Source organism: Heyndrickxia sporothermodurans, from assembly GCF_003055045.1.
GTDB classification, from domain to species: Bacteria; Bacillota; Bacilli; order Bacillales; family Bacillaceae_C; genus Heyndrickxia; species Heyndrickxia sporothermodurans.
The window spans coordinates 173015-230685 of record NZ_NAZB01000008.1; the positions used below are offsets into that span (position 1 = coordinate 173015).

General features: G+C 35.8%; 56 protein-coding genes, 1 pseudogene and 3 other annotated features (2 of these 60 running past the window's edge). Of the genes and pseudogenes, 51 read left to right on the forward strand and 6 right to left on the reverse strand.

Features of this window, described 5'->3' with window-relative positions:
- Nucleotides 1-580, forward strand: the 3' portion of a protein-coding gene (gene yihA / locus B5V89_RS02605) for a ribosome biogenesis GTP-binding protein YihA/YsxC (RefSeq protein ID WP_066227148.1). 2 nt of this gene lie to the left of the window's left edge; only the last 580 of its 582 coding nucleotides appear in the window; only part of the start codon is in view: it crosses the left edge, with 1 base visible at nt 1; the stop codon is at nt 578-580.
- A 43-nt stretch (nt 581-623) separates the two neighbouring features.
- On the opposite strand, the gene B5V89_RS02610 is transcribed toward yihA, so the two are convergent.
- Nucleotides 624-1112, reverse strand: a complete 489-nt coding sequence (locus B5V89_RS02610) for a LiaI-LiaF-like domain-containing protein (RefSeq protein ID WP_066227151.1) — start codon at nt 1110-1112, stop codon at nt 624-626.
- A gap of 223 nt (nt 1113-1335) precedes the next feature.
- On the opposite strand from B5V89_RS02610, the gene hemA reads away from it, so the two are divergent.
- The 8 genes from hemA (at nt 1336) to ysxE (ending at nt 10245) form a co-directional block, all read left to right on the forward strand.
- A complete protein-coding gene (hemA, locus tag B5V89_RS02615; protein WP_108070364.1) occupies nt 1336-2664 on the forward strand; it encodes a glutamyl-tRNA reductase in 1329 nt (442 codons plus the stop codon).
- 92 nt (nt 2665-2756) lie between these two features.
- Complete coding sequence (locus tag B5V89_RS02620; RefSeq protein ID WP_108070366.1) at nt 2757-3590, forward strand: cytochrome c biogenesis protein; 834 nt, start codon at nt 2757-2759, stop codon at nt 3588-3590.
- A gap of 13 nt (nt 3591-3603) precedes the next feature.
- A complete protein-coding gene (gene hemC / locus B5V89_RS02625; protein WP_108070368.1) occupies nt 3604-4539 on the forward strand; it encodes a hydroxymethylbilane synthase in 936 nt (311 codons plus the stop codon).
- Nucleotides 4536-5363, forward strand: coding sequence for a uroporphyrinogen-III synthase (locus B5V89_RS02630; protein WP_108070370.1), 828 nt, complete (start codon nt 4536-4538; stop codon nt 5361-5363). The genes hemC and B5V89_RS02630 overlap by 4 nt, the downstream gene beginning before the upstream one ends.
- A complete protein-coding gene (hemB, locus tag B5V89_RS02635) occupies nt 5360-6337 on the forward strand; it encodes a porphobilinogen synthase (RefSeq protein ID WP_107920247.1) in 978 nt (325 codons plus the stop codon). The genes B5V89_RS02630 and hemB overlap by 4 nt, the downstream gene beginning before the upstream one ends.
- A gap of 52 nt (nt 6338-6389) precedes the next feature.
- Nucleotides 6390-7679 (forward strand): glutamate-1-semialdehyde 2,1-aminomutase, encoded by a 1290-nt coding sequence (hemL, locus tag B5V89_RS02640; RefSeq protein WP_066227168.1) that lies wholly within the window; start codon nt 6390-6392, stop codon nt 7677-7679.
- A gap of 250 nt (nt 7680-7929) precedes the next feature.
- Entirely contained in the window at nt 7930-9120 is a 1191-nt protein-coding gene (gene spoVID / locus B5V89_RS02645; RefSeq protein ID WP_181294594.1) for a stage VI sporulation protein D, read from the forward strand.
- A 93-nt stretch (nt 9121-9213) separates the two neighbouring features.
- Nucleotides 9214-10245 (forward strand): spore coat protein YsxE, encoded by a 1032-nt coding sequence (ysxE, locus tag B5V89_RS02650; RefSeq protein ID WP_108070374.1) that lies wholly within the window; start codon nt 9214-9216, stop codon nt 10243-10245.
- Nucleotides 10246-10273: 28 nt separating this feature from the next.
- Here ysxE and B5V89_RS02655 read toward each other — a convergent pair whose 3' ends face one another.
- On the reverse strand, nt 10274-10465 hold the full coding sequence (locus tag B5V89_RS02655) for a hypothetical protein (protein WP_066227182.1): 192 nt from the start codon (nt 10463-10465) through the stop codon (nt 10274-10276).
- 178 nt (nt 10466-10643) lie between these two features.
- Nucleotides 10644-10917: a binding site (T-box leader), on the forward strand.
- Between the two features lie 66 nt (nt 10918-10983).
- Between B5V89_RS02655 and B5V89_RS02660 the strand changes: the two genes are divergently transcribed.
- The 23 genes and pseudogenes from B5V89_RS02660 (at nt 10984) to pheA (ending at nt 32961) form a co-directional block, all read left to right on the forward strand.
- Nucleotides 10984-13629, forward strand: coding sequence for a valine--tRNA ligase (locus B5V89_RS02660; protein WP_108070522.1), 2646 nt, complete (start codon nt 10984-10986; stop codon nt 13627-13629).
- A gap of 64 nt (nt 13630-13693) precedes the next feature.
- Nucleotides 13694-14980 carry a bifunctional folylpolyglutamate synthase/dihydrofolate synthase gene (locus B5V89_RS02665; RefSeq protein WP_107958570.1) on the forward strand — a complete coding sequence of 429 codons (1287 nt, stop codon included), beginning with the start codon at nt 13694-13696 and terminating at the stop codon, nt 14978-14980.
- Between the two features lie 114 nt (nt 14981-15094).
- Nucleotides 15095-16798 (forward strand): sensor domain-containing diguanylate cyclase, encoded by a 1704-nt coding sequence (locus B5V89_RS02670; protein ID WP_108070376.1) that lies wholly within the window; start codon nt 15095-15097, stop codon nt 16796-16798.
- Between the two features lie 285 nt (nt 16799-17083).
- On the forward strand, nt 17084-17827 hold the full coding sequence (locus tag B5V89_RS02675; RefSeq protein WP_108070524.1) for a prepilin peptidase: 744 nt from the start codon (nt 17084-17086) through the stop codon (nt 17825-17827).
- A gap of 22 nt (nt 17828-17849) precedes the next feature.
- Nucleotides 17850-17996, forward strand: coding sequence for a hypothetical protein (locus tag B5V89_RS20005; RefSeq protein ID WP_160331407.1), 147 nt, complete (start codon nt 17850-17852; stop codon nt 17994-17996).
- Nucleotides 17997-18380: 384 nt separating this feature from the next.
- The gene (locus B5V89_RS02680) at nt 18381-19370 is read left to right on the forward strand and encodes a hypothetical protein (RefSeq protein WP_108070378.1); all 990 of its coding nucleotides are present in this window, start codon (nt 18381-18383) and stop codon (nt 19368-19370) included.
- Between the two features lie 138 nt (nt 19371-19508).
- Nucleotides 19509-20077: pseudogene (locus B5V89_RS02685) on the forward strand (Maf family protein).
- A 52-nt stretch (nt 20078-20129) separates the two neighbouring features.
- On the forward strand, nt 20130-20813 hold the full coding sequence (gene radC, locus B5V89_RS02690; protein WP_066227194.1) for a RadC family protein: 684 nt from the start codon (nt 20130-20132) through the stop codon (nt 20811-20813).
- A 187-nt stretch (nt 20814-21000) separates the two neighbouring features.
- Nucleotides 21001-22017, forward strand: coding sequence for a rod shape-determining protein (locus tag B5V89_RS02695; protein WP_066227196.1), 1017 nt, complete (start codon nt 21001-21003; stop codon nt 22015-22017).
- Between the two features lie 126 nt (nt 22018-22143).
- Complete coding sequence (gene mreC / locus B5V89_RS02700; RefSeq protein WP_066227200.1) at nt 22144-23001, forward strand: rod shape-determining protein MreC; 858 nt, start codon at nt 22144-22146, stop codon at nt 22999-23001.
- Complete coding sequence (gene mreD / locus B5V89_RS02705; RefSeq protein ID WP_066227202.1) at nt 23001-23519, forward strand: rod shape-determining protein MreD; 519 nt, start codon at nt 23001-23003, stop codon at nt 23517-23519. Before mreC ends, mreD begins: the two co-directional genes overlap by 1 nt.
- A gap of 83 nt (nt 23520-23602) precedes the next feature.
- Entirely contained in the window at nt 23603-24283 is a 681-nt protein-coding gene (minC, locus tag B5V89_RS02710) for a septum site-determining protein MinC (protein ID WP_107957960.1), read from the forward strand.
- Nucleotides 24284-24285: 2 nt separating this feature from the next.
- On the forward strand, nt 24286-25092 hold the full coding sequence (gene minD, locus B5V89_RS02715) for a septum site-determining protein MinD (RefSeq protein WP_066227208.1): 807 nt from the start codon (nt 24286-24288) through the stop codon (nt 25090-25092).
- 125 nt (nt 25093-25217) lie between these two features.
- Entirely contained in the window at nt 25218-25985 is a 768-nt protein-coding gene (locus B5V89_RS02720; RefSeq protein ID WP_066227212.1) for a M23 family metallopeptidase, read from the forward strand.
- A complete protein-coding gene (locus B5V89_RS02725; protein ID WP_066227215.1) occupies nt 25978-26844 on the forward strand; it encodes a M50 family metallopeptidase in 867 nt (288 codons plus the stop codon). The genes B5V89_RS02720 and B5V89_RS02725 overlap by 8 nt, the downstream gene beginning before the upstream one ends.
- 97 nt (nt 26845-26941) lie before the next feature.
- Nucleotides 26942-28420 carry an Rne/Rng family ribonuclease gene (locus B5V89_RS02730; RefSeq protein WP_066227218.1) on the forward strand — a complete coding sequence of 493 codons (1479 nt, stop codon included), beginning with the start codon at nt 26942-26944 and terminating at the stop codon, nt 28418-28420.
- A 46-nt stretch (nt 28421-28466) separates the two neighbouring features.
- Nucleotides 28467-28548 (forward strand) — a sequence feature (ribosomal protein L21 leader region).
- Between the two features lie 13 nt (nt 28549-28561).
- On the forward strand, nt 28562-28870 hold the full coding sequence (rplU, locus tag B5V89_RS02735; protein WP_066227221.1) for a 50S ribosomal protein L21: 309 nt from the start codon (nt 28562-28564) through the stop codon (nt 28868-28870).
- Between the two features lie 12 nt (nt 28871-28882).
- Nucleotides 28883-29212, forward strand: coding sequence for a ribosomal-processing cysteine protease Prp (locus tag B5V89_RS02740; protein WP_066227224.1), 330 nt, complete (start codon nt 28883-28885; stop codon nt 29210-29212).
- A 12-nt stretch (nt 29213-29224) separates the two neighbouring features.
- On the forward strand, nt 29225-29515 hold the full coding sequence (gene rpmA, locus B5V89_RS02745; protein WP_058002044.1) for a 50S ribosomal protein L27: 291 nt from the start codon (nt 29225-29227) through the stop codon (nt 29513-29515).
- A gap of 131 nt (nt 29516-29646) precedes the next feature.
- A complete protein-coding gene (locus B5V89_RS02750; protein ID WP_108070380.1) occupies nt 29647-30180 on the forward strand; it encodes a Spo0B C-terminal domain-containing protein in 534 nt (177 codons plus the stop codon).
- Nucleotides 30181-30225: 45 nt separating this feature from the next.
- Nucleotides 30226-31518: a GTPase ObgE gene (gene obgE, locus B5V89_RS02755; RefSeq protein WP_066227229.1), complete on the forward strand. Its 1293-nt coding sequence runs from the start codon at nt 30226-30228 to the stop codon at nt 31516-31518.
- A 70-nt stretch (nt 31519-31588) separates the two neighbouring features.
- Complete coding sequence (locus tag B5V89_RS02760; protein ID WP_107920257.1) at nt 31589-32080, forward strand: ACT domain-containing protein; 492 nt, start codon at nt 31589-31591, stop codon at nt 32078-32080.
- Between the two features lie 29 nt (nt 32081-32109).
- On the forward strand, nt 32110-32961 hold the full coding sequence (gene pheA / locus B5V89_RS02765) for a prephenate dehydratase (RefSeq protein WP_066227234.1): 852 nt from the start codon (nt 32110-32112) through the stop codon (nt 32959-32961).
- A gap of 29 nt (nt 32962-32990) precedes the next feature.
- Here pheA and B5V89_RS02770 read toward each other — a convergent pair whose 3' ends face one another.
- Nucleotides 32991-33536, reverse strand: a complete 546-nt coding sequence (locus tag B5V89_RS02770; RefSeq protein WP_066227237.1) for a transcription repressor NadR — start codon at nt 33534-33536, stop codon at nt 32991-32993.
- A 259-nt stretch (nt 33537-33795) separates the two neighbouring features.
- Here B5V89_RS02770 and safA point away from each other — a divergent pair, with 259 nt between their 5' ends.
- From safA to yajC, 9 genes are all read left to right on the forward strand, one after another.
- Complete coding sequence (gene safA / locus B5V89_RS20560; RefSeq protein ID WP_108070382.1) at nt 33796-35046, forward strand: SafA/ExsA family spore coat assembly protein; 1251 nt, start codon at nt 33796-33798, stop codon at nt 35044-35046.
- A complete protein-coding gene (locus B5V89_RS02780) occupies nt 35036-36010 on the forward strand; it encodes a phosphotransferase (RefSeq protein ID WP_066227242.1) in 975 nt (324 codons plus the stop codon). The genes safA and B5V89_RS02780 overlap by 11 nt, the downstream gene beginning before the upstream one ends.
- A 110-nt stretch (nt 36011-36120) precedes the next feature.
- On the forward strand, nt 36121-36819 hold the full coding sequence (locus tag B5V89_RS02785; RefSeq protein ID WP_181294595.1) for a YhcN/YlaJ family sporulation lipoprotein: 699 nt from the start codon (nt 36121-36123) through the stop codon (nt 36817-36819).
- Between the two features lie 153 nt (nt 36820-36972).
- Entirely contained in the window at nt 36973-37539 is a 567-nt protein-coding gene (locus tag B5V89_RS02790) for a BofC C-terminal domain-containing protein (protein ID WP_108070388.1), read from the forward strand.
- 95 nt (nt 37540-37634) lie between these two features.
- Nucleotides 37635-38243 (forward strand): Holliday junction branch migration protein RuvA, encoded by a 609-nt coding sequence (gene ruvA / locus B5V89_RS02795; RefSeq protein ID WP_066227251.1) that lies wholly within the window; start codon nt 37635-37637, stop codon nt 38241-38243.
- Between the two features lie 42 nt (nt 38244-38285).
- Nucleotides 38286-39299, forward strand: coding sequence for a Holliday junction branch migration DNA helicase RuvB (gene ruvB / locus B5V89_RS02800; RefSeq protein ID WP_108070390.1), 1014 nt, complete (start codon nt 38286-38288; stop codon nt 39297-39299).
- A gap of 16 nt (nt 39300-39315) precedes the next feature.
- Complete coding sequence (gene queA / locus B5V89_RS02805; RefSeq protein ID WP_108070393.1) at nt 39316-40344, forward strand: tRNA preQ1(34) S-adenosylmethionine ribosyltransferase-isomerase QueA; 1029 nt, start codon at nt 39316-39318, stop codon at nt 40342-40344.
- Between the two features lie 37 nt (nt 40345-40381).
- The gene (tgt, locus tag B5V89_RS02810; protein ID WP_108070395.1) at nt 40382-41521 is read left to right on the forward strand and encodes a tRNA guanosine(34) transglycosylase Tgt; all 1140 of its coding nucleotides are present in this window, start codon (nt 40382-40384) and stop codon (nt 41519-41521) included.
- A 17-nt stretch (nt 41522-41538) separates the two neighbouring features.
- Entirely contained in the window at nt 41539-41823 is a 285-nt protein-coding gene (yajC, locus tag B5V89_RS02815; RefSeq protein ID WP_107920079.1) for a preprotein translocase subunit YajC, read from the forward strand.
- Nucleotides 41824-41876: 53 nt separating this feature from the next.
- On the opposite strand, the gene B5V89_RS02820 is transcribed toward yajC, so the two are convergent.
- On the reverse strand, nt 41877-42266 hold the full coding sequence (locus B5V89_RS02820; RefSeq protein ID WP_107920078.1) for a TIGR04086 family membrane protein: 390 nt from the start codon (nt 42264-42266) through the stop codon (nt 41877-41879).
- Between the two features lie 185 nt (nt 42267-42451).
- On the opposite strand from B5V89_RS02820, the gene B5V89_RS02825 reads away from it, so the two are divergent.
- Nucleotides 42452-43114: a DUF421 domain-containing protein gene (locus B5V89_RS02825; RefSeq protein WP_425319816.1), complete on the forward strand. Its 663-nt coding sequence runs from the start codon at nt 42452-42454 to the stop codon at nt 43112-43114.
- 42 nt (nt 43115-43156) lie between these two features.
- Here the strand turns inward: B5V89_RS02825 and spoVB are convergent, their stop codons facing one another.
- Nucleotides 43157-44701 carry a stage V sporulation protein B gene (gene spoVB, locus B5V89_RS02830; protein ID WP_108070399.1) on the reverse strand — a complete coding sequence of 515 codons (1545 nt, stop codon included), beginning with the start codon at nt 44699-44701 and terminating at the stop codon, nt 43157-43159.
- Nucleotides 44702-44810: 109 nt separating this feature from the next.
- On the opposite strand from spoVB, the gene B5V89_RS02835 reads away from it, so the two are divergent.
- From B5V89_RS02835 to dtd, 6 genes are all read left to right on the forward strand, one after another.
- Nucleotides 44811-45122 (forward strand): post-transcriptional regulator, encoded by a 312-nt coding sequence (locus B5V89_RS02835; RefSeq protein WP_108070401.1) that lies wholly within the window; start codon nt 44811-44813, stop codon nt 45120-45122.
- A gap of 146 nt (nt 45123-45268) precedes the next feature.
- Nucleotides 45269-47530: a protein translocase subunit SecDF gene (gene secDF / locus B5V89_RS02840; protein ID WP_108070403.1), complete on the forward strand. Its 2262-nt coding sequence runs from the start codon at nt 45269-45271 to the stop codon at nt 47528-47530.
- Nucleotides 47531-47685: 155 nt separating this feature from the next.
- Nucleotides 47686-50055, forward strand: a complete 2370-nt coding sequence (recJ, locus tag B5V89_RS02845) for a single-stranded-DNA-specific exonuclease RecJ (RefSeq protein WP_108070405.1) — start codon at nt 47686-47688, stop codon at nt 50053-50055.
- On the forward strand, nt 50046-50558 hold the full coding sequence (locus B5V89_RS02850; RefSeq protein ID WP_066227277.1) for an adenine phosphoribosyltransferase: 513 nt from the start codon (nt 50046-50048) through the stop codon (nt 50556-50558). Before recJ ends, B5V89_RS02850 begins: the two co-directional genes overlap by 10 nt.
- A gap of 238 nt (nt 50559-50796) precedes the next feature.
- Nucleotides 50797-52986 (forward strand): RelA/SpoT family protein, encoded by a 2190-nt coding sequence (locus B5V89_RS02855; RefSeq protein WP_108070407.1) that lies wholly within the window; start codon nt 50797-50799, stop codon nt 52984-52986.
- A 16-nt stretch (nt 52987-53002) separates the two neighbouring features.
- A complete protein-coding gene (gene dtd / locus B5V89_RS02860; RefSeq protein ID WP_066227286.1) occupies nt 53003-53440 on the forward strand; it encodes a D-aminoacyl-tRNA deacylase in 438 nt (145 codons plus the stop codon).
- A gap of 178 nt (nt 53441-53618) precedes the next feature.
- Here the strand turns inward: dtd and B5V89_RS02865 are convergent, their stop codons facing one another.
- Nucleotides 53619-54878 carry an N-acetylmuramoyl-L-alanine amidase family protein gene (locus B5V89_RS02865; RefSeq protein ID WP_160331408.1) on the reverse strand — a complete coding sequence of 420 codons (1260 nt, stop codon included), beginning with the start codon at nt 54876-54878 and terminating at the stop codon, nt 53619-53621.
- A gap of 293 nt (nt 54879-55171) precedes the next feature.
- On the opposite strand from B5V89_RS02865, the gene B5V89_RS20010 reads away from it, so the two are divergent.
- The 3 genes from B5V89_RS20010 to aspS all read left to right on the forward strand — a co-directional run.
- Nucleotides 55172-55348: a hypothetical protein gene (locus B5V89_RS20010; RefSeq protein WP_165797806.1), complete on the forward strand. Its 177-nt coding sequence runs from the start codon at nt 55172-55174 to the stop codon at nt 55346-55348.
- Between the two features lie 73 nt (nt 55349-55421).
- Nucleotides 55422-55650: a binding site (T-box leader), on the forward strand.
- Nucleotides 55651-55902: 252 nt separating this feature from the next.
- Nucleotides 55903-57174 carry a histidine--tRNA ligase gene (hisS, locus tag B5V89_RS02870; RefSeq protein ID WP_107920072.1) on the forward strand — a complete coding sequence of 424 codons (1272 nt, stop codon included), beginning with the start codon at nt 55903-55905 and terminating at the stop codon, nt 57172-57174.
- Between the two features lie 14 nt (nt 57175-57188).
- A protein-coding gene (gene aspS / locus B5V89_RS02875) for an aspartate--tRNA ligase (protein WP_107920071.1) crosses the window boundary here: on the forward strand, nt 57189-57671 show its 5' portion. Its footprint extends 1290 nt past the window's final position; 483 of the gene's 1773 nt are visible here — the first part of the coding sequence; it begins with the start codon at nt 57189-57191; its stop codon lies off the right edge, out of view.

Sequence of the window (57671 nt, forward strand, 5' to 3'; positions counted from 1 at the left end):
GAAAGTAAATAATGCAGAACTAGTAATAAGTGCAGTAAGGCAAGAGCAATACCCTGATGAACGGTTACCGGAATTTGCTTTAGCAGGACGTTCAAACGTAGGGAAATCTTCCTTTATTAATAAAATGATTAATCGTAAAGCATTAGCAAGAACCTCTTCAAAACCAGGAAAAACGCAAACGTTAAATTTTTATAAAATTGAAGAGTCATTATTCTTTGTCGATGTTCCTGGATATGGTTTTGCGAAAGTATCAAAATCTGAGCGTGAAGCGTGGGGAAAGATGATTGAAACGTATATTACAACAAGAGAACAGCTTTGCGCTGTTCTCCAAATTGTTGATTTACGTCATCCCCCTACGAAAGATGATATACTAATGTATGATTTTCTAAAACATTATCAAATTCCTTGTGTCATCATCGCAACGAAAGCAGATAAAATTCCTAAAGGAAAATGGCAAAAGCATTTAAAAATTACAAAGGAAACACTTAATTTTGATCCTCAAGACGATATTGTCGTATTCTCATCGGAAACAGGTGAAGGAAAAGACAAAGTATGGGGAATATTAAAAAAGTGGATGTGAATATTAAGACCCATTATGAATTTGTTCATTAATGGGTCTTTTTTTATTTTCGTTTTATAAACAATAAATATAAACCAATTGCAATCAATAGAAAAGGCCAAAAATTTATTATTGAAGCAGCTTTATTTTCCAATAATCCCATCCATTTTAATACCTCATCATAGAATAAGAGAACAATAGAAATGAATAAAAAGAGGATTCCGTGAAATAAGCCATTTCCTGTTTTTTGATAGCGTAATAGAAAACCTAATGAAATGATTAAAATAAAAACACCGATATGATCCGGCCAAATGGCAAGTTTACCTGCAATATGGAAATGAAGACCAAAACCAACGAGAATTACACCAGGTAAAATGGATTCAGCATCTTTTCCTCCGTAGCCCTGCCCTAAAAATGCGATTCCTACAATAATTAATAAAGTAGGCCATGTTAAATATTCTTTCAACATTGTGACATGATTGTTCTGTGTAAGAAAAAAATACAAACCAAAACCAAGTAAAATGATTCCCGGAAAAATTTTTTGATTTTTCATAAACAACCTACTTTCAAACTGTAAACTTGATTCCCAGTTCTTTTTTTGTTACTGTACTAATGGACTGTGAATTTAATATCTAATTTATAATTAATATAACATAAGTTTCATTATCTTTTCACATTTATTAAGAGTAGATGAAATTGGACATGATATAATAAGAATAGGGAAAGAAATTCGTGATTGAATTCTTTTTTATAAACTTTGGGGGTGCCATCTTAAAATGTACATCATAGCTGTTGGTTTAAATTATAAAACAGCCCCTGTTGAGATACGTGAAAGGCTGTCTTTTAATGAAGCGGATTTATCTGATGCTATGGCAGCGTTAAAAAATAAAAAAAGCATTTTAGAAAATGTAATTGTTTCTACATGTAATCGCACAGAGGTATATGCAGTTGTTGATCAATTGCATACGGGACGTTACTATATTAAAGATTTTCTATCAGAGTGGTTTCAAATTGATAAAGAGGAGTTTACATCTTACTTGTCAATTTACGAGCAGGACGGAGCAATTGAACACTTATTTAAGGTTGTTTGTGGATTGAATTCCATGGTCCTTGGAGAAACGCAAATTTTAGGACAGGTGAAGCATAGTTTCTTTATTGGCCAAGAAGTTGGTTCAACCGGAACAATCTTCAACCAGTTATTTAAACAAGCAATTACAACTGCGAAAAAGGCTCACTCAGAAACGGAAATCGGATCTAATGCTGTTTCAGTCAGTTATGCAGCAGTAGAACTGGCAAAAAAAGTGTTAGGGAACTTGAAAAATAAACATGTCCTCGTTGTGGGCGCCGGAAAAATGGGAAAACTAGCAATTGAAAACTTATATGGATCTGGAGCAACAAAAGTCTCTGTAATCAATCGTACATTTGAAAAAGCTCAAGATTTGGCGAAAGAATTTAACGGCCAAGCGAAAACTTTACAAGAACTTCAATGTGCGATCGTTGAAGCGGATATTTTAATTAGTTCTACAGGTGCGAAAGACTATGTTGTTACGAAAGAAATGATGGTTAATGTCGAGGCAATGAGAAAGAAACGACCATTATTTATGGTTGATATTGCGGTTCCGCGTGACTTAGATCCTAAAATCGCTGAGTTGGAAAGCGTCTTTCTATATGATATTGATGACTTAGAAGGCATTGTTGAAGCCAATTTGGCAGAACGTAAAAAAGCTGCCGAAAAAATTATGATTAATATTGAAATGGAAATAGTTCAATTCAATGAATGGCTAAATATGTTAGGTGTTATTCCTGTCATTACAGCGTTACGTGAAAAAGCGTTGTCGATTCAGGAAGAAACGATGAAAAGCATCGAACGGAAAATGCCGAATCTTACAGACCGGGAACGAAAGATTTTAAGTAAACATACAAAAAGTATCGTCAATCAATTATTAAAGGATCCGATTTCACAGGTGAAAGAAATTGCGGCACAGCCGAATGCTGCTGAACAAATTGACTTATTTAAGAAAATTTTTAATGTAGAAACTGAGATAGAACAGAAATTAAAACCAAACAAAAAAACTTCTGTTCAATTGAATGTTCAGCCTATATAAATATAGAAATCATTTTTAATCGTAAGAAATGGTGGGAAAGTTTATTTGTTCCCACCCTAATCCTTACCTTTTTAGAGAGGTTGAATGTTCATATGTTCGATATTGTCATGTCTAGGCTGCATGAGGTAATGATTGTCTTATACGCTATCAGTATTCTATTATATTTTATCGATTTCTTACATCAAAATAAGAAAGCAAATCAATTCGCTTTTTGGTTACTTGCAATTGTTTGGGTTCTTCAAACAATTTTTTTGTTTATGTATGTCTTTCAAACAGGCAGATTTCCAGTTCTTACATTATTTGAAGGTCTTTATTTTTATGCATGGGTATTAATTACACTATCACTCGCCATTAATAAAATATTGAGAGTCGATTTCACCGTTTTTTTTACAAATATCATTGGCTTTATTTTTATGGCGATTCATACGTTCGCTCCAGTGCAAATATCGGATGTGGCGATGTCGGAAAGATTAATATCTGAGTTGCTATTTATACATATTACGATGGCAATCTTATCCTATGCGGCCTTTTCACTATCATTCGTTTTTTCATTAATGTATTTATTGCAATATACATTACTTAAGAAAAAAAGGTGGGGCCATCGTCTCTGGAGGTTGAATGATTTATCTAAACTTGAAAAGATGTCTTATGTATTAAATGCGATTGGTGTACCTATGCTGTTGTTAAGTTTAATCTTAGGGTTGCAATGGGCATTTATTAAACTACCTACCTTTCATTGGTATGATTCGAAAATAATCAGTTCATTTATCCTTTTAATTGTTTATAGTCTAATTCTTTACCTTCGAAACAAGAAAAGTATGTTCGGAAAATCATTAGCATTATGGAATATTGGTGCATTTCTAGTTGTTTTAATTAATTTCTTTTTATTTAGTCGTCTATCGGCATTTCATTTTTGGTATTCGTAGGAGGGTAAATTTAGTGAGAAAAATCATTATCGGTTCAAGAAGAAGTAAACTAGCATTAACTCAAACAAATTGGGTGGCAGATCAATTAAAAAAATTAGGCGTACCTTTCGAATTTGAAGTGAAAGAGATTGTGACAAAAGGTGACAAAATCTTAGATGTCACTTTATCAAAGGTTGGCGGAAAAGGTCTTTTTGTAAAAGAAATCGAGCAGGCCCTATTAAATAAAGAAATTGATATGGCTGTACATAGTATGAAAGATATGCCTGCGATCCTCCCACAAGGACTTACAATTGGTTGTATCCCGCCTCGTGAAGATTATAGAGACGTCATTATTTCAAAAGGGCATATGACATTAAGAGATCTTCCTAAAGGTGCCAAGGTTGGAACAAGCAGTTTACGCCGAAGTGCCCAAATTCTTGCTGAATGCCCTGATTTAGATATTAAATGGATTCGTGGCAATATTGATACTCGTTTGAAAAAGCTGGAAAATGAAGATTATGATGCCATCGTATTGGCTGCAGCAGGTTTGTCCCGCATGGGGTGGAGCAGTGATGTTGTGACAGAATATTTGGATCCGGAAATTTGTCTCCCTGCTGTTGGTCAAGGGGCATTAGCGATTGAATGTCGGGAAGATGATAAAGAATTACTTGAACAACTAGCTAAATTAACTTGTGAAGAAACAAAAGAAACAGTTACTGCGGAAAGAGCATTCCTTCATAAAATGGAAGGTGGTTGCCAAGTGCCAATAGCAGGCTTCGCTAAATTAACTGATGATAAACAAATCGCATTAACAGCACTTGTTGCAGATCCGAATGGCAAACAGATTTTTAAAGAAACAGTTACTGGAAAAGATCCAATGATAGTTGGTGAACAAGCAGCTGAATTACTAACACAACAAGGAGCAAAAGATCTAATCGATCGTGTCAAGCGGGAGTTAGATGAATCATGATTGAACATTTGCCATTAGATGGCAAACAAAAGCGTTTGCCATTACTAGGCAAACATGTGTTAGTTACACGTGGTGGTGAAAAAGGAAAAAAACTTGCCGGGGAAATTATTAATTTAGGTGGGGTATCATATGTTACTCCTTTAATCGATTTCCAAGAAAATGATGATTCGAAGGCACAAACCTATGTGGAAAAATTGCATGAATATGAATGGATCATCTTTACAAGTCAAAATGGCGTTGATTATTTTTTCAACGAGTTAAAAAAACTTAAAGCTATATGTAAATTTGATAGCCTGACAAATCGTATAGCTGCTGTTGGAAGCAAAACGAAAGAGGCAATTGAAAAATACAATATAGAGGTAGAGTTTTTTCCAAAACAATTTAGTGCTACTGATTTTATTGCAGAATTTATAAAAGAAAAGGAAGTAGCTGGTCCTGTTTTGCTTCCGAAAGGAAATCTAGCAAGCAAAACGATTGCAAAGGGTTTGGAAGAAAAACGAATCCATGTAGATGAATGGATCGTTTATCAAACCTTTTTGCCGCCGGAAAGCATTGAAAAACTAGTCACAATCGTGAACGAAAATGAATTGGATTACGCAATGTTTACTAGTCCGTCATCTTTTCATCATTTTATGAACATCGTCAAAGACTATTCTTTGCAAAATAAAATACAAAAAATAGAGTTTGTTACAATTGGTGATGTAACGAAGAAAGCAGTAGAGGAATATGGATATAAGGTTGTAGCCAGTCCTGCAATCTATACGATTGACTGTATGCTTGAAAGTTTGTGCAAGTTACAGATCGCGAAGGAGGAACGAAAATGAAAGAGTTACAATTTAAACGTCATAGAAGATTACGTAGTTCTGCGAACATGAGAGCTTTAGTTCGTGAAACACATTTACATGTAGAAGATTTTATTTATCCGATCTTTGTTGCGGAAGGTGAAAATATTAAAAATCCTATCGCATCAATGCCTGGAATCTATCAATTATCCCTCGATCAATTAAAAGTGGAAATGGATGAAGTAGTTGAATTAGGGATTAAATCCGTTCTCTTATTTGGAATCCCTTTACATAAAGATGCGGAAGGTTCAGGTGCATTCCATAATCACGGGATCGTCCAAGAAGCTACCCGCTTTATTAAAAAAAATTATCCCGAAATTATTATAATTGCGGATACTTGTCTTTGTGAATATACCGATCATGGACATTGTGGCGTAATAGAAGATGGGAAAATTTTAAATGATCCAAGTCTTGATTTATTAGCAAAAACAGCGGTAAGTCAGGCGGAAGCAGGTGCTGATATTATTGCACCTTCCAATATGATGGACGGTTTTGTCGCAGCCATTCGTAAAGGATTGGATGAAGCGGGATTTGCCGACATTCCAATTATGTCTTATGCGGTGAAATATTCTTCAGCATTTTATGGCCCGTTTCGTGATGCGGCAGGAAGTGCGCCACAATTTGGGGATCGTAAAACGTATCAAATGGATCCGGCCAATCGTCTTGAAGCATTTAGGGAAGCGCAGTCAGACGTTGATGAGGGAGCGGATTTCTTAATCGTTAAGCCAACTTTATCTTATCTTGATATTGTCCGTGATGTGAAAAATGAATTCAATTTACCAGTTGTTGCTTACAATGTCAGCGGTGAGTATTCAATGGTGAAGGCAGCAGCGCAAAATGGATGGATTGATGAAAAATCTATTGTTCTAGAAATGTTAACGAGCATGAAAAGAGCAGGTTCTGATTTAATTATTACTTATTTTGCTAAAGATGCTGCAAAATGGATCGCCAAATAAAAATATTATCTAATTTATCATTATAGAATATGACCTTATGGAGGTTGTTAAAATGCGTTCATACGAAAAATCTAAACAGGCATTTCAAGAAGCGCTAAGCTTGATGCCAGGTGGCGTTAATAGCCCAGTACGTGCCTTTAAATCAGTAAATATGGATCCAATTTTTATGGAAAGAGGCAAAGGCTCAAAAATTTATGACATCGATGGAAATGAATATATCGACTATGTTCTATCTTGGGGACCTCTTATTTTAGGTCATACCAATGAACAAGTTGTAAATGCCTTAAAAAAAGTGGCTGAATATGGAACAAGTTTTGGCGCTCCAACACTTGCAGAAAACAAATTAGCCAAGCTTGTTCAAGAGAGAGTACCATCGATTGAAATTATTCGTATGGTTTCATCAGGTACTGAAGCGACAATGAGTGCTTTACGCTTAGCTCGTGGATATACGGGTCGTAGTAAAATTTTGAAATTTGAAGGCTGTTACCATGGTCATGGCGATTCACTCTTAATTAAAGCTGGTTCCGGAGTTGCTACACTTGGTTTGCCAGATAGTCCGGGAGTACCTGCGGGTATTGCTAGTAATACAATTGCTGTTCCTTATAATGATTTGGAAAGCGTGAAGCTTGCTTTTGAACAATATGGGGATGATATCGCTTGTATCATTGTTGAACCTGTAGCTGGTAACATGGGAGTTGTCCCTCCACTACCTGGCTTTTTAGAAGGCTTACGTGAAATAACAAGTAAATATGGTTCATTATTAATTTTTGATGAAGTAATGACTGGTTTCCGTGTTGATTATCATTGTGCCCAAGGTTACTTTGGCGTAACTCCTGATTTGACTTGTCTCGGTAAAGTTATTGGAGGAGGTCTTCCAGTAGGTGCTTTCGGTGGGAAAGCAGAAATCATGGAAAAAATTGCACCGAGTGGTCCTATATATCAAGCTGGCACATTATCCGGTAATCCATTAGCTATGACTGCCGGTTATGAAACTTTAGTACAATTAACTCCGGATACGTATAAGGAATTTATTAAAAAAGCAGATAAGCTAGAAAAAGGATTGCACGAGGCGGCTGTTAAATATAACATCCCTCATACAATAAATCGTGCCGGTTCGATGATTGGTATTTTCTTAACGAATGAAAAGGTCATTAACTATGAAACAGCAAAAACATCTGACTTAGAACTCTTTGCTGCCTACTACCGTGAAATGGCAAACAACGGAGTATTTCTACCACCATCCCAATTTGAAGGATTATTCCTATCAACTACGCTTACAGATGAGGACATTGACCATACAATCGAAGCCGTCGAAAAAACATTCAAAACAATTCGCGGATAAACATACTCAACCACACCTGATTAATTTAGGTGTGGTTTTTTGAATAGCCCGTTCCTTTCCGCTGCAGGAGCTTGCTTTCCGCAGGGAGGAAGTCGAGCCTCCTCATCGCTTCGCTCTTGCGGGTTCGATTAATTATTAATTACATCTATTAGAATTGTACCTTTGCGCAAAGAAAACTAACATAATTTCCTTCCTTTGTTCATAAAGTGTAAATGACATAGTCAGTTTGATTGAAAGGGAGGAATCCACCTTGTCTCAAAGTCAATCGTCCTTACGATTTTCATTAGAAGAGTCCATCTGGTTTAAAAAAGGACAGGAAGTAGATGAACTTCTATCCATTTCATTGGATCCGGAAATTACTATACAAGAACAAGAACAATACATCCAAATAATCGGAAACTTACAACTGTCTGGAGAATACAAAGGAAATGAAGAAGAAGAACAGGAACAAGAATTAGATTTGCATGGTAAATTTGCACACCATGTCGAATACCGTACAACAGATGAAATTTATTATTTTGAACATCGCTTCCCTGTCGATGTCACGATTCCGAAAAGCAGAGTTGATCAAATCGCGGATATCGATGTAAATATTGACTCCTTTGATTACTTACTGCCCGAAAAAGGAAATTTAAAACTTAATGCGGATCTTTCCATTTTAGGAATACGAAACGAAGAAACAGTTCCAGAGGAAGAAAAAGAAGAAATCCCTATATCCGTACCACAAAGAAATTCATTACAAGAAGAAACCTCTGATGAATCAATCCAACATGTTGATGACGAGGAATCCGTTAATTTGTCAGATGAATTAAGCGATTGGCATTTAGAAAGCGACGAAGTGCAGGAATCAGATGAGCAAGAATCGAGAAATGTATCTACAACCAATGAGTCGAATGAACAAGAGTCATTTGCGCAAGAGGAATTTTTTCAACCATTTACAGTAGAAGCACGTAAAATTCAACAAGAAGAGGAAATTTCAATCAATATAGAAAATAAAAATGATGAGCCGACGATAAATCTTCATTCCTTCGATGAAGAGAAAATAAAAGAAGAACTTCTACAGTTCTCTCGGCAAGAGACTGAATCATCAGAAGAAATTGATGAAGATGAAGTTGAAGTCGAATCCCCGGCTGATATGGAAGAAGAGCATGAGGAACAAGAAGAAGAAGAAACGAATAATAAGAAAAAGAAAAAATTTGGAAAGTATGAATCGATCTCCTTAGCTGACTTTTTTGCAAGAAAGACAGATGAAAAAGCAGCAAAATTAAAAGTTTGCATTGTCCAACAAGGGGAAACACTGGATGTTTTAGCGGAAAAATATGATATTAGTGTTCAACAAATTTTAAGAATGAATCATTTAGAAATAAATCAGGATGTATATGAAGGGCAAGTATTATATATTCCATCATATGCAACTACACTTAATAGTAAAATTGATTAATAGATGATTGGTTTTCTATCTTTCGCGCCCGTTCTTTTGTAGTGAAGAGGTTTAAATTTGGAGGCAGTTTAGGGCACCTAAGCAGGTGATAGGATGGATAAGAGTACACAATCCGAAATAAAAATGATTTTAAAACAATACGGTCTAAAAGTTAATTTTATCGAAAAGTACGGCAAGACCTATAAAATAGTTACGAGAGATGGAAACTTTGCCCTAAAACGAATTTCTCCTCAATTAGGAACAGATTTTGTTCGCAACGTACAAATGCTCTATCATCGAGGTTATAATCGGATTGTACCAATCTATCCGACGCTTGATGGAAGGTATGCCGTGCTTAATGAACACTATTTATATTATTTAATGCCATGGTTACCGAATGAAGAAAAAGAGGATCGCAATGAAAAGCATCAAAAGATGTTTAGGGAATTGGCTCGATTGCATACATTATCTGTTAAGGACATTCCGATAGCAAGTGAAGAAAGAAAGGAACACTTTGAGCTAACGAGTACACAGTTGGAAAGAGAATCCGAATTTTTCGAGGAATTCCTTGAACGTAGTGAAAAGAAAGTGTATATGTCCCCTTTTGAATTATTATATTGTACATTTTATCAAGACATCATCCAGGCGCTTGATTTTTCAAAGCAGGAGATAAAGCGATGGTATGACGTTTCTAAAGAACTTGAAAAAGGAAGAACTGTAGTTGTTCACGGCAAAATTTCTACAGAGCATTTTCTATATGATGAACGAGGATATGGGTATTTTACGAATTTTGAAGATTCTAAAGTCTCCTCCCCAATTCATGATTTGCTCCCTTTTTTGGCAAGAACATTAACTACCTATCCGAAGAGATGGGATGATTGTGTAGAATGGGTCTATACTTATCTATCACATTTTCCTTTTAGAGAAGATGAAAAGCATCTTTTTCTCAGTTATTTAGCACATCCCGGTCACATGCATCGAATTGTTAAAGAATATTTCTTAAAGAAAACGAAGAAACCGGAAATAAGATTTGTGAAGCAATTGCAAAAACAATATTGGCTATTAAAAAATACCGAATATGTTGTAATGCGGATACGTGAAATGGAAATTCAGTCTAAAGGAACAGAAAACAGTGGCCCTTCCTAAAAATTTATAAGGAAGGGCCTATTATTTTTCAAATCCACTCATTCTGGAATGCAAAAGCAATTAAAATAAAGATGGCTAGTAATAAAACGTCGAAGGCAGTAGGCAATAAAATCGTTCGAATCGCTTGAAAAATGGTAAATGGAATAATTAGCTGCTTTCCGACACCTTTGAATGTTTTAAACCAAGATTGTATCGTATATTGATTAAACTTTTTTTTCATTCCTTTCACCTACCTATTCTCGGGTTCCTTATATAATAATGTATGGGATATGGGTGAATAGGTGTCAATCCCGCAAAAGCCGAATATTTTTTTTAATAATCGGCAATAATGATTGACGAAATGCAGTTGATTTAGATACTATAATAAGTAAATTAAATTAAATTAAATTAAATGAAATTTAAATGCAGTGATTGGGAATAGTACAATGGGATACTGCTTAAATAAGCTTGATAGTTAAGCTTACATTCAGAGAGGGAAATCAATAGCTGAGAGATTTCCTAAGAGTGAACATTGGAAGGTCGCCCATGAGTAGCTTCTGTGAAACATAAATTGGAGTAATTGAAGCCGGTGAAAAGCCGTTATCATAGTTAAGTGCCAGGCTTTAGTGTATGTAATAGCTATTGTCTGTGAAAAAAGGTGGTACCGCGAAAATCGCTCCCTTCGTCCTTTTGACGAGGGGAGTTTTTTATTTGTATAGGTATCAAGAGTATCAGGATAACGAAAGCGAGGAAAATAGAATGGAAAATCAAGAAATTCAAATGTCTACTAAATATGATCCGAATACGATTGAAAAAGATCGCTATGATTGGTGGGTAAAAGGGAAATTTTTCGAAGCGAAAGATGATCCGAATAAAGAACCATATACAATCGTTATACCACCTCCAAATGTAACTGGAAAACTGCATTTAGGTCATGCTTGGGATACGACTTTACAAGATATTTTAACAAGAATGAAGCGTATGCAAGGCTATGATGTTTTATGGTTACCCGGAATGGACCATGCAGGAATTGCCACACAAGCAAAAGTAGAAGCAAAATTACGTGAAGAGGGCGTATCAAAATACGATTTAGGCAGGGATAAATTTGTCGAGGAAACATGGAAATGGAAAGAAGAATATGCTGCATTCATTCGTAAACAATGGTCGAAAATCGGCTTAGGATTAGATTATTCCCGTGAACGTTTTACCTTGGATGAAGGATTATCAGATGCAGTACGTAAAGTGTTTGTTACCCTCTATAAAAAAGGATTAATCTACCGCGGGGAATATATTATTAACTGGGACCCAGCTACAAAAACTGCTTTATCCGATATTGAAGTAATTTACAAGGATGTTCAAGGTGCATTCTATCATATGAAATATCCGTTAGCTGACGGAACAGGGTCAATTGAAATTGCAACCACTCGCCCTGAAACAATGCTTGGAGACACGGCTGTTGCTGTTCACCCCGAAGACGAAAGATATAAACATTTAATCGGAAAAACAGTGATTTTACCTATTACTGGTCGTGAAATTCCGATTGTCGGTGATGATTATGTCGATATGGAATTTGGATCTGGGGCGGTTAAAATTACGCCGGCACATGACCCTAATGATTTTGAAATTGGCAATCGTCATAATTTAGAACGAATATTAGTGATGAATGAAGACGGAACAATGAATGATAAGAGCGGCAAATATGAAGGCATGGATCGCTTCGAATGCCGTAAGCAAATTGTTAAGGATCTTCAAGAGCAAGGAGTTCTATTTAAAATAGAAGAACATATGCATTCGGTTGGTCACTCAGAAAGAAGTGGAGCGGTCGTTGAACCGTATTTATCTACTCAATGGTTTGTAAAAATGGCTCCATTAGCTGAAGCTGCCGTTTCTATGCAAGGTACAGATGCAGGTGTTCAATTTGTTCCTGAACGATTCGAGAAAACGTACTTACGCTGGATGGAAAATATTCGCGACTGGTGTATTTCCCGTCAGCTTTGGTGGGGACATCGTATTCCGGCATGGTATCATAAAGAAACAGGAGAGATTCATGTAGATATCGACCCGCCTAAAGATATTGAGAATTGGGAACAGGATAATGATGTATTAGATACTTGGTTCAGTTCTGCATTATGGCCATTTTCAACAATGGGCTGGCCCGATACGGACGCAGATGATTACAAACGTTATTATCCAACGAATGCATTAGTTACCGGATATGACATTATCTTCTTTTGGGTTGCACGGATGATTTTCCAAGCGAAAGAATTTACGGGGCAAATTCCTTTTAAAGATGTGTTAATTCACGGTCTTGTACGTGATGAACAAGGAAGAAAGATGAGTAAGTCCCTTGGTAATGGTGTTGATCCAATGGATGTCATCGATAAATACGGTGCAGATTCTTTGCGCTATTTCTTATCTACTGGCAGCTCACCAGGGCAAGACTTACGATTCAGTATGGAAAAAGTAGAGTCCATTTGGAACTTTGCGAATAAAATTTGGAATGCTTCCCGATTTGCACTGATGAATATGAATGGCTTAACATACGAAGAAATCGATTTAAGCGGAGAAAAATCAGTCGCTGACAAGTGGATTTTAACCCGGTTAAATGAAACGATTGAAACAGTAACAAAGCTTGCCGACAAGTATGAGTTTGGTGAGGTTGGTAGAGTTCTCTATAACTTCATTTGGGATGATTTCTGTGATTGGTATATTGAAATGGCGAAGTTACCGCTATATGGTGAGGATGAAGCGGAAAAACTTACCACTCGTTCCATTTTAGCTTATGTTTTAGACAATACGATGCGATTATTACATCCATTTATGCCGTTTATAACCGAAGAAATTTGGCAAAACCTACCGCATAAAGGGGAATCTATTACTGTTGCATCTTGGCCTGTAGCAAATGATGAGTTGCATGATGAAGCAGCAGCAGGCGAAATGAAATTATTAGTCGAAATTATTCGTTCAGTACGAAATATACGTTCTGAGGTAAATACACCACTAAGCAAAAAAATTAAGCTTATGTTAAAAGCAAAAGATAACCAAGTGCTGGAATCACTTAAAAAGAATCAATCATATATTGAGCGTTTCTGTAATCCGGATGAACTTACCATTGCTACTGAATTAGCTGCACCAGACAAAGCCATGACGGCAGTCGTAACAGGTGTAGAGTTATTCCTTCCATTAGAAGGGTTAATTAATATTGATGAGGAAATAGTACGACTTGAGAAAGAACTAGAAAAATGGACAAAAGAAGTTGACCGTGTTCAGAAAAAATTAGGTAATGAGAAATTTATCAGCAAAGCTCCACAGGCTGTAGTCGATGAAGAACGGGCGAAGGAAAAAGATTATCTAGAAAAGCAAGCTACAGTTAAAGCAAGAATTGAAGAATTAAAACATCATTAATTAAAAACAACGGAAGGCGAATTCGAACAATGAATTCGTCTTCCTACATAAAGAGGTCATGAAAATGCAAACGTATGAAGAAGCAATCGATTGGATTAATTCCAGATTAAAGTTTGGAATCAAACCGGGATTGGAACGAATGGAATGGATGATGAAAAAATTAGGATCACCCGAAAAAAAGTTAAAAGTTATTCATATTGGAGGAACCAATGGAAAAGGTTCTACTGTTACTTATTTACGATCAATACTTAATGAAGCCGGTTATCGAGTCGGAACATTTACTTCACCATATATTGAGACATTTAATGAACGAATAAGTGTGAATGGTCAACCGATAACGGATGAAGAAATTATTCAATTAGTTAACAGCATTCAGCCCTTTGTTGAGGAAATAGAAACTACCAATTTAGGATCTTTGACTGAATTCGAAGTGATTACGGTTATGGCCATTTATTATTTTGCTTATATGAACCCGATGGACATGACGATATTTGAAGTTGGTTTAGGAGGAAGACTGGATTCGACAAATATTTTACAGCCTATTTTAAGTATTATCACAAACATTGGAATGGATCATGTAAATATTCTAGGCCACACCGTTGCAGAAATAGCCTTTGAAAAGGCAGGAATTATTAAAAATGAAATTCCGGTTATTACTGGAGCAAAACAAAAAGAAGCATTAGAGGTAATTAAAAACAAATCAAAAGATATGAACGCGAAGCTTTTCATTAGTAAGGACGATTTCAAAGTTGAAAATATCCGAACACTTCATCGCGGAGAACAATTTACTTTTTCCTATTCAAATGGTCAATACCAAAATTTGGTGATAAATATGCTAGGGAAGCACCAAATTGAAAATGCTATATTAGCAATTGGGGCGGCAATCTTTTTACATATTGATGAACCGATGATACGGGAAGGGTTAAAAAAAGCGTTTTGGCCAGGAAGGATGGAAGTATTGAGCGAACATCCATTCGTTATTGTGGATGGGGCACATAATCCGGAAGGTATCAACTCTTTAATCAATACATTACAAGAACATTTTCCGTACAAAAAGAAGAAAATGATTTTTGCAGCCTTGAGTGATAAAGAATTAACGAATATGATCCAACCTCTTGCGAAATTAGATGCAGAAGTATATTTTACTGAATTTGATTTTCCGAGGGCAGCATCCGCGGAGCAACTATTTTCACTTCATTTACTTCCACAAGCGAAAGTGAATAAAAATTGGAAAAAGCTACTGGAAGAAATGTTTAATGCGTTAGAGGAAAATGAAATGCTCATTATTTCGGGTTCTTTATATTTTATTAGTAATGTAAAATTGTTTTTTAAGGAATTTACCCAAATCTAAAAAAAATAGTGATTTTGTAAATTAAATAGGAAAAAAGTAATGACAATAGTATTGCAATTTGATAAAATATTTTAGAAGATTATGACTTATTAACTATAAATCAGGGGGATTAACATGGAACATCACGCTACTAAATTGAAGCTTCTTTTCATATGTTGGTTACTGCTTGTTCCGACAGGAATTATAGTAGCTTATCAGTTTTTCCCTTCTGAGCCAATGGAACTTTATTTAGTAGCAGCTTTTCTAGTTTTTGCGGGAATTGTCTCATATTTTCCGATTATTATTAATGAAACTCCTATTTTCCTGACTCAATGGATTACATTAGTTGCCTTTTTGTTACATGGATTATTTTATGAAATTCTTTTTTTACAATTTTCCATCATCATGTTAATGTTTTCGTTAAAAATAAAAAAAGATGAACTATATCGCTATTTTTTAAATTCAGTTATGTTTTTATTCGTCTCCTTAATAAGTGGGATTACTTTCTATGCAGTTGGAGGGGAGATTGGAAACCATACTTTTTCTGATTTGATTGGACCACTCATAATTTATCAACTCGTGAATTTTATCGCGAATCAAATACTATACCACTGGTCCGGGATATTTTTAGGCAAAAAAGAGCGCTTCTTTGCGAAAAATATGTTGTGGGATTTCTTTACATTAACAATGGTTTTCCCACTCGGAGTCGGTCTATATTTCTTATTTAACGATATTGGATATGTTGCCTTTTTAGTCATTGGTATTCCATTTATTAGTTTCGCCTATGTATTAAGAATGTACAATTCTTCAGAAAGAGTAAATGAATATTTACAAAGAGCTGCTGAAATAGGGCACCAATTAACGGAACGACTACAAGTAAATGAAGTACTTGATTTATTTATCAAGAAAATATCCCAAGTCCTCCCGGTTGATTACGGCTATATTCTCGATGTAATTGGTGATGAACTCGTTCTATTAAGAGGGGTTGAAAAAGGGGAGCAAAACATAGATATTATGCCGGCAATTAAGATAAATCAAGGAATAAGTGGTGTTGTCTGGGGGACGGGAAAAGCAGTGCTCTATAATGAAAAAGCTGAGTGGGAAAATAAATCCTATGGATACATGCCGGAAGGTGCCGAAAGTGTTTTGTGTATTCCTATTTTTAGACGGAAAAAAGTAGAAGGGGTTTTATTTTTAGTATCAACTAAAAAAAAGCAATATGAGAAATATCAGATTCCAATGATTGATATTTTATGTTCGTACTTCATTGTAGCTATTCAAAATGCAAAGCATTATGAAAAAACGAAAAGGATGAGCGAGCATTGTCAACTAACGAAATTATATAATTACCGCTATTTCGAGGAACTTCTTTCAAATGAATTTGAATTATTATCGAAAGGACAAAGAAATGAACTTTCTTTAATTATGCTTGATATCGATTATTTTAAAAGCGTAAATGATACATATGGACATCAAAGTGGGAATGAAATTCTCGTCCAAATGGCTAAAAGGATTAAAAGCTTAATAGGAAATCGGGGCACTGTTGCTCGCTACGGGGGAGAGGAATTCGTTATACTCCTACCGGATACAAACAAACAAGCAGCTCTCCGTTTAGCAGAAATCGTCCGTTTAACAATTGCCAATCGGCCATTTGCAACACAGAATTTTTTAGATATAGGTGTGAAAAATGAAAGTATATCTATTACCGTAAGTATAGGTGTCGCAACTGCACCACAAGATGCCGATGATTCACTTGCGTTAATCAGGCATGCGGATCGCGCACTATACATAGGAGCAAAACAAGCCGGGAAAAATAGAGTAGCAGAATATATGAAATAAAAAGGTTGATTCGAAAAAATCAACCTCTATTTATAGATATAGTATTAAAGAACTATATAACATGCAATTATTAAATTACTATTATGCTAATTAAAATAGTCAAAAGAGGAGCACATGATAGAGATAGATCATTGGTTAAAATCACCAAAAGCGGTTCGAAATATACTTATCATGTTACTTTGTTAAAACGTAACTCGAAAAATAGATGCTAATGAAGATGATTTAAAGCGCAGTGCCGTAGTTGATATAAAAAAACTCAGTAAAAATAAGGAGATAGATTAATTGATAATAATCTTAATTTTCCTCTACGCCCTCCTCCTCGGCTCCTTCTTCAACGTCGTAGGACTGAGGGTACCGGTAAATCAATCAATCGTAAAACCTAGGTCAGCATGTTCACATTGTCATCGGACATTATCAGCAATGGAATTGATACCTGTTTTTTCATACTTAATCCAAGGGGGGAAATGTCGTCACTGTAAAGGGCGGCTTTCTCCGCTCTATCCATTAGGTGAGCTAATAACAGCCATACTTTTCGTATTTTCCTATGAACAGATTGGCTGGAATTTCGAAGTCATTATTGCTTGGACGTTGATATCATTAATTATTATTATTTTCATCTCAGATATAGCTTATATGATTATTCCTGACAAAATACTTTTAGTGTTTACAGGTATTTTTTTTATCGAAAGATTCCTTTCCCCGCTTGATCCATGGTGGGACTCACTGCTCGGTGGGGCAATTGGTTTTCTCCTACTTTTAGCGATCGCTTTTGTCAGCAAAGGCGGTATGGGTGGGGGAGATATAAAGCTATTTGGTGTCCTCGGTTTCGTGCTAGGGTTAAAATCTGTGCTTCTCTCATTTTTTCTTGCGACATTATTTGGTGCTGTAGTTGGGATAATTGGTATGAAGTTAGGAATCTTTAAAAAAGGGAAACCAATCCCGTTCGGTCCGTTTATTGGTCTTGGGGCACTAGTTACTTATTTTTATGGCCAGATCATCATAGATTGGTATCTTTCACTATTAACTTAGTTATATTAAAGGAGTTTTTTCAATGGGGCTGCGTTTTTTCCAACGCGATCAAATACCATTGAATTTCAATTTTAACGATCGTGCAATCCGATATATAGAGCTGAAGCGGTGTTCACCACTTATTGTTCAACAATATGGGGAGCGTCTTCTTGATCGTGGGATTATTTAAGATGGCTGCATTATCGATAAACAGCATTTAACCCATATTTTACAAAATATCGTTGACGAATTAGGAGTGAAAAAAGACCAGTACGTTTTATCGTTCCTGATAATCAGCATATTATATGCCAGATTTACAAAGCTTGGCTGATCAGCTGCCAAAATTAGAGGTGCCATCAGCAAGCGACAAACTCAATCCTTTTGTTCAATTCCCCGATACCCAGCGGAATAATAACCAAACTCCATAGTCTTTGGAATGGCACATTTGCTATGTACAAAATAAGAAGTAGAAATTTGACGAAATCCTTTACAGGCAAGACGACAAAAGTCTTGTTCTTTTTTTTTATCCTTATGTTAGCATATAACAAATATCGCGAACGGAAAGGGGACAAAAATGGACAAGCATCCGCAAAACCAGAAAATCAAGATCAAAATAAATGGAAAAGAACGTCCAGTCAATGAGGATATAGCTATTCATGATTGGAAGTCGGCAAAAGAAGAAACCGCTGTTGGAGCGGAGACAAAAGATGAACAATTCGAATGGATATTGCCCGACATTGAAGAAAATCAGGTTCAAGAATTTAAAAAAATCAATTATACGAAGAAAAGTACGGCATCTTATTCAAATAAACTAAAAAAAAATCAAAATAAACATGTAACAAAGTTATTTCTCTCAATCGTAACTGCGGTTACTATTGGGGTATTAATTGGTTTATTTATGTTAAAAGTTGTTATTTATCAAAGCAATTCTGCGCAAAAAACACATTCAGCCAACGTCCAAAATGAAAATTCTGCACAAAAAAATAGCCCGGGTAATTCAACTGCTATCCAGGTTCCAGCATTTACAACGGCACTTATACAAGGTGGGATTTACAAAAATCCCGAACCAATCGTGCAAGCAATTAAAGAAAAAGGATTGCCTGCGGTCGTTTTGCCGATGTCTAATCAGCAATATATTTATATCGGTGTGGCAGGAGATCTCCAAGCGGCCAAAAATTTAGCAAAACAGTATGAAAAAAAAGGGGTGGCTGTGTTTGCTAAGGAATTAACATTTGAGGGGAAAAGCATTCCTATTCAAACGAAAGATGAAGGAAAATTCATTTCTGCTTCGATACCGCTCTTTCAATCCCTTAGCAAAGAAATTGCTAATGCCTATCTTTCAGGGGATACAGACAAAGATGCGATTGCAGCACTGAAAACAAAACTAACCGATATTACAAATTTGAAGGATATAAAAAATAAACAGTTGGAAACAATGAAAATTAATCAAATGAAAAGCTTTCAAGCTTTAACTACTTATCAAAACAATCTAAATCAACAGGAATTAATAAAAGCACAAGATTCCTTACTTTCCTATCTTAAAGAAATTAACAAGCTAGAATAAAATTTTGGCTGATACGAACTCGTGTCAGCCAATTCGCAATTATTTCGCCAATTTTCGCATAATTTCGTTGTGTATGTACATTTTTTTTGCTACGATTAACATGTATCTCCTATTTATTCTGAAAGGTTAAGGTGGATTATGCCAGATTTAATTTTAGCTTCAGGTTCTCCTCGCAGAAAAGAACTTCTTGCCAAACTTCAAATCCCTTTTACTAGTGTAACAAGCAATGAAAACGAAGATTTCCAACATAATTTATTACCCCATGAAGTAGTTGTTGAATTAGCTTTAAGAAAAGCTAAATCAGTTTCAAAAGATTATCCGGAGGCAGTGATTATCGGTGCAGATACTATTGTCGTCCTTGAACAAGATGTACTTGGAAAACCAGTGAATCGGGAACACGCAAAACAAATGTTGGAACGATTATCTGGAAAAACACATTCCGTCTTCACAGGTGTAGCTATCGTTTTTAAGGAAAAAATTCATTGTTTTTATGAAAAAACCGATGTGACATTTTGGGAGCTTACACTTAAGGAAATTGAACATTATTTAAATAGCGGAGAATCGTTTGACAAAGCCGGGGGGGGTATGGCATTCAAGGGCTTGGTTCGCTATTCGTTCGATCTATTCAAGGTGACTACTTTTCAGTCGTTGGTCTTCCTATTTCTCGGCTTAACAGAGAACTGCATAAAATGATGCTATTTAAGTAATGATTCGCTACACACCTCCTAAATGCACATCTAATAGGAGGTATGTCCAGAAATGGAAAAGTTAATGATACGTGATTATCCAGCCGATGAACGCCCTCGCGAACGGCTTGTAAAAAATGGAGCAAAAAGTCTATCAAATCAAGAACTGCTCGCAATTTTACTTAGAACGGGTACGAGAGAAGAATCGGTTATTCAAATGGCCAACAAGCTTTTGAAAAACTTCGAAGGTTTACGGTTACTAAAAGATGCATCTTTAGAAGAAATAATGGCTGTTAAAGGAATCGGATATGCAAAAGCAGTCCAAATTCTTGCAGCAGTTGAAATAGGCCGGAGAATTGGCAATCTCACCTATCAAGATCGTTATGTCATCCGCAGTCCTGAAGATGGCGCAAATTATGTTATGAATGATATGCGCTTTTTATCACAGGAACATTTCGTATGTTTGTACCTTAACACGAAAAATCAAGTTCTCCACCAACAAACCATCTTTATCGGAAGCCTAAATGCCTCGATAGTACATCCACGCGAGGTGTTCAAAGAAGCTTTTCGACGTTCTGCTGCCTCCATCATTTGTCTTCATAACCATCCTTCCGGAGATCCCGCGCCATCGAGGGAAGATATAGAGGTAACAAAAAGGTTAGTTGAATGCGGAAAATTGATGGGAATTGATATTCTTGATCATATTATTATCGGTGATAAAAAATTTGTCAGTTTGAAGGAAAAAGGGTATTTATAACACTATGATTTTTGCTCATCTTACGATATAATAATGTTTATGATTTTTGCAGTGACTAGGGGTTTGTTAAATAAAAAAATATAATTTCACTTCAAAATACACATGCTAAAAAAATAAATGATGTTATTGAATGCTAGAAAAGGACATGTCTTCTGAAGCATTTCAGAGTAGAAAGGGAGATACATGAATGTTTGGTAGTAGAGATCTTGGGATCGATCTAGGTACAGCAAATACACTCGTTTTTATTAAAGGAAAAGGAATTGTTGTTCGTGAGCCTTCCGTTGTGGCAATACATACGGATACAAAGCAAATCGTTGCAGTGGGTAACGATGCGAAAAACATGATTGGTCGGACACCCGGAAATATTGTTGCCACAAGGCCAATGAAAGATGGCGTTATTGCCGATTATGAAACGACAGCAACAATGATGAAATACTATATTAAACAAGCAACAAAAAATAAAGGCGGAAGTTTTTCGCGAAAACCGTATGTGATGGTATGTGTGCCATCCGGTATTACTTCTGTTGAAGAAAGAGCAGTCATTGATGCGACTAGACAAGCGGGAGCACGTGATGCATTTCCTATCGAAGAACCATTTGCCGCTGCGATTGGTGCTAACCTTCCTGTATGGGAACCAACTGGGAGCATGGTTGTAGATATCGGTGGCGGTACGACAGAAGTTGCGATCATTTCTCTTGGGGGAATTGTTACAAGTCAGTCTATCCGGGTTGCCGGTGATGAGATTGATGATTCTATTATTAGTTATATACGTAAAACGTATAATTTATTGATAGGTGATCGAACAGCTGAAGCAATCAAAATGGAGATTGGATCTGCCGGAGAACCTGAAGGAATTGAACCGATGGAAATTCGTGGTCGAGACCTCTTAACTGGATTACCAAAAACAATTGAAATCACAGCAGAAGAAATTTCGATGGCACTTCATGACACAGTGCATGCCATTGTTGATGCGGTAAAAGGAACGTTAGAACAAACACCACCTGAACTTGCTGCAGACATTATGGACCGTGGGATTGTTTTAACTGGTGGAGGAGCATTACTCCGAAACCTTGATAAGGTTATTAGCAAAGAAACGAGTATGCCTGTTTTAATTGCTGAAAATCCTCTCGATTGTGTAGCGATTGGTACAGGGAATGCGTTAGAGCATATCGACTTATTCAAAAATAAAGTAAAAGAAAAATAAGTGGGGCGGGGCAATTTGCCCCTATCCCTATTTTTTTGAAACTAAAAATGACCAAGTATCGTCATAGTATAGTACGGAAAAAATAATCAAAATACGTAATTGGATTTTGTTAATGGGGTGGACAACATGCCACAATTCTTTTTAAATAAACGGTTAATTATTTTGCTTATCAGTATCATCTTGCTCGTGGCATTGATTGGATATTCCTTACGTGATCGTGAAAATGTTTCAAAGCCAGAACAGTTTGTAAGAGATGTCGTCGGATTTGGTCAATCGATCGTCGCTATTCCGACACATGGTATTTCAAATTTTATTGAAAGCGTCAAGGATATTCAGAATACATATACTGAAAACAAAAAATTAAAAGCGCGATTAGATGAGCTGCCAAAAATCACTGGTGAAATAGCTGATTTAAAAAGTGAAAACGAAGAATTGAAAAAAATATTAAAAAAACAAGATGATCTAAGAAATTTTTCATCCATTCAAGCGACAATTATTTCCCGAAATCCTGATCATTGGTATGAACAAATTTCGATTAATAAAGGTGGATCAAGCGGGGTTAAAAAGAACATGGCCATTATGACTTCAAAAGGTCTGTTAGGAAAAGTAATCAACACATCTCCTTCTTTTTCAACCGTCGAATTGTTAAGCTCATCTAATCCGAAAAATCGAATTTCTGCTGAAGTTCTAAGTAAAAAGAGAGAATACGGTTTAATCCAAGGATACGATGAAGAACATAAGGTATTATTATTGAAAACGATTGACTATGATGTAAGTATTAAAAAAGGCGATATCGTAAATACCTCCGGATTAGGTGGGATATTTCCAAAAGGTTTGCCGATAGGAACCGTTGAAAAATTAGTGCCTGATGAAAATGGGCTAACACAAACAGCTTGGGTGAAGCCATATGCGGACTTCTATGATATCGAAAATGTGCAGATTATCGAACGTTCCACTGTAAAACCAGATGAGGAGGGAGAATAATGAAGCGCATTGTTCTTCCTCTTATTTTAAGTCTATGTTTTATATTCGAAAGTATCTTTGTTCAGTATTTTCCTCATAATGCGTTTGGAGGACGATATATAATCGTTCCTCATTTTCTTTTAGTTGTTTTGTTATTAATGGGTATCTATTATATTCGAAATCGAGCGATATTATATGCTTTTATATTCGGTTTATTATTTGATATAAATTATACAGGCATTTTAGGTGTCTATATGTTTTTATTTCCATTTACGATTTATTTAACTTCAAAAATGATGAAAATTCTTCAAGCGAATATTTTTGTTGCTGCCCTTATTGTATTAGTTAATATAATCATAGTTGAATTTCTTGTTTATGAGTTGAATATTTTAATTAATCATGTCACGATGTCTATGGTGGATTTTTTATACGTTAGACTGATCCCAACTTTAGTCGTGAATCTAATCTTTTTTATCATTTTTTCCTATCCAATGAAAAAATGGCTTGAGAAAAGGAAAAAAGAAGTGTTGGATGAATAAAAAATTTATCGTTTCTCACTTTGAAAAGAGGAAAATCGTTGACTATTGTCGAATATTATAGCCACTGAGGTGAGCAATTTGCGATGAAAAAAAGACAAAATGTCATGATAAAGGGTACGAAGGATGGGCTAGTTCTTAGCTTAAATGATCAGTGCTCTTATCCTGAGTTATTAGACGAACTAGAGGAAAAACTTGTAATTCATCATGTGGAAAGTGAGGATAGCCCGTTGATTTCAGTAAGAATTCAACTGGGAAATCGTTATATATCACCAGAACAAGAAGAAGAATTAAAGGAATTAGTGAGAAATAAAAGAAATTTAGTCGTTGAAGAAGTCCAAAGTAATGTAATTACAAAAAAAAGAGCGAAACAAATTCAAGATGAAGAACAAATTTATTCGGTTGCTTCAATTATACGATCTGGACAAGTTCTTGAAGTTCCGGGTGATCTGTTATTAGTTGGTGATGTAAATCCCGGTGGTACCGTTATTGCAGGGGGAAATATTTATATCATGGGGGCATTAAAAGGAATTGCACATGCCGGTTACGGCGGCAAACAAAAATCTATCGTTGCTGCATCTTTAATGCTGCCGGCACAAATTAGAATTGCCGATTGTATTACTAGAGCTCCCGATCAGTATGGTAAACAAGAGCATCATGAAATGGAATGTGCTTACATAGATGATACCAATCAAATTGTTATTGATCGTATACAAGCATTAAAACATCTTAGACCAAATATTACTAGTTTTAAAGGGGGATACTAATCATGGGTGAGGCAATCGTTATAACTTCCGGTAAAGGTGGAGTCGGAAAAACGACCACATCTGCTAATTTAGGCACTGCACTTGCCCTCCAAGGAAAGAAGGTGTGTCTTGTTGACACCGATATCGGTCTTCGAAACTTGGATGTCGTGTTAGGCTTAGAAAATCGAATTATTTACGATTTGGTAGATGTTGTGAATGGCCGTTGTAAACCCCATCAAGCATTAGTAAAGGATAAAAGATTTGAAGATAAGTTATTTCTTCTCCCTGCCGCTCAAACAAGTGATAAATCAGCGGTAAATCCCGAGCAAATGAAAAAACTAATTGGTGAGTTAAAACAAGAATATGATTATATTATAATTGATTGCCCGGCCGGCATTGAACAAGGTTATAAAAATGCTGTTGCAGGAGCAGATCGAGCGATCGTAGTTACAACACCGGAAGTATCTGCCGTGCGTGATGCTGATCGAATTATCGGTTTACTAGAAAAAGAGGAACAAATCGAACCACCAAAATTAGTCATTAATCGAATTCGAAACCATATGATGTCAAGTGGAGAAATGTTGGATATTGATGAAATTACCAGCCATCTTTCGATAGATTTAATTGGAATCGTTTTAGATGATGAGGAAGTTATTAAGTGTTCGAATCAAGGCGAGCCAATTGCATTAAATCCTAATAGTAAAGCATCAATCGCTTATCGAAATATTGCTCGAAGAATTCTTGGTGAATCCATTCCGTTGCAACAATTAGAAGAGAATAAACCGGGAGTATTTGCCAAAATTAAAAGGCTTTTCGGTGTAAAGGCTTAAATTATTTAGACCTTCCAATAATGGAAGGTCTTTTTGCATATTAAAAGAAAAATAGATAGCTTGTCATATCGTGCAAAAGCTCATCATAGAATAGTACAAACTGTTTAAGGGAGAATGGTGATCGGATGGGAAATCGTGCGGATGAAATACGGCGACAAATGGCTAAAAAAAGGAAAACAAAATCATATCCACGAAAAAAAGAGAGTAAGCAAATTTCTTCTCCTCCCTATAGGGATGAGTTTGATGATTATCCGATTTTTGAGGCAGATCCACCTAGTAAAGTACATCCTTTATGGAATAAAGAACTATTCCTATTTAAAATATTAGTTTCAGCGGTTTTAGTTCTCTTTGTAGCGATTGTATTTAAAAGTTCGACTCCGAAGCTTGATCAGGTAAAAAGCTTTGTGAATAATACGATGACCTCAGAGTTTCAATTTGCAGCAGTTTCAAACTGGTATGAAAAACAATTCGGAAAACCTTTAGCCTTATTTCCGATTAAAAATGATGGGAAAGACAATAACTCAATCGCTAAGGAGGATTATGTGATGCCTGCATCTGGAAAGGTTCTTACGAATTTTTCCGCTGACGGACGCGGTGTAATGATTGAAACAAAATCTGATGAATCAGTTGATGCAATGGATGGAGGAAAAGTAATTTTTGCCGGTAAAAAAGAAGACCTTGGTAAGACTGTCATCATACAGCATCCGGATATGACTGAATCATGGTATGGAAATTTAGAAACAATTCAAGTGAAAGAATATGAAGAAGTGCATACGGGCAAAAAAGTCGGGACTGTTTCAAATGCAGCAGATGGTCTAACAGGAGAATTCTATTTTGCAATCAAGCAAGGAAAGAAATTTATCGATCCGATACAGGTGATAAAATTTGAATAATTTCATAGGGCTGTTACGAAAAATTCATATTCATCCATTATTTTGGATTATCGTAGGGATTGCTGTCATAACTGCCCGGTTTCATGAATTATTAATATTATTTAGTATTCTTTTTATCCATGAAATGGGACATAGTATCATGGCCCATTTTTTTTCTTGGAGAATAAAAAAAATCTCTATACTGCCATTCGGCGGTGTAGCGGAAATGGATGAACACGGTAATAGACCGCTAAAAGAAGAACTGCTTGTCATCCTTGCTGGACCGATTCAACACGTGTGGCTTGCAATAGTAATGTTTGTTTTATTCAAAATGCATATTATTTCGATTAGCTTCTTTCAGACATTTATGGACTATAATTTAATGATATTACTATTCAATTTACTACCTATTTGGCCATTAGACGGAGGTAAACTTTTGCATCTTTTATTTTCGGTCAATAAGCCATTTTTGCAGGCAATACGGATAACTTTATTTATTTCTTTACTTTTTTTACTAATTTTCCATGTAATTAGTATAATTATTACTCCGTTTAATTTAAATATTTGGATTGTCGTCATATATTTGTACATTTCCTTATGGGCTGAATGGAAACAAATGAATTTTGTTTTTATGCGATTTTTATTGGAACGATATTATGGGAAGAAAATGGATTTTAAACGATTGCGCCCTCTTAATATAAATGGCGAAGAATTCCTCTATGAAGTATTGGAAAAATTTCAACGTGGGAAAAAGCATCCGCTTTTAATTATGAAGGATGGGAAAGAAATCGGCCATCTTGATGAGAATGAAGTATTGCATGCTTATTTTGCAGAAAAGCAAATAGACGCCAAAGTGAAAGACCTTATGTATAGCTATTAACTGGTGTCCCTTGACGAATCATTTAAACCTATTTAAAGTTATAACTAGCCTGCCTATATATGAGCGGGCTTTATTGCTTATTAAGGGTAGGTGCAAGATGATGAATGAAATAGTTATTAATTATAAAACATCAGAAAAAAGATTTGCGACAGTAGAAAACGATAAAGTTACCAAAATATTTATTGAACAGCCACAAGATGAGACAAAAGTTGGTAATATATATGTTGGAAAAGTTATCGATGTTAAAAATGGAATGAATGCCTGTTTTGTAGATATCGGGACGGATAAACATGGGTATGTTCATCGTGATCAGCTCCCATCATACATACAAAATGAAGATCCTAATAAACAATATCTTTCTATTTCGAAATTTGTTCAAAAAGGCGAAAAGCTTATTGTCCAAGTAAAAAAAGATGAAACAACGATAAAAGGGCCATTGTTAACAGCCGTTATTGAACTTTCAGGGAAGAGAATGGTATACATTCCTGAAGGAGGTTATATAGCAGTATCTAAAAAGGGTGATGAAGAGAGCAGAAGAAAATGGCGAACTTTAGTACAAAAACATCAAATGAAACATGAAGGCTTTATTATTCGAACGAATGCATTCCATTCGAGTGAAGAAGAATGGCTTTCCGAATTAAACATGCTTCGTCAAAAATATGTGTACATCATTAAAGAATCGTATAATCTAAAACCACCTGCACTACTAGAAAAATCTTCAATGTTTGAAAATGAACTAATGAATGAGCTAACCCACTTAACGAATGGGAAGGTCATTTCAGATGATCAACAATTATTGCAACGTTTAAAACAAAATCATCATTCATCGGAATGGGAATTCTCCTTTCATTATAGTGATGAAAACATCTTTGCGACATATAAAATTGAATCGGAAATTGAGAAATCATTAAGGCGGGTAATATGGCTTGAAAATGGTTCGTATCTTGTTATAGATGAAACAGAAGCGCTTGTTAGCATTGATGTGAATACGGGGAAATTTTCCGGTACAAAGGACTTTCAAGATACAGTTTTGCAGACGAATATTTTAGCTGCTAAGGAAATGGTCAGGCAATTAATCATTAGAGATTACGGCGGCATAATATTAGTTGATTTTATAGATATGAAAAATGAAAAACATCGCCAGCTCGTTCAAAAAACGATTGAAGAGGAAGTAAAGAAGGATTCTAAATATACAAGACTAGTTGGGTTTACAACACTAGGGATCTTCCAACTGACTCGCAAAAAAACAAAGAAATCACTAGCTGAAACACTTTTAACACAATGTCCGGTTTGTGCAGGAAGAGGCAAGGTGGAAAGTCCTGAAACAATGGCTTTTCGCTTAGAAAGAGAACTTTTGGAAAAGCCTTTTAAAGAACATGAAGCTGTTTTAATTGAATTAACGGATGAGGTAAAAACAATTTTTTGCGGGGAAAATAATGTTCATTTAAAAAGAATTGAACAGTCATTACATGTACAGCTCTTCTTTTCAATTATACCATCCTGCCGCCCAATCTATTACATACGTCATTTTGGATCGAGAAAAGAAATATCCGCAAAGATGAATAACGGATATTGACATAAGAGTCTCATTTTGATAAGATTTTAATGTTATGTTTGTAGCACCCGTGCTACAACCGCACAATTCAGGTTTTAAGTGTTTGCTAATTGGCAAAACGCCTGCTTTTGGCGAGTCTGAGTTTATTAAGGAGGTGCAAGTATGTACGCGATTATTGAAACTGGTGGAAAACAAATCAAAGTTGAAGAAGGCCAAGCTATCACAATCGAAAAATTGAATGTTGCTGAAGGTGAAACTGTTACTTTCGACAAAGTTCTTTTCGTAGGTGGCGACTCTGTAAAAGTTGGAAGTCCTCTTGTTGCTGGAGCAACTGTAACTGCGAAAGTTCAAAAACAAGGACGTTCTAAGAAATTGGTTGTTTTCAAATATAAGCCAAAGAAAAACTATCACAAAAAACAAGGTCACCGTCAACCATTTACACAAGTTGTAATTGAAAAAATCAATGCATAAGGGTGACTGTGCATGATACATGTTCAAATCCGGCAAACATCTAATCGGAAAATTTCATCCTTTACGATGAAAGGTCATGCAGATTTTGCTACGAAAGGCCAAGATATCGTTTGTGCAGGTGCTTCAGCCGTTTCATTCGGTGCGATTAATGCGATTATGGAATTGACTAAGATTGAACCTTTGATTAAACAATCAAATGGCGGATATCTTGAATGTACAATTCCTGAGCAGTTACCTTCGGATGAGGAAGCGAAAGTACAATTACTGTTACAAGGTATGGTCGTTTCATTACAAACGATTGAACGCGATTATGGTAAATATATTAAAATAACCTTCAGGTAGGAGGTGGAACAAATGTTAAGATTAGATCTTCAATTTTTCGCATCTAAAAAGGGAGTAGGTTCTACTAAGAACGGTCGTGACTCTATCGCTAAGCGTTTAGGCGCTAAGCGTGCGGACGGTCAATTGGTAACTGGTGGATCCATCCTTTACCGTCAACGCGGAACTAAAATCTATCCAGGTGAAAACGTTGGCCGTGGCGGAGATGATACACTTTATGCAAAAGTTGATGGTATCGTACGTTTCGAACGTATGGGCCGCGACAAGAAAAAAGTGAGCGTATATCCTGTTGCACAAGAAGCTTAATATGACGATTAAAAAACTCTAATCGATCTTATCGGTTAGAGTTTTTTTTATACTAGAAATGCAATAAATATTTACTTTTGATATACTATCAAAAGAACGATAAGAATGTATGTATTAGGAGAGTCAATTAAATGGAAAAGTGGACGATTGTTGAAGTTCTTCGACATGCACGCCATGATTGGATGAATCAGCTTCAGCTTATTAAAGGAAATATTGCATTGAATAAACTAGACAATGTGAATCGAATAATGGACAAAATGATAGTAGAAGCACAACAAGAATCAAGACTATCGAATTTAAAACTCCCTCACTTTGCAGAAATCCTACTTACATTTAACTGGGAACCCCATCCATTTCAAATTGATTATGAAATATTAAGTGAAAATGGGGAGTTAACTGTTGATGACCAAATGTTATCAAATTGGATTCAATCATTTTTCCTCACTTTAGAAAAAGTCGTAGTTCCTTTACAAGAAAATAATTTATCCATTGCATTTGAACAATATCAGGGCCAAACACGTTTTGATTTCGAATTTAATGGAACAATAAAAGAAAATGGGCAGGAATTATTAAAAAAATGGTTAAACAATCAAGAAAAAATGATTAAGAGTGTAAACATAAATAAAATAGATTTAACCTATTTTTCTGTTGAAATAATCATGTAATTCACATTGATATAACAGTATTATAATTATAAGGGTGGTACTTCTATGTTTGTAGATCAGGTGAAAATATTTGTTAAGGGTGGCGATGGCGGAAACGGTATGGTCGCCTTCCGAAGGGAAAAATATGTTCCTAAAGGTGGTCCTGCTGGTGGTGATGGCGGAAGAGGTGCAGACGTAATATTTGTCGTCGAAGAAGGGTTAAGAACATTAATGGATTTCCGTTATCAACGACATTTTAAAGCCGATCGCGGGGAACATGGCATGTCAAAAGGACAGCACGGCCGCGGCGCAGAAGATATGGTTGTGAAAGTTCCTCCAGGTACAGTAGTTATTGATGATGACACAAAAGAAATCATCGCTGATTTAACCAAACACGGAGAACGTGCTGTTGTAGCAAAAGGTGGTCGTGGCGGTCGTGGAAATATTCGCTTTGCGACACCGGCGAACCCGGCACCGGAAATATCGGAAAATGGTGAACCGGGACAAGAACGATATATCGTTCTTGAATTAAAGGTGTTGGCCGATGTCGGATTAGTAGGGTTCCCAAGTGTCGGTAAATCAACCTTATTATCAATCGTTTCTGCAGCGAAACCGAAAATAGCTGAATATCATTTTACGACAATTGTTCCTAATTTAGGCGTAGTCGAAACAGAAGATGGTCGCAGCTTTGTAATGGCCGATTTACCGGGCTTAATTGAAGGTGCCCATGAAGGGGTTGGACTTGGTCATCAATTTCTTCGACATATTGAGAGAACGAGAGTAATCGTCCATGTTATAGATATGTCAGGACTTGAAGGAAGAGATCCGTATCAAGATTATGTCACGATTAACCAAGAATTAAAAGAATACAACTTACGATTGATGGAAAGACCGCAAATAATCGTTGCAAATAAGATGGACATGCCAGATGCGGAAGAAAATCTCGCTAAATTTAAAGAGCAGCTGAAGGAAGACTATCCAATCTATCCAATTTCTGCGATTACAAGACAAGGCTTACGAGATTTACTATTTGCAATTGCGGATTTACTTGAAACAACACCGGAATTTCCATTACATGAACTTGAAAAAGAAAAAGAGGAAGAACAGCGGGTTGTATATAAGTATGAAAAACAAGAACAAGAGTTTGATATTACGAGGGATCCTGATGGAAGCTTTGTTGTGACAGGAGATAAATTAGAAAAATTATTTAAAATGACTAATTTTTCACGAGATGAATCGGTTAGAAGATTTGCTCGACAATTACGTTCAATGGGCATCGATGATGCATTAAGACAGCGTGGCGCGTCTAATGGGGATATTGTGAAAATTATGGATTATGAATTCGAATTTGTTGAATAATCTTTCAATAATAAAATAGTAATTGAGCTTTAGACAAATAAATAACTAGCCAATTGCTATATATAATGCGATGGAACGCTTTGTATTTTGTATTGGGGGAGTGACCTTGGGGAAAAAAGAGATAGACTATAAATTCATTCTCGTCCGTGAAGATGTGTTGCCTGAGGCAATGAAAAAAACGTTGGAAGTAAAAGAACTTATAGAGCGCGGAAAAGCTGATTCTGTAGCAGATGCAGCACAAAGCGTTGATTTAAGTCGCAGTGCCTTTTATAAATACCGGGACACTGTATTTCCTTTCCATTCGATCGTTAAAGAACGAATGATTACTTTGTTTTTCCACTTAGAAGATCGGTCAGGGACACTGTTTGAATTACTTGGCGTCATCGCTAATCATTCGTGTAATGTATTAACTATCCATCAAACAATTCCGATACAGGGACGTGCGAATGTGACGATTACATTAGAAGTAACAGATATAACGATTGATCTTGATGAGTTATTATCGAAATTACGTCGTTTGGATTTTATTGATAAGGTGGAAATTTTAGGTTCCGGAGCATGATAGTGGGGGATCGAGAGGGGGAATTTTAGATGAGAGCAGGATATTTAGGTCCAAAAGCCACTTTTACAGATATAGCAGTCCAAAATGCATTTCCTGATGTTGAACGAATAGCTTATACAACGATTCCCGATTGCTTCAAGGCCGTTAAAAATAAAGAAGTCGATATGGCTATTGTCCCTTTTGAAAATGCATTAGAAGGGTCAGTACACCTAACGACAGATTATTTATTTCATGAAACAAACCCTCCGATTAGAGCAGAAATTATTGTTCCTATTCAACAACATTTAATGGTGCATCCGATGCAATACAATAAGTGGAATGAGGTTGAACGTATTTTATCTCATCCCCATGCACTTGCCCAATGTCATAAATTTTTACATCAACAATTTCGTGGGGTAACCTTGGAACAAATGACATCAACGGCAGCTGCCGCTAAATATGTAAGTGAACATCCGGAATCGAACATGGCCGCTATTGCAAATGAATTAGCGGCTGAAAAATATAACTTGCAAATCGTGAAAGAAAACATCCATGATTACGATTTTAATCATACTCGTTTTATCGTTTTAGCACATAATGATACAGAAATATTACCTTCGCTTACGTCTACATATGAAAAAACGACAATAATGGTTACTCTTCCTTCAGATCGGGCCGGCTCTTTACATCAAGTGCTTTCTGCTTTCGCCTGGAGAAAAATAAATTTAAGTAAAATTGAATCGCGGCCATTGAAAACGGGTTTAGGTCATTATTTCTTTATGATTGATATTAATCAAACATATGAAGATCAGTTAGTGAAAAATGCAATCGAGGAAATTGAATCACTCGGTTGTCAGGTGAAAATTTTAGGAAGTTATTTTTCCTATCATACACAAAAATAAATCCAACAGCTGTCTGTTGGATTTAATTTTTATTCATTAGTATTAATTAAAAACCCGGCATTATTTAATGCGTTTTCGACATCTATAAGTTGTTGCTCACTTTTTGCAACAATTGTATGGATATGAATACCATGGGTTAAATTTGATAAGTAGACAGCTTTCGTCGCTTTAACTTTTTCAATAAACTGTTTGACTTGTCTACGATTAGATACCATGATTGATGCTGTTAGGTCACCATATACAGGATGTTCAATTTTTACATCTTTTACTGTAACGCCATGATCAACAATGAGATTTAGCTCATTTTCAGCCTGTTCTGGTGTGTGATTACATGCAATCGTTTTTTCATATTGATCCGAAACCTTTTGTTGTCGGAGATATAAATAGCCTTGACTTGTCGCTATTATTGGTTCACTTTTAGCTTTTAATAAGGTTATATCATTAACAATTACTTGACGACTGACATTAGCTATTTTCGCTAATTCTCCCCCAATAATTGGTTCATTACTTTCTTTTAGCAACTGTAAAAGAAAATCGCGCCTATTTTCACCAAGTAATTTTTTCTCTTCTAACACTCAGATAGACTCCCTTCAGCTTTTTATTCCTATTTGGATTCTAACATAATGTTTTGTACAGAACCAACTAATTGATATATGCCAAATTTTCTTTTGTTTATTTCATCTATTAACTATATTTACAAATAACCTAGCCTTCTTCCGGTAGTGAGAAGGTATATTTTTATCGTAAGAAACATAAATTTTTTTAGAAGAACATTAGCATTTTGCCCATTTTGACATAGACTATATGGACTTATGCCTGAGGAGGGGAACTTTAGTGAAGATCCATATTGTTCAAAAAGGCGATACTCTTTGGAATATTGCTAAAAAATATGGCGTTGATTTTGAAGAACTAAAGAAAATGAATGCCCAATTATCTAATCCGGAAATGATTATGCCTGGTATGAAAATAAAAGTACCTACAACCGGAGGAACAATTAAGAAAGAAGTGGCAATTCCTAAGAAGGAAACGCCAAAGGCTGTACATCCATATAAAGAACAGCCAGTGCCAACATTGCCCGTGCAAAAAGAAATCATTAAGGAGGTTCCAAAAAAGGAAACGATCTATACTCCTATTATGCCGCAGCCTGTCATCCCGGAAATTGATATAAATAACTATTATTCGATGCACATGTCACAAATGCAAGCGCAAATGCAAGCGCCGCCTCCAGTGAAAGAAGAAAAAGTAGAAAGCATTGAATCACCAGTTGAAATGCCAATGATGCCAGTTCAAGAGGAGTGTTTTGAAGTGTATCCAACCGTACCTTGTATGCCAATAGCTGATTGTGGATGTGGACCTACTCCGTACCCATACGGGTATCAAGCACCGATGGGACATTACCCAATGCAACAAGGATTTCCAATGGGTTATAACACACCAGTTATGCCGGAAGTCCAAGGAGCTATGTCTTATGCACCTGAAAACTATTATTATGGCCAAGGAGCTTATCCAACACAGGTTCCTGAGCATGGAGGCTGGATGCATGAAGAAGAAGAATCATCATCTATGCCGATGATGGCAAGCCATTCAATGCCGCAACAAGGAGTATTTATTCAATCTCAAGACGCTCAGTTTCACGGTATGCATTCCATGCCAAATGTCCAACAAGGTGCGTACTTACCTGCCCCGGATGGCCAATACTCTGGGATGCCATATAACCAATATGGTCAATTTGGAAATATGCCGCAGCAAGGTGTTAACATGAATTTTCCAGAAAGACCTGATAATCCACACTATGGAAGTCATGAATATTATGGAAGCCAACATGACTACCATCATCATCCGGATTACCATCAAGGACAGGGATATGGTCAAGGACATGAATATGGGCATGCTCATCATCATCATGGACATCACCCATACGGACATTATGGATATCATCCGTATAGTCATTTTTATGGTGTTCAACAAGGTTGGCATCCAGGATACGGAACCCCTTATATGGGATATGGTCAAGGCTATCCAGGTTACCCGGGGGGCTATCCCGGAGGTTACCCAAGACAGGAAGAAGATTGTGATGACTGCTAATAGAAGAAGTGACGGAGACGAATTCGAACATCGTCTCCTTCTTTATTTAACCTCGTTTACCGGAGAAACGTTTTTATATGTAAAAAAAATCAAAAATGGTATTTGGGTTTGTAAAACAGCTAAAAACACTTGGATTTTAAAGGAATTTCCAACTAAAGAAAAAATCGAAAATCAAATATATTTAACAAAACTTTTATTTATAAATGGCTTCCATTGGACTTATCGATTTCACCCAGTCCATGCGAAAAAAATTTGCTTTTTTGAGGATAGGATATTTGGATTAATTGAATTTATAAAAAAAGGGTCTTCATTTTCATATCAAACAAAAAATAACAGGATTCAAGCAATAAAGTTATTATCGAAATTCCATGAAAAAACCCAATTATTTGCTAATGAATTTTCGACTAAATTATCGTTTTTTAATCAGATTGAAAAATGGGAGACAAGATTAAATGATTTTATTTCTAATTTTCCTCAGTTAAAAAAGTTTATTCCACAATATTATATAGAGGTCTATGTTGAATGGGCAAAATGGTCATTACATATGTTGAAACAAAATAAAAATTATTTTAACCAACAAGCAAAATGTGTTATTCATGGTGATGTTGCCCATCATAACTTTATATATAATTTTGATCAACAACTTTTTTTGATTGATTTTGATCTAATACATTTAGGAAGCCCTGTCATTGATTATTTACAATTCACCAATCGAATTTTGCCTTATATTGAATGGTCGCATCATGAATTACAACAAATGGAAACAATTAAAGATTTATTAAATCATAAAGCTTTTGTCATTGCCCTTATCTATCCAACAGATGTTCTGAGGGAATGGAATCGATTTATCAGATCAAAAAACAAAAAGAATAAGGATCAATCGTTAGCTTACTTAAAGGAAATTACTTTTAATCAATATGAACAAAGGAAATCTTTTGCAAATGAAATGATAAAAAGAATATAAGGGACTTTTAGGTGAAATAACCAGTAACAAACGGAATAGAATGGACTCCACCTCACAAAATATAAATGAGCAAAAAATGCTCTAGGAGTAAAGTTAGGGGGAGTACTGTTTTGAGAAAGATACTTTTAGCAGCACCTATCTCACTCTTGATGGTATCGGGCTTGACAGCGTGTGGAAATAATGATCAAACAACGAACAGTTTCCAGCAAGTCGGGTATCATACAAATGATGTAAATATGGTTGACCATGATGGCCCAATTACGGAACTATTGGACTATTCGCTTGGCAATGTGGATAACGTGAAAAAAAACAATAATCTTCTGCCATCGGGATATGTTGATGATTATGATCATCCAATTCAATCGCCTTTTACAGAATATAATACAAATAATCGGGGAGTGAACAACAACAGGATTCTCCGAGACATTAATTATCATGGTCATTTAAATCATCATAATGCGAAAGGAAAATCTTCCTACTATACCGCTTATGAAGGTGCTCTTGCCCAAAAGTTATCCGATGAGGCAATTAAAGTACCGAATGTTTCAGATGCGCGTGCGTTGATTAGCGATAATACAGTGTTACTGTCAATTGTTCTTAAAAATGACAAAGACAGTACGAAGACTAAAGCAAATGTTGAGCAGGCGATACGTCCATTTTTAAATGGACGACATTATTTGATTACTACAGATGCGGGAACGTATTATCGAGCAAGAGATATAGACAATGATTTAAAAGACGGCGGTCCCCGCGACACGATCAAAATGGATTTGAAAAATATGATCAAGTTACAGAAAAAACAACAATAATTTTTGATTGATGGAGAATAGAAAATCTGTTCTCCATTTTTCTTTCGATATATGGAAAAGCATTACCTTTTCATAAAAATAGGTTGGATATTTTTGTGAAATATCGGTCACACTAAGCATACGTACTAAAAAACGTATAGGGGTGACACAGCTATGAGATTTTTTGTTCGAATCGTCTTCATTGGCATATTCGCATTAGGAGCTTTCTATATTAGCTTTTTACAAGATGATAGCGAACATGTAAAAGACTCGAAGACAACTCGTGAGCCTAAATCCATTGAAGTATCATCAACACCAAGTAAGAAAACAGTCATTCTGGAAAGAGTTTATGTAGATGGTGAAGTAAGTGAAGAGATTCTGTCTGAAAATGTTCATAACATTCACTCAGTAAAAAATAAATATCGTGATTGGCAAATCGTACAAATGGATGAAGAGCAAATTGTACTGCAAAAGAAAATCAATGACATATCTCCCCTTCTTAAGGCGAATGGATATTTTGGTATAACTGATGATGGAACGATTTCTATTTTTAACGGAAAACCAATTAATGCTGATATCATCCAGTCATTTTTTCAAATTGATATAAAGAAGTTGGAAGGAAAAAAACATGAAGAATTGAAAAAAGGTATACCTATCAAGTCGAAAGAAGAATTTGATAAAGTATTAGAAACACTTAAACCATACTCTATACAAAAACAGCAAAAATTAACCGGTTCATAAGACCGGTTTTTTGTATTAGGATTTACCCAATTGATTTAAGAATATGGTAAAATGGAATTTATGAATGTTGTTATACATATAGGGAGAGAACTGATTTGTACGAGTATATAAAAGGAACCATCGAAATGGTGACTCCGGAATATATTGTTGTTGACAACAATGGTATTGGATATCAAATATTTACTCCGAATCCATTTGTTTTTAAAGTTAATCAAAGTATTTCGGAGAAAATTTTCATCTACCAGCATGTCCGAGAAGATGCACTTTCGCTTTTTGGATTTCATACACTTTCGGAAAAAACGTTATTTAAAAAATTACTTAATGTTTCAGGAATCGGGCCTAAAGGTGCTTTAGCAATTCTTGCGTTTGGTGAACCAAGTCAAGTAATTGAGGCAATTGAAAACGAAAATGAAACCTTTTTGACCAAATTTCCCGGGGTAGGAAAAAAGACCGCAAGACAAATGATTCTTGATTTAAAAGGGAAACTTCAAGATATTGTTCCAGATTACTTTCCGAATTTATTTAATACGGATACAGTTGAACAAGCTGCACAGACTTCCGCACAGTTTGATGAAGCTATTTTGGCCTTAAAAGCGCTAGGCTATTCTGATAAAGAAATAAAGAAAATATCATCAGACTTACAAAAAGAAAAATTAACAACCGATCAATATATTAAAATGGCCCTTAAAAAGTTGGTAAAATAAAATGATTCGTGTAACTAGATCTTCGACAAAGGAGGGAGTTTAATGGAGGAGAAAGAGAGGATGGTTTCTGGGGAAGCCACTGAACTAGAGGAAACGTTTGAATTAAGTTTACGTCCACAAACTTTGCTGCAATATATTGGCCAAGATAAGGTAAAGAACAATTTAGAAATCTTTATTGAAGCAGCAAAACAAAGACGTGAAACGTTAGATCACGTCTTATTATACGGACCTCCCGGGCTAGGAAAAACGACGCTAGCAACCGTTATTGCTAATGAAATGGGAGTGAATATTCGAACGACTTCCGGTCCTGCTATTGAGCGACCGGGAGATCTAGCTGCTATTCTCACCGCACTGGAGCCTGGTGATGTACTATTTATCGATGAAATTCATCGTTTACCACGCTCCATTGAAGAAATTCTCTACCCTGCAATGGAGGATTTTTGCTTGGATATTGTCATTGGAAAAGGACCAAGTGCCAGATCCGTTCGTTTGGATTTACCACCGTTTACCCTAGTCGGCGCTACGACTAGAGCGGGTGCCATTTCTGCTCCTTTAAGGGATCGATTTGGGGTGTTAGCCCGATTAGAATATTACACTGAACAACAGCTTACAGATATTGTTATAAGAACGGCAGAAATATTAAATACTAAAATTGAAACGATTGGAGCGATCGAGATCGCTAGACGTTCACGGGGAACCCCGAGGATTGCCAATCGATTATTACGCCGTGTCCGAGATTTTGCACAAGTACGGGGAAATGGCATAATTACAAAGTCTTTAGCTGAGCATGCGCTTGAACTGTTGCAGGTGGACCGTTTAGGACTTGATCATATTGACCATAAATTATTAAAAGGAATTATTGAAAAATTCCGTGGTGGTCCCGTTGGGCTTGAGACGATTGCCGCAAGTATCGGTGAAGAGGCTGAAACGATTGAAGATGTGTATGAACCATATTTACTTCAAATTGGATTTTTACAACGTACACCGAGAGGAAGAATCGTTACAAACCTTGTGTACCATCATTTTCAAATGGAAGTTCCGACCAATATATCATAATATGAAGGTGACATCAGTGAAAGTTGATTTATTTGATTTTAATTTACCAGAATCTTTAATTGCACAAACACCGTTAAAAAACCGTTCAGATAGTCGTTTAATGGTATTAAATAAGGAAACAGGAGATCTTAAACATACCGTCTTCAAAAATATTACCGAGTATTTACAACCAGGTGATTGTTTAGTATTAAATGATACGAAAGTATTACCTGCAAGACTTTTTGGTATAAAAGAGGATACAGGAGCAAAGATAGAGGTTTTGTTATTAAAACAAACCGAAGATGATCGATGGGAAACACTTGTTAAGCCGGCGAAGCGAATTAAAATTGGTTCGGAAATCATCTTTGGAGATGGGAAGTTAAAAGCAACCTGTATCGAAGAAAAGGAACACGGTGGAAGAATCCTCGAATTTCAATATGAAGGTATTTTTTACGAAGTATTGGACGCACTTGGTGAAATGCCATTACCACCATATATTAAGGAGCAATTAGATGATCGCGATCGTTACCAAACGGTCTATGCGAAAGAGAGCGGTTCTGCTGCAGCTCCTACCGCCGGGTTACATTTTACAGAAGAGTTGCTTGAAGAAATTAAAAATATGGGTGTCCATATCGCATTTATTACTCTACATGTTGGTCTTGGTACTTTTCGACCGGTTAGTGTAGAAGATGTTGATAAGCATTCGATGCATGCTGAATTTTATCAAGTAAACGAAGAAACAGCTGAACTTATTAACAATGTGAAAAAGCAAGGTGGAAGAATTATTTCAGTTGGGACTACATCAACGAGAACATTGGAAACAATAGCCAGTGCAAATAATGGGCAAATTGTTTCAACTAGCGGCTGGACAGATATTTTTATATTCCCTGGCTACGAGTTTAAAGGGATTGATGGGATGATCACAAATTTTCATCTACCTAAATCAACGTTAATCATGCTTGTTAGTGCATTAGCAGGGCGAGAACATGTACTACATGCCTATGAAGAAGCAGTAAATCAAAAATACCGTTTTTTCAGTTTTGGAGATGCAATGTTAATTATTTAAGAGTTTTTGTTTTTTTAACTTGGAAGGAGAATTATCTTTGACGGCAATTAAATATGAATTAATTAAGACTTGTAAACAAACTGGTGCACGTCTTGGGAAAATCCATACTCCTCATGGCTCCTATGATACGCCGATGTTTATGCCTGTAGGGACATTAGCAACTGTTAAAACCATGTCACCTGAGGAGTTAAAGGAAATAGGTTCAGGAATTATTTTAAGCAATACGTACCACCTCTGGCTAAGACCTGGACACGAAATTGTCAAAGAAGCCGGCGGACTACATAAATTTATGAATTGGGATCAAGCAATTTTAACCGATTCCGGTGGATTTCAAGTATTTAGTTTAAGTCATTTTCGCAAAATTGAAGAAGAAGGTGTATTTTTCCGCAATCATTTAAATGGCGATAAGTTATTCCTTTCACCAGAAAAATCGATGGAAATTCAAAATGCACTTGGTTCGGACATTATGATGGCTTTCGATGAATGCCCACCATTTCCGGCAACACATGACTATATGAAAAAATCGGTAGAAAGAACATCCCGCTGGGCGGAACGTTGCCTATCCGCGCATTCTCGAATAGAGGATCAAGGTTTATTCGGTATTGTTCAAGGCGGAGAATATGAGGATTTAAGAAAACTAAGTGCCAAGGACTTAACTTCACTTGATTTTCCCGGCTATGCAGTTGGTGGCTTGTCAGTAGGGGAACCTAAAGATGTTATGAACAGGGTGCTTGAATTTACAACACCATTACTGCCAACGAATAAACCAAGATATTTAATGGGCGTTGGCTCACCGGATTCCCTTATCGATGGGGCGATTCGAGGCATTGATATGTTTGATTGCGTTTTACCGACAAGAATTGGTCGCAATGGAACATGTATGACGAGTACCGGCAGATTGGTCGTGAAAAATGCGAAGTATGCAAGAGATTTTAGACCACTCGATGAAAATTGTAATTGTCATACATGTCAAAATTATTCACGTGCCTATATCCGCCATTTAATAAAATGTGACGAAACTTTCGGAATTAGACTTACAACTTACCATAATCTCCATTTTCTGATACAATTAATGCAACAAGTCAGACAAGCTATTAAAGAAGACAGACTTGGTGATTTCAGGGAAGAGTTTTTTGAGCAATATGGATTTAACCGTCCGGATGCGAAAAACTTCTAAAGGAAGGAGGGGGATTAATGCAAAGTTTAGGTGGATTACTACCCATTTTGTTAATGTTTGTGCTATTCTACTTTTTGCTCATTAGACCAAATCAAAAAAGACAAAAGAATGTTCAAATGATGCAAAACAATTTATCAAAAGGGGATAAAATAGTTACAATTGGTGGTTTACACGGCATTGTTGATGCGATTGACGAAAGACAAATTGTCATCAAATGCGGCGATGGCAGTCGTCTAACGTATGACCGCTCAGCTATCAGAGAGGTAGTGGAATCAGCTGCTACTGCTCAAACTGCTGAATAATAAAAGATAAGGAGAAGTACTTGACGTACTTCTCTTTTATCTTATCAAAGTGATTATGCTTTCCTCGTATGATCACTCATAATATTAACTCCTAATACCCCGCCCATCATCGCTGTTACAATATAACAAATATGATAAATCAGTTGTTCTCCTGAAAAAATATTTCCATACCCAAGAAATTGAAAAAGAAAGATTATTAATGTATAAGTAATTCCAGTGAGGCTTCCTGAAATCCACCCTTTTTGTTGTCCTTTGCCGCCGCAAACAAATCCTCCAATAAATAATGCAATAAACGAAATTATTGTCACTAATAATTTAACGGAATTCTCTTGAACTTCAGAATATCGCAAAATAGTTGACAAGATTAAGCTTGATATCGTGATTAAAACAAATATAGTTAATATTCCGTATAAAATACTAGATCCTAATTTTTTTGTTCCGATTGTTCGTCTCTCCCTTCATAAAATAGTTCTGTCCCTTAGTACAAGCATATTCATAATTTTTTAAATTAGAATAAATTATTTAAACAATATCCAGTTACAGCTAACAAGCTTTTCCAAAATGTTAATGGAAAAAATGGTCATACTAATGGCGAGTGAATGTGTATAGGAGGATATTGGATATGGATATGGATCTTTATCACTATTTTACAATTGGTTGGAAAACCGTTGTTTTATATCTTGTCATATTGATTATTTTTAGATTTATGGGCAAGCGGGAAATTGGGGAATTAAGTGTACTCGATCTCGTTATTTTCATTATGATCGGTGAATTAGCAGCTGTAGCAATTGAAAATCATAAAGAACCGATTGCACATACGATCGAACCAATGGTTATATTACTTGGAATTCAGGTCGGATTTGCACTTATTTCATTAAAGGTTCCTAAATTTCGTCAATTAATCGATGGGACACCATCAATTATTATTCGGAAGGGAAAAATTGATGAAAAGGCAATGAAAAAGCAACGTTATAATTTTGATGATTTATTAATGCAATTACGACAAAAGGATATTAATAACATTGCTGATGTGGAGTATGCAATTTTAGAAACATCAGGTGAACTATCTGTTATTAAAAAGGATAATAAAAAGAAACAAAAGAAAACTTTTACATTACCACTAATTATAGATGGGGAAATATCCCAAGAGAATTTAGCAAATCAAAATGTTTCAGAAATATGGTTACGTCGTGAGTTAAGAAAAAGAGGGTATAAGGATCTTCAGCAAATTTCATTTTGCAGCTTTCAAGATGGTGAGTTTTTTATCGATTTAAAAGATGAAAAGGAGTGAAAAATATTTTCACTATGTAGAAGGGAAAAATGTTTTTCCCTTCTACAAAAACCTTTTTATGATCGGAATATAAGCTAAGTCAGCCCTTTTTATAAGCTTTGTACAAAGCATGAATACTAGATAAATAATAGTAGTTAAAATGATCCCGATAATCAATTTAACAAATATACTTCCGTGTAATAAAAAGTGTTCCTTCCACCAAAAAACAATTAATCCTGTTGAGACTGTACCAACGATAAATTTAAAATACTCACGCACATAAATGGTGAATTGAATTTTTTTAATAACTGTAGCAAAATGCAGTAAAGTGACTAATAAAGTACTGGTCATTATTCCTAAAGCTGCCCCGGTAATTCCAAAGTCAGGTTTTGAGGCAAGGACAAAAATTAATCCAAGTTTTACAACAGCCCCGAGAAGACTATTAATCATCGCTGCTCTTGCAAGATCTAAAGCTTGCAAAGTCGCTTGTAATGGGCCTTGATAATATTGAAAAATGAAAAATGGTGCCATCAATTTAACTAAATTTGTCCCATTTGTAGATCCATACATCATTTGCATGATTGGCTCTGCAAAAAGAAATAAAATAACGACTGATATTCCCCCGGCAAGAAGTGCAAACCGAAGTGCTTGTTGAAGTCGATGCTCGACTAAATAAAAATTTCGTTGAGATGTCGCTTCACTTATAGCAGGAACCAGTGCGGTAGAAAGTGAGTGCGTAACAAAGGATGGTAGCATAAGTAATGGCAATGCAAAACCAGTTAAAACACCATATTCTTTTGTAGCAAGGGCCGCGGTTAATCCAGCGATAGCAAGAGCATGTGATACGATAATTGGCTCGAGAAACCATGAAATATTCCCGATGAAACGACTCCCAGTTGTCGGTAATGCAACTCTCATTAGTTCATGAAAGGTTTCCTTTCCGGCACTAACTGCTTGAAAAAACTTCTTCCGCACCTTAAATTTCTTCCGTAACTTGAACATCGTAAACATATAGGCAAGTGATGCGAGTTCACCGACAATGGAAGCAATCATAGCTCCTGCGGCCGCATATTCTATTCCGTACGGTAAAAACGCTGTTGTTAGGACGGCGATTAAAATAATCCGTACAGATTGTTCAAGTACTTGTGATATAGCATACGGTTTCATATTTTGCATCCCTTGAAAATATCCTCTTAAAACGGCTGAAACCGCTACGATTGGAATAATTGGTGAGATGGCAACTAATGGGTAGTAGATACGTGAGTCTGTAAATAGAGCTTTCGTTAAGTAGGGCGCCGATAATATAAGTCCAGGTGTAAAAATTAATGATAAGGAAACGGTAATCGTTAAAGAAACGGCAAGAATTTTTTTTACTTTTTGTCGGTCCCCAATAGCTGCTGCTTCCGCAATACATTTCGAAATAGCTACAGGAAGACCTAGCTGTGTCATTGTAATAACTAACATTAAGGTAGGAAAAGCCATCATATAAAGGCCTACACCTTCTCCTCCGATAAAGCGTGCGATGACCATTCGATTTATGAATCCTAAGACCCTTGTAAAAAGTCCGGCAATTAATAAAATCATTGTTCCTTTTAAAAACTTTGACATCCATGTTTACCTACCTTCTCAAATATAGGATTTTCATATACAATAAAATGTATATGCAACATAGTGGACAAAGCATGACAAGTTCATTTTTTTGAAGGGGCGAAAGGGGATGCGGGAAGTCGATCAATTATACGATAAATATTTTAAATTGTTGGAGCCAGCATTAAAAAGCAAATTAGATGAGTTTGATTTAATGGGATATGAACATGTAACAATGGAAGAATTGTGGAAGTATTTAACGAAGAAAAAATGGAAAAAAGGAAAAAGCGAGATTCATATTCACGAGCTTGTATCAGATATTCTCGCGTTAAAAGCAGGAGATTTTATTAATTTTGCGGCAATTGAGGCTTACCGATCACCAAACTGGTTTGCCGAATTAAATGAGGATGAACTTCAGGAATTATTGAAACCAAATGATTAGTTTGCGAAATATCTACAAATAAAAAGAAAAATTGACACATTTTTTTTTCTACTTCATAATGTTAATAACTGTTTATTTTTATAATTGTTAGCCAAGCTACATATAAGTTGTGGTGCTTTTCTAATTTGCTAGGGAGGATTTACATAATGGTAAAAAGAAGTCGTATCGTCGCCTTTTTCTTAATAGTCCTACTATTTGCGGGATTAATGGGCGGAACAACTAATAAGATTTTGAAACATATTAACCTCGGATTGGATTTACAAGGCGGCTTTGAAGTTCTTTATAAAGTTGAGCCTGCCAAAAAAGGCCAAAAAATTACTAGTGATGTGTTGAAAAACACCGTCGAAGCATTGGACAGACGTGTTAACGCACTAGGCGTAAATGAACCGAGTATCCAAATTGAAGGGAAAGACCAGATTCGTGTTCAGCTTGCTGGGGTAAAAGACCAAAAAGAAGCTCGCGATATATTAGCTACAACTGCTAATATTTCTTTCCGTGATGTAAATGATAAAAAATTGATGGATGGAACGGATTTAGTAGAAGGGAAAGCGAAACAATCCTATACTGAAACAGGGAAACCGAATGTAGTTTTACAAGTAAAGGATCGTAAAACATTCCATGATGTGACGAAGAAAGTATTGGATATGGCCCCAAATAACCAATTAATTATTTGGCTTGATTTTGAAGAAGGGAAAGATTCTTATAAAAAAGAAGTAACGAAGAAAAATCCTAAATTCCTTTCAAATCCAAATGTAAATGAAGTATTTAATACGGATACGGTCACTATCGAAGGGAACTTTACGGTAGAAGAAGCTCAAAACCTTGCTTCATTATTAAAAGCAGGTGCACTTCCTGTGAAACTAAAAGAAACGTATTCGACATCAGTTGGTGCCCAATTTGGTGAGCATGCGTTAAATAAAACGATTGATGCAGGGATTATCGGTGTAGCCATTGTATTTTTATTTATGTTAGTTTATTATCGCTTCCCAGGTTTAATCGCCGTTGTTACACTTGCAATTTACATTTATTTAACTTTACTTGTATTTCAATTAATTCACGGAGTATTAACCTTGCCGGGAATTGCCGCTTTAATCCTCGGGGTCGGTATGGCCGTCGATGCGAATATTATTACCTATGAACGGGTGAAAGAGGAATTAAAAGTCGGCCGATCGGTTAAGGCTGCCTTTGCTGCAGGAAATAAATCCTCATTTATGACGATCTTTGATGCGAATATTACAACGATTTTAGCAGCTGTTGTATTATTCGCTTACGGTTCAAGCTCTGTAAAAGGTTTTGCAACCCTTTTAATTATAAGTATTTTACTAAGCTTTGTTACAGCCGTTTACGGTTCTAGACTATTATTAGGTTTATGGGTAAATAGTAATATCTTAAAGAAAAGACCGGGCTGGTTTGGTGTAAATAAAAAGGATATCCATGATATAACGGAAAATATGGATGCACATAAGCTTTCAACCCATTTTGACCGCTTTGATTTTGTTAAACATCATAATAAATTTTTTGTGTTTTCCATTGCGCTGACTATTATAGGAATCATCGCATTATCGGTTTTTCGCTTGAATTTAAGTATTGATTATACAAGTGGTACCCGTGTAGAAGTTCTTGCGAAACAATCTTTAACAGCATCACAGCTACAATCTGATTTGAAAACATTAAAATTAACTCCTGAAGATGTAGTATTGTCAGGAAATAAAAATGAGATTGGTGTTATGCGATTTAAAGGTGCCTTTAATAAAGCAGAAGTAGCGCATATTACTGATTATTTTACAAAAAAATATGGTCCGACGAATGTAAGTACTGTTTCTCCGACAGTTGGGAAGGAACTTGCGAAAAATGCGTTCATTTCTCTTATTCTTGCAGCAATCGGAATCATCATTTATGTTGCTTTCCGGTTTGAATGGCGGATGGGTGTTGCGGCGGTTATCGCCTTATTACATGATGCATTTTTGATGGTAACATTCTTTAGTATTACAAGACTTGAAGTTGATTTAACATTTATTGCCGCAATCTTGACCATTATTGGTTATTCAATTAATGATACGATCGTTACATTTGATCGTATTCGGGATCATTCAAGATTTCAAGGCCGCTTTAAAACGGCTGAAGATATTGCAGCAGTTGTAAATGTTGGATTACGCCAAACGATGACACGTTCAATTAACACTGTATTAACAGTTGTTATTACGGCTGCTGCATTATTTATTTTCGGTAGTGAGTCAATTCGAAACTTCTCGATTGCCTTACTTGTTGGTTTGATTATGGGTTGTTATTCTTCGATTTTCATTGCTGCACAGCTTTGGTACGTATTTAAAAAGCGTGAACTAAAGAAAAAAGGACCTCTTAAAACAGTAAAAGAAAAACGTAAATGGTCTGATGAGCCTCAAGTATAATAATAAAAAAGCTATCTGATGAATCAAAGTCAGATAGCTTTTTTTATTATTTTACGAAAGGTTGATGGAAGTTACTTCTAATGTTAACCGCTTCAATCATTAGTGACAGCAAGTTTTGTAAATTGTATAATAGGAAAGGTTAAAGGGGTGTAAATATGTTAAAGTCAAAAACCCGTTGGATTGTACGGAATACAGAAGAAAATGCTAAAGAACATCTCGTAAAAGAATTAAACATCACTCCGCTCGTAGCCACATTATTGGTTAATCGTGGAATTACTGAACTAGAAGAAGCTCGTCTCTTTTTATTTAGTGAAGGGGAGGCTTTTCATGACCCATTTCTCATTCATAGTATGGAAAAAGCAGTTAAGAGAATTCGTCTAGCAATTGATGAAGGCGAACAAATTTTAGTATATGGCGATTATGACGCCGACGGTGTGACAAGTACATCTGTGATGATGACTGTGTTACGAGATTTAGGTGCGGATGTTGAATTTTATATCCCAAACCGATTTACGGAAGGATACGGCCCAAATGAAGAGGCATTTCGCTGGGCTTCATCGATTGGAATCAAGCTAATTATTACGGTTGATACCGGAATTGCAGCTATACATGAGGCCAGCGTCGCAAAAGAATTAGGTATGGACTTAATTATTACGGATCATCATGAACCAGGTCCAATTTTGCCAGATGCCTTGGCGATCGTTCATCCGAATCATCCTGAAAGCATTTATCCTTTTAAAGAACTTGCTGGTGTTGGCGTAGCATTTAAAGTTGCACACGCATTATATGGACATGTTCCGGAACATTTGTTAGATTTAGCATCAATTGGGACAATCGCTGATTTAGTTCCTTTGCGAGGAGAAAACCGATTGATCGTTAAACAGGGGTTGAAAAAAATATCCCAAACAGAGCGGCCGGGCTTACATGCATTATTTGAAATTACCAATACAAAACAATCAGATATAAATGAGGAAACGATAGGATTTGTCATCGGTCCACGCTTAAATGCGGCTGGTAGATTGGATAGTGCCGATCCTGCAGTCGAATTACTTTTGAGTAATGAGCGTCAGGCAGCTTTAAATATTGCAAAAGAAATTGATGAAATGAATAAAGAACGCCAAGCTATCGTCAATGAAATAACGAATGAAGCAATGGAAATGGTTGAAAATAACTCTGATTTAAAAGATAGCTATGTATTAGTTATAGGTAAAGAAGGTTGGAACGCAGGAGTTATCGGGATTGTCGCGTCCCGATTAGTTGATAAATATTATCGCCCAACAATCGTCTTAAGTTATGACCGAACGACAAATTTAGCGAAGGGTTCTGCTCGCAGTATTGCAGGATTTGATTTATTTAAAAATTTATCTACCTGCCGGGATATTCTACCCCATTTTGGTGGACATACGATGGCAGCGGGTATGACGTTGAATATAAATGATGTTGCAGATTTACGTGTACGTTTAAATGAGTTAGCACGAGATATTTTAACGAAAGAGGACTTTGTTCCTTTAACGGAAATCGATGCCACTATTCCGTTAGAAGATATTCATCTTGAATCGATCCAACAACTTCGCTTACTTGAACCATATGGAATGGCAAACCCTAAGCCGAAAGTATTAGTGAAGGATGTGTCAATTCAGCAAATTCGGCAAATTGGTGCAGATCATAACCATTTAAAAGTAGTACTTGAAAAATCGGGTATCGAATTGGATGGAGTAGGATTTGGGTTAGGCAATTATGCACGCGATATTTCTCCGTTAGCTACCGTTTCCGTAATAGGTGAATTGGCGATCAATGAATGGAATAATAATCGGAAACCGCAAATCTTTTTAAAGGATTTATGTATAGATGAGTGGCAACTTTTCGATGTACGAGGCAACAAACCATTGAAAAAATGGATACAAGATATTCCAGAAACAAATAGCTTCTTTATTGTTTTTAATGAAGAAACACTTAATAAAATTCCTAAAGGTGAAATAAATGGTGAAATTATTCACTTGAAGGATTTAAACGAAATAAAGAACGATGATATAAATGGCGGAAACATCGTCTTGCTTGATTTCCCACCAAATAAAGAAATATTAGAAACATTTATAAAAAAATGTAAACCAGCGCGCATTTATACGTATTTTTACCAAAAACAAAACCACTTTTTTAGTACGATTCCGACTCGGGAGCATTTTAAATGGTTTTATGCCTTTTTAAGAAAGCGAGGATCATTTAATCTACAAAAGTTTGGGGAAGAATTAGCTGCGCATCGTGGTTGGTCGGTAGAAACAATTGATTTTATGTCAAAGGTGTTTTTTGAATTAAATTTTGTTACAATAGAGAATGGGCTTATTTCACTCAATCATGTTCCTTCAAAAAGGGATTTATTGGAGTCGATAACCTACCAAGAAAAATTAGAAAAAATTAAGTTAGAAAATGAATTGTTATTTTCATCCTATCAAGACCTAAAATCATGGTTTGATGAAAGAATGACTTGTTCTGAGAAGCTTGAGGAGGAAATAAAGCAATGGACTTAAAACAATACGTTACTATTGTTCCAGATTGGCCTAAAGAAGGCATAGTATTTAAAGATATAACGACTTTAATGGATAATGGACAAGCATACAAATACGCAACAGACCAAATTGTAAAATATGCAAAAGAAAGAGAGATAGACCTTGTTGTAGGACCCGAAGCGAGAGGTTTTATAATTGGCTGTCCAGTTGCATATGCACTTGAAGTAGGATTTGCCCCTGTAAGAAAGCCGGGAAAACTTCCTCGTGAAACGATTAAAGTGGAGTATGGTTTAGAGTATGGGAAAGATGCTTTAACAATACATAAGGATGCCATTAAACCTGGTCAACGTGTATTGATTACAGACGATTTACTTGCAACTGGCGGAACCATTGAGGCAACGATTAAATTAGTTGAGGAACTCGGAGGTATTGTTGCGGGTATTGCCTTTCTTATTGAACTTTCATATCTTGAAGGAAGAAAAAAACTTGAAGGTTATGATGTTTTAACATTAATGAAATACTAATTTTTTACAGTAAGAAAGCACTCTTTGCGAGTGCTTTTTATCGTATAGTTAAGAATAAAAGACAATAATTGCTAGTTAATCGACAATAATTCGTCATTTTCGAGAAAAATCTATCACAACCACTTTACTTTATTCAATTTTTTTTCGATAATAGTAATTATAATCATTTTAAAAATGGACTTATTATTTATTCCATTCATACTAATTTTACACTACTAATTTAAAGGTGATTTTATATATGGCGAAGGATCAAATATTATCCGCCGAGCAAGTGATTGAACGAACAACTGAATATTTAAATGAAGAACATGTTTCATTAGTCCGAAAAGCTTTTGAGTTTGCTGCAGAAGCACATAAAGAGCAGTTTCGGAAATCCGGTGAGCCGTATATCATTCATCCTGTGCAGGTAGCGGGTATTTTAGCCGATTTGGAAATGGATCCTTCTACTGTTGCTGCCGGTTTTTTACATGATGTTGTAGAAGATACGGAAGTGACACTAGACGAATTACGGGAAACATTTAATGAAGAAGTTGCCATGCTTGTCGATGGTGTAACAAAGCTTGGGAAAATTAAGTATAAATCACATGAGGAGCAGCAAGCGGAAAACCATCGCAAAATGTTTGTTGCTATGGCCCAAGACATTCGTGTCATTTTGATCAAGCTTGCCGACCGTCTTCATAATATGAGAACGCTAAAGCATTTACCGATTGAAAAACAACGCAGAATTGCAAACGAAACTCTCGAAATTTTTGCACCTTTAGCACATCGTCTTGGTATATCGAAAATCAAATGGGAATTAGAAGATACTGCATTACGCTATTTAAATCCGCAGCAATATTATCGAATCGTAAATTTGATGAAGAGAAAGCGTGCTGAACGTGAGCAATATTTGGAAGACGTAATCGAAGAAGTAAATGAACGACTTGAAGATGTATCAATTAAAGCAGAAATTTCTGGTCGTCCGAAACACATTTACTCCATTTATCGAAAAATGGTTCTTCAGCATAAACAATTTAATGAAATTTATGATTTATTAGCTGTTCGAATTATCGTAAATAGTATTAAGGATTGCTATGCTGTATTAGGTATTATTCATACATGTTGGAAGCCGATGCCAGGTAGATTTAAAGACTATATTGCGATGCCGAAGCCAAACATGTACCAATCTCTTCATACGACTGTTATCGGACCTAAAGGAGATCCTTTAGAAGTACAGATTCGGACAATTGAGATGCATCGAATTTCGGAATACGGGGTTGCTGCCCATTGGGCTTATAAAGAAGGAAAAACTGTTAATAGTAAAACTTCTTTTGAAAAAAAGTTATCTTGGTTTAGAGAAATATTGGAATTCCAAAATGAATCTGAAAATGCTGAAGAATTTATGGAATCGTTAAAAATAGATTTGTTTTCGGATATGGTGTATGTCTTTACGCCTAAAGGTGATGTAATTGAGTTGGCATCAGGTTCCGTTCCAATCGATTTTGCTTATCGTGTCCATTCGGAAATTGGTAATAAAACAATTGGAGCCAAAGTAAACGGGAAAATGGTCACACTTGATTATAAATTAAAGACTGGAGACATTATTGAAATTTTAACTTCCAAACATTCTTACGGTCCAAGTCAAGACTGGATTAAAATGGCTCAAACCTCACAAGCAAAAAATAAAATTCGCCAATTTTTTAAACGTCAGCGAAAAGAAGAGAATATTATTAAAGGCAGAGAGCTAGTAGAAAAAGAAATTAAAAATATGGATTTTGATTTAAAAGAAATCCTTACAAATGAAAACATTAAACGTGTTGCTGAAAAATTTAATTTTATGAATGAAGAAGATATGTATGCTGCCGTTGGATATAACGGAATTACTGCATTACAAATTGCGAATCGCTTAACGGAAAAATTAAGACGAAAACGTGATCAAGAAGAAGCGGTGAATGAAATCGTTTCTGAGATGAAAACACCTACGAAGCAAAAGAAATGGGTTACAGGTGTAACAGTTAAAGGGATTGATAATTTACTTATCCGTTTATCCAGATGTTGTAATCCTGTGCCGGGTGACGATATCGTCGGCTTTATTACGAAGGGACGCGGCGTTAGTGTTCACCGCACGGATTGTCCGAATGTTACTTCCGAAGATTTACAAAATCGATTAATTGAAGTTGAATGGGAAACAGATGGAACGAACAGTAAAGAATATAATGTAGAAATTGAAATATCAGGTTATGATCGTCGAGGTTTATTAAACGAAGTTCTTCAAACTGTTAATGAAACAAAGACAAATATTACTGCTGTTAGTGGACGGTCAGATAGAAATAAAATGGCAACAATTCTTATGTCTATTTCTATACAAAATATTAGTCATCTTCATAAAGTTGTTGAACGGATAAAACAAATTCCTGATATTTATGCTGTCCGACGGATAATGAGTTAAAGGGGTTTATTTAGTAATGAGAGTCGTTTTACAAAGAAGTAAACAAGCGAATGTTAAAGTAAACGGTGAGGTTGTCGGAGAAATTACAAATGGTTTTGTATTACTTGTAGGTATTACTCATAATGATACAGAGGCGGATGTTAAATATCTTGCTGATAAAATTGTCAATTTGCGCATCTTTGAAGACGAAAATGAAAAGATGAACTATTCGTTATTAGATGTAGGCGGACAAATTCTATCAGTTTCACAGTTCACGTTATATGGTGATTGTAGAAAAGGAAGACGCCCGAATTTTATGGATGCCGCGAAACCTGAAAAGGCGGAAATTTTATACAATCTTTTTAATCATATGTTAAGGGACAAAGGTGTTTTTGTTGCTACAGGGCAATTTGGCGCAATGATGGATGTGTCTCTTATAAATGACGGACCGGTTACTTTAATAGTGGAAAGTTAAAGAGAGAGCAAATAGTATTATTCCGTACGAGGGAATAATACTATAACTGCTCTCTCTTTTATTTAAGCTGTTTTTTAAAAAATTGTTGAATTAAAGAATAAAATAATATTGAAATGCAGATTGGAGCGGAAATCACCTTCATACTAATCAATAGCAACAAAGTTTGCGAAAACAGCCTTTATTTAAAATAATCAACTAATCCATTATAAATTCCTTTAGTAATTGACTCTTGGTAATCCTGACTATTGATTGCTATTTCTTGTAACGGATTGCTTAAATATCCAAGTTCTAAAAGAACGGCAGGCTGTGTATTTTCACGAATGACGTGAAAGTTTCCAAACTTTACCCCTCTGTCTTTTAAAACTGTTTCATTGGAAATGCCCCGATTAATGTTCTGCGCAAGTATTTTTTGCATTGAATGATAATAATAACTCGTATGTCCGGTAATGCTTTGATCATTAATACTATCATAATGAAGACTAATAAAAGCATCCGCATGATTGATTTTGGAGACACTTACCCTTGAAGGCAGGGAAACATATCGGTCATCTTCTCTAGTTAAAAATACATTAGCTCCAGCATTTCTTAGTTTATTTGCTAAAAGTTCAGCTGTTTTAAGTGTTACATTTTTTTCAAGCGTATTTGTGATCCCAATTGTCCCTGAATCTCTACCTCCATGTCCTGGATCAATGACAATCGTTTTTCCTTTCAAACCTTTTGTATTCACTTTATTAGACTTGGTCCGATTCATTTTTACGGTGGATGAAACGACCCAGGATGCTACATAAGCAGTCTTGCCCCCGTTAAGTTTAATTTTATACCAATCATTATCTTTTTCAATGACAGAAAACGTTTCTCCGCTATTTCCGATTTCAACAATACTAGACTGAATAGAAGGCTCACTGCGCAAGTTTGTTCCATTGTTTAAAATAGTAACCATTTCTCCATTACTTGTAACCGAGCTTTTTGAAGCCAATCGAATATAGTTACTACTTACCCAACCCGTGGAACCTTCTACGGTGATTTTAAACCACTTGCTATTTGTTTCAAGAATTTGGACACGCTGACCAGTCTGCAGTTTTTGAATAATAGAGCTTGATAGTTCAGGAGAGGAACGCAAGTTTAAGTCATTAACAGTCACAATTCCGGATGTGTCTTTTGACTGACTGTTAACAGTGACCAACCAACTAGCAACCCATCCTTTTTTTTCATTAGACAATTGGACCTCATACCAATCATCCTTCGTTTGCAACAATGTAAAGCGATCTCCTGATTGTCCTTTTTGTATTACCGGATAGGAAAGGCCGGGACCGCTCCGAATGTTTAAAATATTGGCATTTACCGTTACCTTTTGTGAATCTGCATATACCTTTGGTTTAGAAGTTATTACTGTCCCGACTAATAAAAAAATAATGAACACGAAAAAGCATTTCTTCAATTGTTTTAAACACCACCTTTTGAATCTCATTGTTAGTAAATAACTTGTCCTTTTCTTAATTCTCGAAAATAATTAAAACTCCTTTTTTTAAGAAAGAAAAAATCGTTGTTTGGATACACTAACAATATGACAACAAAAGATACTTCTAGTTAATTTTTGAGGAGTTTCTCACCTATTCGACGGATTGAATAAAAGCTAACTAAAGCTAGTTCGTGGTATTTTCACTCGAAATGTGAAGAAAAATTTATTGGAAATTACGTATTAACATAGCCAAAAAAGTAAGGAGAATGAACATGCGTGCTAATGAAAAAAACCAATTAGTATCAGATGGCAGTAATCAAATTTTTGGAACCAATTTACATGAGTTTATTCAAAAAGAAAATCAAGCTTCATCCATGGAGCTTGCATCCGAATTTGGACTATCATTAGGAGATGTAAAATTATTGAAAAAGAAATTAGAGCGGTCATGAAATTTTTTCTCAAAGCGTACCTTGACAACGTGGAACTAGCCTCGTATTATTATATAAATAAATATAAAATTATAAAAAACCAATGATAAAGCACAGTAATTAAGAAACACATGAAAAGAGAAGAAATGTCTTAGGCTGAAAGCATTTCTACATGATGACTTAATGAATGAACACTTTGTAGGTTTCATCCTGAACGGATTTATCTTAATAGGGATGAACGTAGAACAGGCGTTAACTGTTTCGAGTGGAAGCATTTTGCTTCAATTAGGGTGGCACCACGGGAAACAACTCTCGTCCCTTGTATTTAGTACAAGGGATTGAGGGTTGTTTTTTTATATTACATAGGCTTTGTTAAAGTTAATTGTCTAGTTTAATGCTATGTTGATTGGAGCGGAAGATGCGAGACTCCTGCGGGAAAAACGGTAAACGGGAGACCCCGCAGGTGCGTTTAGCACCGAGGAGGCTCCCGGACCGCCCGCGGAAAGCGAGCATCTGGAGCGGAAATCAACAGCCTATTTTAACAGAGTCATTACATAAAAAAGGAGGAGCCAATTATGTCAATTCAAATTCCTCGCGGTACCCAGGATATATTACCTGGCGAAGTTGAGAAATGGCAGTTTGTAGAAGATACGGCAAAAGAAATTTGTAGAACCTATCAATATAAAGAAATCCGTACACCGATTTTTGAACATACAGAGCTCTTTCAAAAAGGTGTAGGAGATACGACAGACATAGTTCAAAAAGAAATGTATACATTTGAAGATCGTGGCGGGAGAAGTTTAACATTACGGCCTGAAGGAACAGCATCTGTTGTTCGCTCATTTACTCAACATAAAATGTTCGGCCAACCGAATCAACCGGTGAAACTATTTTACAATGGTCCGATGTTTCGATATGAAAGACCGCAAGCAGGTAGATTCCGTCAATTTGTACAATTTGGAGTCGAAGCACTTGGCAGCGAAGATCCGGCAATAGATGCAGAAGTGATCTCTTTAGCGATGACCCTTTACAAAAAACTAGGGTTAAAGTCATTGAAACTTGTTATTAATAGTTTGGGTGATAAAGAAAGCCGAATTTCTCACCGAACAGCTTTAATCAATCATTTTCAACCTAGAATTGAAGAATTTTGTTCTGATTGTCAAAATCGACTTGAGAAAAATCCGCTTCGTATTTTGGATTGTAAAAAAGACCGCGACCATGAACTGATGAAGTCAGCACCCTCAATATTAGATTATTTAAATAATGAATCAAAAGCCTATTTTGATAAAGTTTTATTGTATTTAAAAGAATTAGGAATCGAGTATGAAGTCGATCCAACGCTTGTTAGAGGGTTAGATTATTATAATCACACTGCGTTTGAAATTATGAGTAGTGCAGAAGGCTTTGGTGCCATTACAACACTTTGTGGCGGTGGTCGCTATAATGGATTAGTTCAAGAAATGGGTGGACCTGAAACACCTGGAATCGGTTTTGCGTTAAGTATTGAACGTTTACTTGCCGCGTTAGAAGCAGAAAATATTCAACTGCCATATGAAAATCCAGTTGATTGCTTTATCGTTGCATTAGGTGAAGAGGCAAAACTTAAAGCGGCTGTATTATTACAACAATTAAGACAACATAGTTTTTCGGCTGATATGGATTATCTTGATCGAAAAATGAAAGCACAGTTTAAAGCTGCTGACCGTGTCCACGCGAAATATGTTGCTATTTTAGGCGAAGATGAGCTTCAAAAAAGGATCATTAATCTAAAAAACATGGAAACCGGTGAGCAAAAAGAAGTGGCTATAACTGATTTTGTAAATCAATTTATACAGCTAAGTAAATAGGGGGCATAAATAGAATGTTTGGACGAACATATTATTGTGGTGAAGTAACAGAACAGCATATTGGTGAAAGTATTACACTAAAAGGCTGGGTGCAGAAAAGAAGAGACCTTGGTGGATTAATTTTTATTGATTTACGCGACCGAACAGGAATCGTTCAAATTGTTTTTAACCCGGATATTTCTGCGGAAGCTCTTGCTATTGCAGAAAAAATTCGCTCCGAATATGTATTAGATGTTAAAGGTACAGTCGTAGCAAGAGATGCTTCAACAGTAAATGAAAACTTAAAGACCGGGAAAATTGAAATTAAAGTCGACCAGGTGACAATTATAAATGAAGCAAAGACACCGCCATTTATGATTGAAAATAAAACAGAAGTCGCTGAAGATGTTCGTTTAAAATACCGTTATCTTGATTTACGCAGGCCTGTTATGTATGAAACATTTAAAATGCGTCATGATGTGACAAAAACGATTCGTCGCTTTTTAGATGAAGAAGGA

Excerpts from the sequence above, each read along its gene's own strand:
- B5V89_RS02610 (WP_066227151.1), bottom strand. The coding sequence starts at position 1,112 with ATGAAAAATCAAAAAATTTTTCCGGGAATCATTTTACTTGGTTTTGGT.
- hemA (WP_108070364.1), top strand. The coding sequence starts at position 1,336 with ATGTACATCATAGCTGTTGGTTTAAATTATAAAACAGCCCCTGTTGAG.
- B5V89_RS02620 (WP_108070366.1), top strand. The coding sequence starts at position 2,757 with ATGTTCGATATTGTCATGTCTAGGCTGCATGAGGTAATGATTGTCTTA.
- B5V89_RS02630 (WP_108070370.1), top strand. The coding sequence starts at position 4,536 with ATGATTGAACATTTGCCATTAGATGGCAAACAAAAGCGTTTGCCATTA.
- hemB (WP_107920247.1), top strand. The coding sequence starts at position 5,360 with ATGAAAGAGTTACAATTTAAACGTCATAGAAGATTACGTAGTTCTGCG.
- hemL (WP_066227168.1), top strand. The coding sequence starts at position 6,390 with ATGCGTTCATACGAAAAATCTAAACAGGCATTTCAAGAAGCGCTAAGC.
- ysxE (WP_108070374.1), top strand. The coding sequence starts at position 9,214 with ATGGATAAGAGTACACAATCCGAAATAAAAATGATTTTAAAACAATAC.
- B5V89_RS02655 (WP_066227182.1), bottom strand. The coding sequence starts at position 10,465 with ATGAAAAAAAAGTTTAATCAATATACGATACAATCTTGGTTTAAAACA.
- B5V89_RS02660 (WP_108070522.1), top strand. The coding sequence starts at position 10,984 with ATGGAAAATCAAGAAATTCAAATGTCTACTAAATATGATCCGAATACG.
- B5V89_RS02665 (WP_107958570.1), top strand. The coding sequence starts at position 13,694 with ATGCAAACGTATGAAGAAGCAATCGATTGGATTAATTCCAGATTAAAG.
- B5V89_RS02670 (WP_108070376.1), top strand. The coding sequence starts at position 15,095 with ATGGAACATCACGCTACTAAATTGAAGCTTCTTTTCATATGTTGGTTA.
- B5V89_RS20005 (WP_160331407.1), top strand. The coding sequence starts at position 17,850 with ATGGGGCTGCGTTTTTTCCAACGCGATCAAATACCATTGAATTTCAAT.
- B5V89_RS02680 (WP_108070378.1), top strand. The coding sequence starts at position 18,381 with ATGGACAAGCATCCGCAAAACCAGAAAATCAAGATCAAAATAAATGGA.
- radC (WP_066227194.1), top strand. The coding sequence starts at position 20,130 with ATGGAAAAGTTAATGATACGTGATTATCCAGCCGATGAACGCCCTCGC.
- B5V89_RS02695 (WP_066227196.1), top strand. The coding sequence starts at position 21,001 with ATGTTTGGTAGTAGAGATCTTGGGATCGATCTAGGTACAGCAAATACA.
- mreC (WP_066227200.1), top strand. The coding sequence starts at position 22,144 with ATGCCACAATTCTTTTTAAATAAACGGTTAATTATTTTGCTTATCAGT.
- mreD (WP_066227202.1), top strand. The coding sequence starts at position 23,001 with ATGAAGCGCATTGTTCTTCCTCTTATTTTAAGTCTATGTTTTATATTC.
- minC (WP_107957960.1), top strand. The coding sequence starts at position 23,603 with ATGAAAAAAAGACAAAATGTCATGATAAAGGGTACGAAGGATGGGCTA.
- minD (WP_066227208.1), top strand. The coding sequence starts at position 24,286 with ATGGGTGAGGCAATCGTTATAACTTCCGGTAAAGGTGGAGTCGGAAAA.
- B5V89_RS02720 (WP_066227212.1), top strand. The coding sequence starts at position 25,218 with ATGGGAAATCGTGCGGATGAAATACGGCGACAAATGGCTAAAAAAAGG.
- B5V89_RS02730 (WP_066227218.1), top strand. The coding sequence starts at position 26,942 with ATGATGAATGAAATAGTTATTAATTATAAAACATCAGAAAAAAGATTT.
- rplU (WP_066227221.1), top strand. The coding sequence starts at position 28,562 with ATGTACGCGATTATTGAAACTGGTGGAAAACAAATCAAAGTTGAAGAA.
- B5V89_RS02740 (WP_066227224.1), top strand. The coding sequence starts at position 28,883 with ATGATACATGTTCAAATCCGGCAAACATCTAATCGGAAAATTTCATCC.
- rpmA (WP_058002044.1), top strand. The coding sequence starts at position 29,225 with ATGTTAAGATTAGATCTTCAATTTTTCGCATCTAAAAAGGGAGTAGGT.
- B5V89_RS02750 (WP_108070380.1), top strand. The coding sequence starts at position 29,647 with ATGGAAAAGTGGACGATTGTTGAAGTTCTTCGACATGCACGCCATGAT.
- obgE (WP_066227229.1), top strand. The coding sequence starts at position 30,226 with ATGTTTGTAGATCAGGTGAAAATATTTGTTAAGGGTGGCGATGGCGGA.
- B5V89_RS02760 (WP_107920257.1), top strand. The coding sequence starts at position 31,589 with ATGGAACGCTTTGTATTTTGTATTGGGGGAGTGACCTTGGGGAAAAAA.
- pheA (WP_066227234.1), top strand. The coding sequence starts at position 32,110 with ATGAGAGCAGGATATTTAGGTCCAAAAGCCACTTTTACAGATATAGCA.
- B5V89_RS02780 (WP_066227242.1), top strand. The coding sequence starts at position 35,036 with ATGACTGCTAATAGAAGAAGTGACGGAGACGAATTCGAACATCGTCTC.
- B5V89_RS02790 (WP_108070388.1), top strand. The coding sequence starts at position 36,973 with ATGAGATTTTTTGTTCGAATCGTCTTCATTGGCATATTCGCATTAGGA.
- ruvB (WP_108070390.1), top strand. The coding sequence starts at position 38,286 with ATGGAGGAGAAAGAGAGGATGGTTTCTGGGGAAGCCACTGAACTAGAG.
- yajC (WP_107920079.1), top strand. The coding sequence starts at position 41,539 with ATGCAAAGTTTAGGTGGATTACTACCCATTTTGTTAATGTTTGTGCTA.
- B5V89_RS02825 (WP_425319816.1), top strand. The coding sequence starts at position 42,452 with ATGGATCTTTATCACTATTTTACAATTGGTTGGAAAACCGTTGTTTTA.
- spoVB (WP_108070399.1), bottom strand. The coding sequence starts at position 44,701 with ATGTCAAAGTTTTTAAAAGGAACAATGATTTTATTAATTGCCGGACTT.
- B5V89_RS02835 (WP_108070401.1), top strand. The coding sequence starts at position 44,811 with ATGCGGGAAGTCGATCAATTATACGATAAATATTTTAAATTGTTGGAG.
- secDF (WP_108070403.1), top strand. The coding sequence starts at position 45,269 with ATGGTAAAAAGAAGTCGTATCGTCGCCTTTTTCTTAATAGTCCTACTA.
- recJ (WP_108070405.1), top strand. The coding sequence starts at position 47,686 with ATGTTAAAGTCAAAAACCCGTTGGATTGTACGGAATACAGAAGAAAAT.
- B5V89_RS02850 (WP_066227277.1), top strand. The coding sequence starts at position 50,046 with ATGGACTTAAAACAATACGTTACTATTGTTCCAGATTGGCCTAAAGAA.
- B5V89_RS02855 (WP_108070407.1), top strand. The coding sequence starts at position 50,797 with ATGGCGAAGGATCAAATATTATCCGCCGAGCAAGTGATTGAACGAACA.
- dtd (WP_066227286.1), top strand. The coding sequence starts at position 53,003 with ATGAGAGTCGTTTTACAAAGAAGTAAACAAGCGAATGTTAAAGTAAAC.
- B5V89_RS20010 (WP_165797806.1), top strand. The coding sequence starts at position 55,172 with ATGCGTGCTAATGAAAAAAACCAATTAGTATCAGATGGCAGTAATCAA.
- hisS (WP_107920072.1), top strand. The coding sequence starts at position 55,903 with ATGTCAATTCAAATTCCTCGCGGTACCCAGGATATATTACCTGGCGAA.